This window comes from Lysinibacillus sphaericus (genome assembly GCF_001629735.1).
Lineage (GTDB): Bacteria > Bacillota > Bacilli > Bacillales_A > Planococcaceae > Lysinibacillus > Lysinibacillus pinottii.
In genome coordinates this window covers 2015227-2072897 of record NZ_CP015224.1, presented here as the reverse complement: position 1 = coordinate 2072897, position 57671 = coordinate 2015227, and the positions used below count along the sequence as shown (strand labels likewise).

Here is a 57671-nt window from a genome sequence, read left to right as displayed (position 1 = left end):
AAGCATTTTTTGCACAGCTTGATGACAGTTTAGCTAGGGGTAATGAAATTATTACAATTGACAGTCGTGTTAATTTTGATTGGACAGAAGACGTATTGGTCAAATTAGCATCATATTTCTCAGAATATTCATTTAAAATTACTATTAAAGATACAAAAGACCCATTATTAACAGTGTTTGACAAAATTGCTTTGGATCAACGAGAAGCTGTGAAAGGATTCATCGTTTCGACCCAACCCATCTCTTTACATGCATTTCCGAGCGTGCGCTCAGTCGGCGCTAACACAGTTATTTATCATAATGAAGGTGCCAACGCCATTCAAGAATTAGCCTATGCACTTGCATTAGCAGCAAAATGGGTAGAACAGGAAGAAAGCTTCGAGGCATTCTCCAAGAAATTTTTTGTATCCTTTGCAGTTGATACACAATTCTTTACAGAGATTGCAAAACTCCGTGCTTTTAAAGTACTTTGGAAAGCGTTCTCATCTGCCTATGGAGTTACACAAAATGTAAAAATACCAACAGTTGCTGAAACATCATTAAGAAGCTTCTCTAAATTGGATGTCTACGTGAATTTATTACGATCCTCCAATGAAGCGCTTTCTGGCTTAATAGGCGGTGCTGATCTCTTTACAGTTCATCCACATGATGTATTAACAAAGCCTACAGAACAGTCAGTACGTATTGCTCGTAACGTGTCATTGATTTTAAAAGAAGAAACAAATGTCTTAAAAGTTATAGATCCTGCAGGTGGCTCTTACTTTATCGAGTCGTTAACGGCAGATTTTGTCAAAGAAGCATGGGCATTATTCTTAGAAATCGAGGCAGCTGGAGGCATTGATGAATACACAGCATCTGGCAAGCTCGCTGAAGAAGTAGAGAAATCGTATCAATCTCGTATTCACGCTGCACAAACACGTAAGCAATCATTAATTGGAACAAATATTTATGCTAATCCAGCAGACGCATTTGAATGTGAAACAAATCCGTTATTTGCTAGCATTAAACGAAGTGCTATTCCATTCGAAAAGCTGCGTGCTGAAATGACGGCAGCCGATGTGAAAACAGGCATTTTAACATTAGGTACTTTAAAAAGCTCCAAGCCAAGAGCAGATTTTATTGCTGGATTCTTAAATACGGTTGGTCTTGTTCCTGAAAAAAGTGAACCAGCGACGACTGTTGAAGAGGCAATTGCTTGGTTAAAGGCAACAGAGGCTAAATATGTTGTCATTGCAGGTAATGACGAAGATACAAAAGAATTTGTCCATGCCATTTTAGCAGACAAGCCAGCGGATGTACTTGTGGATGTAGCTGGGAAATTTAAAGACGAAGAAGAAGCTTGGTTAGCAAATGGCTTAAACGGTTTTATTTTCGCAGGACAGAACATCATTGAAAAATTACAGTCAGTGTTTGCGAGCATGAAGGAGGTCCAACGATGAGTAAGCCAAATTTTAATGCAATTGAAATAGAAAAAGTTTTATCAGCTAATGCGCCTCAAGCGTCTGATGATAAGTTTATGACAAATGAAGGAATTGAAATTAAAGATATTTATACAAAAGAAGATATCAAGGATGCTAAACATTTAAATGATGTAGCAGGTATCGCACCAAATACACGTGGACCATACCCTACCATGTATGTGGCTCGCCCATGGACAGTTCGTCAATATGCTGGCTTCTCAACAGCTGAAGAGTCCAATGCCTTTTACAAGCGAAATCTGGCAATGGGACAAAAGGGTTTATCTGTAGCGTTTGACCTAGCAACTCATAGAGGCTATGACTCTGATCATCCACGTGTTACAGGAGATGTGGGGAAAGCGGGTGTTGCTATTGACTCTGTCGAGGATATGAAAATTCTATTCGATCAAATCCCTTTAGATCAAATGTCTGTTTCTATGACGATGAATGGCGCAGTGCTACCAGTTCTTGCATTTTATATAGTGGCAGCAGAGGAACAAGGAGTAACGCCAGAAAAATTAGCAGGGACGATTCAAAACGATATTTTAAAAGAATATATGGTGCGTAATACATACATTTACCCACCAGCTATGTCGATGAAAATCATTGCAGATATTTTTGAATATACAGCGAAGTATATGCCGAAATTTAACTCTATTTCGATTTCTGGTTATCATATTCAAGAAGCGGGGGCAACGAATGACATAGAACTTGCCTACACGTTAGCAGATGGTTTGGAATATGTTCGTACAGGACTGAAAGCAGGCATTGATATCGATGCATTTGCACCACGTCTATCGTTCTTCTGGGCTATTGGCATGAACTATTATATGGAAGTTGCTAAAATGCGCGCGGCACGCCGTATTTGGGCACAGATGATGTCAACGTTTAATCCAAAAAATCCGAAAACTTTAGCTTTACGTACCCATTCGCAAACATCTGGGTGGTCATTAACAGAGCAAGATCCGTTTAATAATGTAGCACGTACGTTAATTGAAGCAAATGCATCATCAATGGGACATACACAATCACTGCATACGAATGCATTGGATGAAGCCATTGCACTTCCAACGGATTTCTCCGCACGTATTGCACGTAATACGCAGTTATTTTTACAAGAGGAAACAGCAATGACAAAAGTAATTGATCCATGGGGTGGATCATACTACGTGGAGAAATTGACAGAAGAAATTACCAAATCTGCATGGGCATTAATCGAAGAGATTGAGGCACTTGGAGGGATGGCGAAAGCAATTGAAACAGGTCTTCCTAAAATGAAAGTCGAAGAAGCTGCTGCTAAACGTCAAGCGAAAATTGACTCCAAGACAGAGACGATTGTCGGTGTAAATAAATATCGCCTGACGAAGGAAGAGCCAATTGACATTCTAGATATTGATAATACCATTGTTCGACAAAAGCAAATTGAACGTTTAGAAGCGATGAAAGCAGCACGTGATGAAGCTGAGGTTCAAAAACATTTAGCTCGTTTGACAAAAGCCGCACAAGATGGCGAGGAAAACTTACTAGCTGTAGCGGTTGATGCGGCTCGTGCACGTGCCTCTTTAGGTGAAATCTCAGATGCAATTGAAGCGGTTTCTGGACGACACAAAGCCGTAATTCGTTCTATTTCGGGTGTATACTCTGCCAACTTCTCTGATGAGGAGCAAATTTCAGAAGTGAAACAAATGACAGAAGAATTCCTTGAAAACGAAGGCCGCCGTCCGCGTATTTTAGTCGCTAAAATGGGACAAGATGGACATGACCGTGGAGCCAAGGTCGTCGCAACAGGCTATGCCGATTTAGGCTTTGATGTAGATATTTCTCCGTTATTTATGACGCCTGCTGAGGCAGCGCAAATGGCCGTTGAAAATGATGTACATGTCATCGGTGTCTCTTCGTTAGCAGCAGGTCATAAAACATTAGTGCCCGAATTGATTACGGAGTTAGAAAAGTTAGGGCGTGAAGATATTATCATCATTGTGGGTGGTGTTATACCTGCACAAGACTATGATTTCCTTTACAATGCTGGAGCAGTAGCTATCTTTGGACCGGGTACCGTGATTCCTGTATCCGCACAGAAAATCATTGAGGAAATTTACAAACGTTTAGGCTATGAGGAAGTGTCTGAATAATGGACAACAACAAAGGAATGGAAGAAAGTGCGCTGTTTGTGATGGACGGAGTCGAGGCGACTCACGACGGTATGCAATATGGTACACCTAAAAAATTCCGAAAGAAAAAAGCCGACACTGTTAATATTCGAGAGCTTGCACAACAAGTACGTGCAGGCTCTCGCACACATTTGTCAAAAGCGATTACCCTCATTGAAAGCTCGAATGCCACTCATAAAGTTCAAGCTCAAGAGCTTTTGCAGGAACTTCTACCACATACAGGAAAGAGTATTCGAATCGGCATTACGGGTGTTCCAGGAGCAGGGAAGAGCTCGTTCATTGAGGCTTTCGGAACAATGCTTTGTGACATGGGAAAACGAGTAGCAGTTCTTGCGATTGATCCAAGCTCTTCTTTATCCGGAGGCAGTATTTTAGGAGATAAAACGCGTATGGAAGAGCTCGTCAAGAAGCCCACTGCTTTTGTACGCCCTTCACCATCGGCTGGTACCCTTGGGGGTGTTCACAAAAAAACACGTGAAACGATGTTAGTTTGTGAAGCGGCTGGCTATGATGTCATTCTCATTGAAACAGTTGGTGTGGGACAAAGCGAAACCTATGTCCGAGGCATGGTAGATTTCTTCTTGCTTTTAGTTTTAACTGGGGCCGGGGATGAATTGCAGGGCATGAAAAAGGGCATTATGGAATTAGCAGATGCCATTGTTGTGCATAAGGCAGATGGTGATAATGTGCGACTTGCCAAAAAAACTGTCGCAGAATATAAACAGATTCTACATTTTTTACAGCCGGCAACACCAGGCTGGATGTCTACTGCAATGCCCGTTAGTTCACTGGAAAAACGGGGTCTCGATAAGGTTTGGGGAACCATAAAGGAATTCAAACAAATTGTTGAAACAAATCATTATTGGGCTACTCGACGTCAAAAACAAACAAAAGAGTGGTTCCAATCCATGATTACTGATCATTTAATAGATATGTTTTATGGGAATCCACAACGTAAAGCACAGGTACAGCTACTGGAACGTCAAATCTTAAGTGGCCAACTAACGGTTACACAAGGTGTAGATCGTTTATTTAGCGAGGAATAGGTAGGGAAGTAAACTAGTTTCTTTAAAAGCTTAGAAAATTCAACTGACTTGTATGAGCAAGTGGGTGCACAAATTCGTTGCAAACTGCTATGATAAGAGATGTATGTGCGTCAAATACCTACTATAAAAGCTGAATTGACGCGATTTGAAAGGAGCTATCGCTATATGAATATGGATTACGATTTATTTATGCAGGAAATTTTAAAAACAGCTCGTGCTGAAATTGAAACGGCTGGTTACGAACAGCTAAAAACACCAGAGGCTGTTGAAGAGGCATTTGCTCGCCCAGGTACAACATTAGTTATGGTGAACTCAGTGTGCGGTTGTGCGGGTGGTATTGCTCGTCCAGCGGCAGCGCAATGTGTACATTACGATAAACGCCCGGATCACTTAGTAACAGTATTTGCAGGGCAAGATAAAGAAGCGACTGCAGCGGCACGTTATCATTTTGGGGAAGATCACCTACCTTCTTCACCATCATTTGTTTTATTAAAAGATGGACAAGTAGTGGCTGAAGTCGGGCGCTATGAAATTGAAGGACATGACCCGATGTCAGTTGTAACAAACTTACAAGCAAACTTTGAAGAGTATTGTGACGAGCTTTAAGACAATTCTTGCATAAGAACAATCCTTTATAACTAAGTAGAAGAGCCTCATAGAATGTTAGTTAATCTATGTAGGCTTCCTACTTATTATCATGTACAGATAGTTCAGCACTACCATTAAAATTTTTGTAATATTGGCTAAATAATTAGTGGTATTTACTGAAGAGTACTAAAAGATAGGAGGCAGTCGACCTGAAGAAGTTTTCAATCGGCTATCGAACTTTAAAAACAGCAATTGGTGCAGCACTTGCTATTGCCATTGCTCAATATTTTCATTTAGCCTCGTATGCCTCTGCTGGTATTCTAACGATATTATGTGTACAGCCAACAAAGAAAAAATCCATTCACGCAGCCTACACTCGATTGGTTGCTAGTATAGTGGCCATGGTGTTTGCCTTTATGAGCTTTGAGCTTTTTTCCTATCAGCCACTTACACTTGCGGGTATGTTACTACTTTTTATTCCAACGATTGTGTCCTTGAGAGTTGCAGACGGATTTATTTCTAGTGTCGTTATTATTATGCACATTTACGCCGCTAAAAGTTTTTCGATGGCGCTTGTTTATAATGAATTGGCATTAATGGCTATTGGCTATGGAACCGGTATAGCCATTAATATGTATATGCCAGATATTCAAAAGGAATTAAATTACTATAGAGTTAAAATTGAGGAACTATACAGCAAGATATTTTTAGAAATTGCTAGCTATTTACGGCAAGGGGATACGTTATGGGATGGGCATGAGATCATTGAAGCTATTCGAACTTTAAATGATGCAAAGTCCTTAGCATTTAAAGATGTTGAAAACCATTTTACGAGACGTAAAAATGATTACTATATGTATTTCGATATGCGAGAAAGGCAACTAGAAATAATCGAAAGAGTGTTGCCAAAAATTACAACATTACCTGTTATAGTACAAGAGGCTGAAATTGTGGCAGATTTTTTACAAGACCTCGGAGGACATATTCATTCTGGAAATACAGCAAGTCACTATCGTGAAAAGCTAGAGCAGGTGAAACATGATTTCTCGCAGCTACCATTACCGCAAAATCATGAGCAATTCATCGCACAAGCCGCACTCTATCAGTTTATCGAGGAAATGGACAGGTATTTAGAAATAAAGCAATCATTTAAGGGTTTAAAGGTAAAAAAAGAGCGCCCACAGTAGTGTGGACGCTATGGTCTTGCCTTAAACTAGCATCGATAAGCCAAATGCTAGAGATGAAATTAGCATGATTGCGACCATAGTATAAACAACGATTTTTTGAAACTTTTTATTACTCATATGCTCGTTCGCTCCTTCTTTTCTTATAAATAGTTTATCAAATCTGAAAAATTTCTCAAGTAGTAGAGTTTTGACAAAAAAGTCTGTAAAATAGAGTATGTACCATAACAGAAGGAGATGTCACCATGGAGAAAGTAGACCATATTGGGATTGCGGTGCGCGATCTTGATGAACGCATTACATATTATACAGAAACTTTAGGTTTAAAGTTGTTAAAAGTGGAAGAAGTAGACTCACAACAAGTTCGAGTTGCCTTTATCGACGCAGGCAACGTGAAATTGGAGCTATTAGAACCAATGAGTGAAAAAAGTGCCATTCATGGATTTATTGAAAAACGTGGAGAAGGTATTCACCATATTGCTTTTGGTGTGACAGGAATTCGTGAGCGTATGGTTGAGCTTCGTGAAAAAGGTGTACGTCTTTTATCGGAAGAGCCAGGACCTGGTGCTGGAGGTGCAGAGGTTGCGTTCATGCATCCTAAATCTTCTTTCGGGGTGTTATATGAATTATGTGATAAAAGTGGAAAAGGGGATAAGTGATTAATATGGATATGTTCGACAAAATCAATGACTTGTATGATCGTAAGACGGTAATTGAACTTGGTGGTGGCTATGAGCGCATCGAAAAACAGCATGAAAAAGGGAAATTAACAGCTCGTGAACGTATTGATTTATTACTAGACGAAGGTACATTTTTTGAAATTAACCCATTTATTACTCACCGTACAGTAGACTTCGGAATGGAGAAAATGGAAGGCCCCGGGGATGGTGTTGTAACTGGGTTCGGTAAAATTAACGGGCGTCCAGTATACTTATTCTCTCAAGACTTTACAGTGTTTGGTGGAGCACTAGGTGAAATGCATGCAAAAAAAATGGCAACAGTTATGGATCTCGCTGCAAAAAATGGCACACCATTTATCGGTATTAACGATTCAGGTGGCGCCCGTATCCAAGAGGGTGTTCTTTCACTAGATGGCTATGGTCATATTTTCTACCGTAATGCGATTTACTCAGGCGTTATTCCGCAAATCTCAGTGATTATGGGGCCATGTGCTGGAGGAGCAGTATACTCTCCTGCAATTACAGACTTTATCTTAATGGTAGACAAAACATCTCAAATGTTTATAACAGGACCTAAAGTAATAGAAACAGTGACAGGCGAAAAAATCTCTGCTGAAGATTTAGGTGGTTCGAAAGTAAATAATGCAGTAAGTGGAAATGCCCATTTCCGTGCACCATCTGAAGAAGAGGCAATTCAAGAAATAAAAAAACTATTAAGCTATTTACCACAAAACAATAAAGAAAAAGCACCTCGTCAAGCTCGACCAGAGGGAGATGACTACCGTCCAGAAATCGTGGATACAGTGCCAATTGAAACAACACGTCCTTACGATGTACGTAAAGTCGTTGAGCAAGTAGTGGATGAAGGTTCATTCATGGAAGTTCATGCAGAATTTGCGAAAAACGTTGTTGTTGGCTTTGCACGTATTGCTGGTGAGTCAGTTGGCCTTGTTTGTAACCAACCAAAAGTACTTGCTGGAGGATTAGATATTGATTCTTCCGATAAAGCGGCTCGTTTTATCCGTACTTGCGATGCTTACAATATTCCAATCATTACATTTGAAGACGTATCTGGTTTCTTCCCAGGTGTTAAACAAGAACATGGCGGAATCATTCGTCATGGTGCGAAAATTCTTTATGCTTATTCAGAAGCAACTGTACCAAAGATTACAGTGATTTTACGTAAAGCTTATGGAGGCGCTTACGTGGCCCTGAATTCTAAATCAATCGGTGCGGACCTTGTATTTGCTTGGCCAAATGCTGAAATTGCAGTTATGGGAGCTGCCGGAGCTGCAAACATCATTTTTGCCCGTGAAATTGCGAAATCAGATGATCCAGAAGCAACACGTGCCGCAAAAATTGAAGAATATAAAGAAAAATTTGCCAATCCATATGTTGCAGCATCTCGCGGTATGGTAGACGATGTTATTGATCCAAGAGATACACGTATCAAACTGATTCAAGGACTTGATATGTTATCTACTAAACAGGAAACGCGTCCTGAGAAAAAACATGGTAATATTCCATTATAAAATGTCCAAGCCTAGTAGCTATATAGTTACTAGGCTTTTACTTTTCAAAAATTGGTATGCCAGATAATCAATGAAAGTTGAAACATTTTTCTTTTTCAACCGTACTGATATATAAGGAGTTGATATGAATGGAATGGAAGCAATTACAAAAAGAGCAGGAAAAGATTCATACACAACTAAGAAAATCGGCAAGGCTAAACGAGCAAGGACTGTTAATTGACAAGCAGATTGACTATACACAACAGGAAATCAATAAACATTCTAGGGCACTCGATCAAATTCGGTCAAAGCTCCATAAATTAGAGGGTTTCTCATTTATGAATATGATTCGGACTTGGACGGGGCAACAGGATGAATTACGGGCTGAGAAAATTGATAAAGCGGCAGTGCTTGAATTAAAAATTAAAGAAGCGAAGAAAATGCAGATGGATTTAAGCGAAGATAAGTTTCATGTAACCCAGAAATTAGCTCAGATTGATGAAATAGCATTACAGGATGAGCTTCAGAAGATACACGCTAAAAAGAAGGGCTATTTACAAAGGCATGATTCTATACAAGCACAGAGATTGGAGCATTTAGCTGAGGAAAAATTACTCACAAAGCAATTGATTGCTGAAATTCAAGAAGCAGAGGAGGCGGGGGAGGTGGCTCTGACAAAGTTGGGGCAAGCAGCTGCTTCCCTCCATTCGGCTAACGGATATTCGACGTGGGATACATTTTTTGGCGGTGGAATTATTGCAACACACTTAAAACATGATGCGCTTAATCACTCAGAAAATTATATACATAGTGCCCAAATAGCGTTACAGCGTTTTCATAATGAGTTATTAGATGTTCATGTGATGTCTACCAAGACACTACAGATCGAAACAGATGGTTTTGTTAAATTTGCTGATTACTTCTTCGATGATCTTTTTTCAGCTTGGTCGGTCCATTCCAAAATTTCAACCGCAAGAGAACAGGTGTCACGTATCCAAGATGATGTACATAATACAATTTGGCGTTTACAGGATAAACATCATAAAGCATCGAACTATCTACAAACAATTGAACAAGAGCAAGGAGCGATTTTGAATGCTTAAGCTGAGTCTGAGATGAATGTCTCAGACTTTTTTATGTGGGTAGTGTTGTGGAATGATTTCAACTCTTCTGACGTTGTGCTAAAATAATACCTATACTATAACGTGGAAAAACACGTAAACTAAGGGAGTTTTACAACATGACAAGTCGTTTAGTGGAAGAGTTTTTTGAGCTCGTTCAGATTGATTCAGAAACAAAATATGAACAAGAAATTGCACCAATATTAGTCGATAAGTTATCAGCACTTGGATTTACAGTAGTCCAAGATGACGCACATACACGTAACGGACATGGTGCAGGCAATATTATTGCCACTTTAAAAGGCACATTAGATGTTGAGCCAATCTATTTTACCTCTCATATGGATACGGTTGTTCCTGGTAAAGGCATAAAGCCATCATTACGTGAAGATGGTTATATTGTATCTGATGGTACAACGATTTTAGGTGCGGACGATAAGGCTGGACTAGCAGCATTACTAGAAATGGTCAAACGCTTAAAAGAGCAAAATATTGAGCACGGGGATATTGAGTTTATTATTACAGCTGGTGAAGAAAGCGGTCTTGTTGGTGCCAAAGAATTAGACCCATCTATGATTAAAGCAAAATATGGCTTTGCTGTGGATAGTGATGGTAAAGTTGGAGGTATCGTCACAGCAGCTCCGTTCCAAGCTAAAATTTTCGCAAAGATTATCGGTAAAACTGCGCATGCTGGTGTTGCGCCAGAAAAAGGAATTTCAGCTATTACAGTCGCGTCAAAATGTATTGCACAAATGAAGCTAGGTCGATTAGATGAAGAAACAACCGCCAATATTGGACGATTTGAGGGTGGACAGGCGACAAACATTGTTTGCGATGAAGTTACGATTCTAGCTGAAGCGCGTTCGATTGATAAAACTAAATTAGATGCTCAAACAAAGCATATGCAAGAAACATTTGAACAAGTATCTGCATCATTAGGGGCACGAGCTGAAGTTGAAGTGAAGCTTATGTATCCAGGTTTCCGTGTAACCGAGTCAGACAAAGTCGTTCAAGTGGCAATGGCTGCTGCACGTCAAATAGATCGTACACCTACATTAGGAATTTCAGGTGGAGGGTCCGACGCAAATGTAATTGCAGGCTTTGGTATCCCAACCGTTAATCTATCTGTAGGGTATGAGGATATTCATACGACAAATGAAAAAATTCCCGTTGAAGAATTAGAGAAATTAGCAGATTTACTAGTTGAGATTGTTAAAGAATCTGCCAAAAAATAATGAGTTGAATTTGAAGGGTGTGACCATATGGAAAGTGTAAAAGCAGTAGTTTTTGCTTGTGGTACAGAAGAATATGCAGTGCCAGTAGAGCAAGCGATTTCAATTGAAAAATTAGAGCAGGTAACACCTATTCCTCACTTACCTAACTATCTTTTAGGTTTTACAAGAATTCGTGGGGAACTTGTGCCTGTTCTAGACTTTGAACGAATATTATATAATCGCTCTTCCAATACAGCAACTGCTCGGGTAATTGTATTGAATACTGATGTTGTTAACTATGGGTTACTTGTTACGGAAGCTCGTGAAATTCTTGATTTAGATGAGTCAATACTTCAACAGTTAGGACTTGTGAATTATAGTAAAACTCGCTACTTTACAGCTGTGGCTAATCTTGAAAACCGAATGATTACGTATGTTGACCCAAAAATACTCGTCAATTCATTAGAAGGAATACGTGAAATTATTAATTATTTACACAAAATGCTCGAGAATGAAAAGGAAAACGTAGAGGCTTAGGCTTCTACGTTTTCCTTTAGAATGTAATTGTGAACACACCCCAATATGGCTATCACAACGTTGAAAGTTAGAAGACTATACAGCTAAAAAAGCCCTTCCTGCAAAAAAACGGAAGGGCTTTTTCATGTTCTTAAGAAAGACGACCACTGTAGTCTTCAAATTTGAATTCGCGAATAATTTTAATACCTTCTTCATCATTGTATGAAACGATAGAAGGTAGGTTAACACCGTTAAACATATGGTTTTTGACCATGGAATAATGCGCCATATCCGTAAATACCAGACGATCTCCTGGTTTTAATGGCTGTTCAAATGAATAGTCGCCTATAACATCACCAGCAAGACATGTTAGTCCACCCAAGCGGTACGTGTGGGCAAATTCATTAGCTTGACCAGAACCAATAATCATTGGACGGTATGGCATTTCAAGTACATCAGGCATATGACATGTTGCCGACGTATCTAAAATAGCAAGATCCATCCCATTTTTTTGAATATCTAACACTGTAGCTACTAAATAGCCAGTATTAAGGGCCACTGCTTCACCTGGCTCTAAATACACAAGCAGGTTATATTTTTCTTGGATATAATTAATGATGTTCACAAGCTTCTCTACATCATAATCTTCACGTGTAATATGGTGACCACCACCGAAATTCAACCATTTCATTTGATGTAAGACATCACCAAATTTTTCTTCAACTACTTCAATAATACGCTCTAACGTATCCGAGTTTTGTTCACACATTGCATGGAAGTGTAAGCCATCAATGCCGTCAAGTTGAGATTTATCGAAGTTAGCCAAAGTCGTTCCAAGACGGGAATTCGTATAGCAAGGATCGTAAAGAGCTGTTTCAATTTCAGAGTACTCAGGATTCACACGAATACCACATTCAATTGTTTTACCAGCAGATTTCACTTTATCCTTGAACTGAGCCCATTGGTTAAATGAGTTAAATACAATGTGATCCACATAGCCTAGAAGCTCGTCCATTTCATGCTCAATATAAGCAGGTGCATAAACGTGAACTTCTTTGCCCATTTTTTCGTAGCCTAGACGGGCCTCATGCAGGGAGCTAGCTGTAATGCCTGCTAAATATTCCCCTACTAGTGGGAATGTTGAATGCATAGAGAATCCTTTCAGGGCTAGTAATATACGGCAGCCTGTACGATCTTGAATTGATTTTAAAAGCTCAAGATTTTTTGTTAATAATCGCTCATCCACTACATAAGAAGGGGATGGAACTTTTGAAAAATCAATTGGTTTCATCGGCTTAATTCCTTTGCATCTAAATCAAGGTCAAGTAACTCTGGGTTATGGCTTTCTTGCCATGGTAGACCCCATTTATTTAATGCATCCATGAATGGATCTGGATTGAAATCTTCTACATTCCAAACACCTGGTTTACGCCATTCCCCGTTCATTACAAGCATTGCACCAATCATAGCAGGTACGCCAGTTGTGTAAGAAATCGCTTGTGACCCCACTTCGTTATAGCATTCTTCGTGGTCACATACGTTGTACACATAATACGTTTTTTCTTGACCGTCTTTTAGACCGCGAATGATACAACCGATATTTGTTTTACCTTTTGTGCGAGGTCCTAGAGAAGCTGGGTCTGGTAACACCGCTTTTAGGAAGTGGATTGGTTGAATCATTTGACCTTCAAATTCGATTGGCTCGATAGATGTCATACCAACGTTTTCTAATACTTTTAAGTGTGTTAAGTATTTTTCAGAGAACGTCATCCAGAAGCGGATTTGTTTTAAACCTTTAATATTTTTTGCAAGTGATTCAAGCTCTTCATGGTATAGAAGGTAAATATCTTTTGGTCCGATTTCTGGTAAGTTATAAACTTCTTTTTTCTCAAGTGGTGCTGTTTCAACCCACTCGCCTTCTTTCCAGTAACGACCATTCGCAGTAATTTCACGAATGTTAATTTCTGGGTTGAAGTTTGTTGCGAAATGATAACCATGATCTCCTGCATTTGCATCCACAATATCAATATAGTGGATTTCATCAAATTCATGTTTTTGCGCATGAGCTGTGAAAACCCCTGTTACACCTGGGTCAAAACCGCTACCAAGTAATGCAGTTAAGCCAGCTTTTTCAAACTTTTCTTTATAAGCCCATTGCCATTTATATTCAAATTTTGCCGTCTCAGGTGGCTCGTAGTTTGCAGTATCCACATAGTGCACACCTGTCGCTAAGCAAGCATCCATAATCGTTAAGTCCTGATAAGGTAGGGCAACGTTAATCACTACATCTGGTCCAAAAGCTTTAATAAGCTCAATAACCTCTTCTGTATTATCTGCGTCTACCTGTGCAGTATGAATTTTTGTTTTTCCGCCGTCTAGTTTTTCTTTTAGAGCGTCACATTTTGAAACAGTTCTACTTGCGATACAAATTTCCTCAAATACGTCCGAATTTTGAACACACTTGTGTACCACAACACTGGCAACTCCGCCAGCTCCGATAATCAATGCTTTACCCAATTGTCTACCCCCAAGTTCATAAAAGTATTGTCAAACAAGCTGATTATACAGAAATTTGATATAGTACTCAATCATTGTTTTAAAATTTTCTACAAAAAATTTAATTTTTCTACATCAATTAGACGTAATCATAATGAAATAGCCTGGAAAACATGGAAAAATCCCTGTTCTACAAAGGTAGCAAGGGACATCATTGCTTGAAACATCAGAACTGAGCATCACTCTTTTTATTTTAAAAATCGACTTGATATTTGTTGCTTTTCATCTCCCCATACATAAAAGAAAATCACAAGTAATGTACTTAGAAATCCCATTACTAGTCCATACGTACTGAGGGCTACATGTACTTGGCTTTGCATAGCATAAATGAAGATAGCTCCTATTGTTAGCAAATTTCCAGTAATAAGCGATACAAAATGAAAACGTTTATTCATTGTAAGCCCCCCTAGTAGATGATTTATTGAATGCCTCATAATTAAGTTAGTGAACCCCAATTATTGCATAATTCAGAACTTTTATCCAATGTTTTTGTTTCTTTAGAAAAAATAAAGATGCTTTTTAAATACATCTTTTTATAGTATGATGAAAAAATAAGGGGAAAATTTTTAGATTATTACAAGAAAGGGGGAGAAGATGAATCGTGAAATTACGAAATTCATTAACTTTTCAACTTGGAACGATTATTGCTGGTATTTTAGTGGTCATGCTAGGGATTACATCGTTCGCTACATACATAACTGCTTACAATAAACTGTATGATGCTGCTGGTGTGGAGGCATATGGATGTGCCAATATTACAACCGGTTTATTATCTCCTGAGCAGATGGACAAGGCCATGCGTGGGGACCAGGCTGCTCGGGAACGTATTGGGAATGATTTAAACTGGACAACTGGACACAAAGATATTTTTCAAACTCAATATATTCTGTCCCTTGATGGAACATTGTTAGCGCTGGATGACCATTTAGCCGAGAAAGGTTTTGCACCTGGGGATTCTTTCTATCTTGATAAAGAGGCGATTGATAGGCTGTTACAAGATAAGCATCCAACTTATTCTCAGCCCTATACATTTGCTGGCATGGATCGCTTATCAGGCTATGCCCCCGTTTTCAAAGACCACGATTCGAGTAAAGAGATTATTGCCATCAGTGTCATCGATTTTGATGCCAATATTGTTAAGGAACGTACATGGGATGTTGTTCGGAGCGGCATATTAATTAGTATTTTCCCTGTGCTAATTGCTTCAATTATTACAGGGTTTTTAATCCGGCGAAAAGTGAAGCCAATTAGTGTCCTTATTCAACAAGCCAAAGAAATTGCAAATGGCAATTTAGCGGTAGCGGAAACAAAAATAAACAGCAAGGATGAGGTTGAGGATTTAGCGAAGACATTAAATCGTATGACAGCTAGCCTGCAAAGTATGATCATGACCATGCGTTCTACCTCTAATACACTTGCTAATAATGCAGATGAAACCGCTTGCACCTTAAACGATATGACGAACACAATTCAAGAGGTCGCTCATAATATCGAAGAAGTAACAAGCACTGTGACGGCAGGTATGCATCACGCTGAAAATGCTACCGAAGTGTTAACCTCCTTAGCTAAGGACTTGCAGGTAATCCAGAACAATGCTACTGATAGTGCTCATAATGCACGAGAAACTATGAAACTAGCAACAGATGGAGAAAGGCTAGCCAAAGATATAAACAATGATATGGCATCGATTCAAAGTGGTTCAGATGAAGTAAAGCATACTGTTGAAAACTTAGTTACGTCTGCTGCTAAAATACAGGCAATTACAACATCGATTGCTAGTATTGCATCACAAACGAATTTACTAGCCCTGAATGCTTCTATCGAGGCGGCTAGGGCAGGAGAGCATGGAAAAGGCTTTGCGATTGTTGCTGAGGAGGTGCGAAAGCTAGCAGAGCAGTCCAATGCAGAAGTATTACAGGTTGAACAGCTTATTCAGGATATGCTGAAACATGTTCAGCAAGTGATGTCATCAACGAATGATAATACGCAATATATTGAAAAAGGAACAGAGACAGTTGGTTTGACAGCACAATCCTTAGGAAATATTTCAAGCGCTGTAGCGAAGACAGTTGAGGAAATAATAAGTATTTCTCATGCAGTGACTGCTGAAAATGAAAAGTCAGCTCAAATTGTCCAGATGATACAACAACTAACAGAATCCATTAGAGACATTGAGGAAGCCATGAATAGAATTACCTTAGCAGCCCAGCAAACAACAGCAAGTATTGATGAGGTTGCACAAAGTTCGAATGAAACGACCCATATGGCACATACACTAGAGCAACACGTAAAAGCATTTAAATTAAAAGAATTGTAGAAAAATTAGGATAAGTTATCTTTTGCTTGCCTGTCTAAGATGGTACACTATCCATAAGATTTTTCTTTTAGTGAAGGTGAGGATTTAATGGTGGTAAAACAAATGGATGAGCAAGTACAGCAAATAAATGACTTATTTTTAAGTGGTCAAGTAAAAGAGAGCTACCAGCTAGCAAAGGAGATACTTGCCAGCCAAATAAATTTAACTGACGAGACCCATCAACTTATTCAGCAACATGTTGCATTACTGGAGGCAAATGGATATGCCGATATGCCTGAAACGACTGATGAAAAAATAATGCAAAGTAAAGAACGTACAGATGGTTCGTACCCAGAGCGAGATGTTCTTACAGCCTATATCGGTACTCAAGATGATGAACAGTTTGGGAAAGTAATAGAAGAATTATTAGCAGGACCCATTGAAGCACAGGCAAACGCTTATTATACGATGGCTGAATATTACGTCCTTACTAAAGAACAAGACAAAGCGATGGTTCAATTTGCAGAGGCTATTAAATTACAGCCTAACAAAGGTCTGTATTGGGGTGCTTTTGCTCAATTTTTAAATCGTCATGAGGGAAGCCCTTATTTAGCACTTAGACTAATTGAGGAGGCTATAAAGCTAGATGGTATGAATCCTCGCTGGCACTATATTCAAGGTAATATTTTTTTACAGCTTGTAGCTACTACAAAAAATTTAAGCTATTTACCTGCTTTAGAGGAGGCTTGGGAGAGAGCTGAAAAACGCTGTTCTACAAAGCAAATCACCTTGAAAATGGATCTTGTGAAATCGAATGATGTGTTAAGACAATGGAAAAAACAAATGCTATAAATCTAGAAAAGAGACGTTAAACTATTAATAATTATTTCTTTTTAAGTATATTTATGCTAATGTAGAAGTATAAACGGACGTATGAAGCTTATCGATGACATGAAAGAAGTGTTTTTTTGAGTTTATATGTAGCGTATGTATTGGTGGGACTTGCCATTGCCATGCCTGTAGGTGCAATTACAGTCGAAATGACAAAGCAAGGACTTAAAAATGGTTTTCTGCACGGCTGGGCTGTAGGGCTTGGTGGCATGACCATTGACATCGTATTAGTTTTTGCCTTGTATATGGGATTAGCCTCCATTTTGGCTATGCCTATGGTACAGCTTCCGATGTGGATCATTGGAGCGGGCTTTTTATTCTTGTTAGGGTATGACTCTATTAAGAATGCCGATCATGATATTACATTGGCAGGAGAAAAAGTAACCAAGTCCTTTTTTGCTTCTTACTTGAATGGATTATTGGTAGCTATATCCCCTGGTAACCTTGTTTTTTGGGTCAATGTATTCGGCGTTGTTCTAGCTAAATCTTACGGACAAGGGGAGCAAACAAGCTTTTTAATTATTGCTGCTGGTGTCCTGAGTGGAATTTTACTCCACGATATCGGTTTACTAACTATTGTCTCAGTTACGCGTAAAGCGATGAATCGGAAGATGATTAAAACATTTACGATTGTCGCAGGATTCTTGTTATTTGGCTTTGCTGGTTATTTTATATATGAATTTATACAAGCAATTAAAATTTATATATGAAAAGTGCGATCTCTCAGATCGCACTTTTTTTATGATGGAGTAACTACAATTGTCTGCTCTTGGAGACAAGCCAAAATTTCTTCTGCTACTTGATGTGCTAAGGAGAGCTCTGAAGTAAAGCCCACACATGAACAATTCATTTCACCTAAAATATAGCAATCCTTGCCAGCTTCATCTGTGTCTAACATAAAATCAGCTGTCCAGATAAGAGGTAAGTCATATCCTCCTAACAGGTTCGTTACTTGAGGTAGCTGTGATAAAAAGCTTTCGACAAGCTCAGGCCAATCCTCTGGTTGATCATAGCGATATTGTGCACCTGAGAATAATGTTGCACTAAAGGCATCCTCAGTATTAGCAGGTTTTTTATGTACCACGTGAACGGGGTGATTGCGCAACATCAATAAGCGAACTTCACCTTCTGTAATACGTGGAAGAAATCGCATATCGATTAACATACCATTCAATCCAGTAATATATGGCTCACAAAATGTCATGAAGTCTCCGAGAGACCAATATTCAACATGATTATCTTTTGCTTCGGTACATTTAATTTGTGCATCTAATGGAACTTCGGTAATTCCTTCGGCTAGAGGCTCTACTAATTTTACACGCCAAATACCTTCACCCGTAGAACCACGATTTTGCTTCAGAACACGTTCTGTTAACGCTAGAGAAGTAGGAAATTGTGCTTTAAATGCTTCGATTGTATAGTAGGCAAATGTATCATCAGGTACTAAATTGGTAGCAGTAAGCTTTGATAATACATCTTTAGAGCCATAGCTAATCATCGCATCGGGATGTGGCATGCCGATGACGCCTACTTGGCAAAGTTCTCGAAGCATCGCGAAATATTCTTCCTCATGCTGCAAGTTGCCGGGGTTTATACGGGATACATAGGCAGCACCATGTTCCTTTACGTAGTCAAAAATTTGCTGTTTTTTTGCAATATCAAAAAATAACACCTCTGCATCTTGCCCACGTTGCTTTAAAGCTTCCACCATTGGCATTGTATCTGGACGATAGCCATCTGATCCTTTGTCTGTGCCACCTTCAACCTCAAAAAAAATAACTTTTTTATTCATAACTAATACCTCCCTTTTTATTTGTCATTTATTTTCAGTATAGTAGACAAACAAGGAGAAAAGATATATGAAATATGTAAATTTTATGTATTAATTCATATAAACCAATATTTAATATAGGAGGTATTGACTACTGACAGTCAGAAAAATCAGATATTAAGGTGTTTAAGCCTGTTTCTTTTGAAACACTGTGAGATATAGAATCATTAGAAGAATTAGTAAAGTACCAATAAATTGGTAACCTCCAAAGCTTATTTTTAACCACCATACACTTGTGATGACAGCCATTAGTGGTTCTAAGCTTCCTAATAAGCTTGACTCCTTTGGGGATAAATAATGCAAGCTAGCAATATAAAACCAAAACGCTAGCATTGTGCCGAATATAATAATAAAAAGAAAATAGGCAATCGTAGAAAATGTCCAGTTCGATACATCAATAGACCATGGTTGATGGAAGAAACTCATAACAATCCCACCGATGACCATGGACCAACCTACAACAAGTAAGGAATGGAATTGCTGTAAAAGGGGAACAGCATATAGTGTATAAAAGGCAACTGAAAGTCCTGATACTACACCCCAGAATACGGCCATAAAAGGTACTGACAAAGTTGAAAAGGACCCATTTGTTAATAATAAAAAAGTTCCAACAAGTGTAAGTGTAACGGCAATACTATCCTGTTTTGTCAAAGGGCTTTGCTTAGATAAAAAGTAATATGCCATGATGAACAAAGGTGCTAAATACTGTAGAAGCGTGGCTACCGCTGAATTTCCAATGGAAATAGACATCATATACGTATATTGGACAGCAAGCATGCCTAATAAACTAAATAATAATTGTCTCATGGCATTTTGTTTTGTCCGCCACATGATAAAGATTGACTCATGTCGATGGGTAATTTTATATATTCCTATGAGTAATAGACCAGACAAAAGTAGACGACTAGAAACTAGCCATTCTACAGCTATTTGCTCCTCCTGAAATAGTTTTTGGGCTACGGTTCCACCGATTCCCCAAAAACTTGCCCCAAGGATTACTAGTAAAAAACCGAGGGTACGATTTTTTTTGATGATTTGATTCATTGACGAACATCTCCTAAACTATCAATATAAGGTGATTATAAGATGTCCGGAACAGAATAAATATCGTATTAACACATTAAAAATATCAAAATATTGAGGTGATGAGGTTGCCTTTAACCCATATAAAAATTGCGAAAGATTTGCAAGAGCTAACATTGCACGGATCAAAAGAATTTCCAGTTGCCTTGTATGAAACGACCATGAACATGGATAGTATGGATTTTCTACCGCTCCATTGGCATAAAGAAATTCAATTTGTTTATCTCAAAAGCGGATGTGCTAAGTATCGGGTAGGAGCGAATGTTTTAGTCTTAGAGGAGGGGGAGGGGCTATTCATCAATACCTCAGAATTACATGAGGCGAAGCCCTTTCAAATGGAGCATGCGATTGTTTACTGTATAAACGTGGACCCAATAATCATTGGAGGGCATGATGGCAGTATTTTTATGACTAATTATGTTCAACCTTATTTAACTACTCATCGACAGCCCTACCTTAAACTTACGAAGGAGTTAACTCAAAAAGTGGCATGTATGGCTGATATATTACAAAAGCAAGAGGCCTTTTATCAACTTAAAGTATGGAGAGAGCTACTATACATTTGGGAAGTGATGTTAACCCAATCCTTGCTGACGGAGGAAATTGTGGACCCCTCAATTATTGTGCAACAAGAACGGGCTAAAGCGATGCTGAATTTTTTACATACACACTATCAGCAAAAAATAACGCTAGAGGATTTAGCGAAGCACGTGTATTTAAGTAGGGCTGAATGCAGTCGGTATTTTAAGAAAGTAATTGGACTGACCCCATTTACTTATTTATTACAATATCGACTTCGCAAAAGTATTGAATTATTGAGGGATGACGAGCAAAATGTCACTATTATTGCTGCCAATACAGGCTTTAGTACTGTCAGTTACTATATTGAGAAGTTTAAAGAATATACAGGCTATTCACCACATGTTTATCGCAAGAAATTTCTGTAAAGTTTTAAAATGTGAAAAATTATTGAACATCAATGGAAAAAATATAATCATTTATGCCTGTAATATATACATAATTCACCATTTACAATAAAGTGTAATTAATAGTGTGTAGGGGGCGTTAGAATGATGGTTTTAAGGAAAAAGCAAAATATATGGCTAGCTCTGTTATTCATCGTGCTAGTCAGCAATTATACGCTTTATAATTCGGGTCTTGGTTCGGTCATCTTGCCTATCGAAACAAATGGAGTTGTTTTAGGTTCCCTCATTGATTTAGTAGTTGTCATACCTATATTATGGATGCTTTATAAAGGGAAGTTCTCATTAAAGCAGTCCATATTGTTAGTCGCAATTGGCTGTATTGCCGCACGTTTTATCATTCCAATTGAGCATCTTCAGCCATTTGTGGCAGTCACGTGGGCAGGCTTTGCTCTTGAAGGTATTATGATCGTGTTAGAAATTTTACTCATTGCTACACTTGTCCGCTATCTGCCAAGAGTTCTAGCTGATGTACGTGCCAGTTCATTACCAGATATATTTTCATTTTCAAAAGCTGTAGAAAAACAATTTCCGCAGCATCCTGTCATTCAAATGATTTGTTCGGATTTACTTGTCCTTTATTATGGGGTTGCTAGCTGGAAGCGACAAGAACGCCTCGGTTTTACTTTGCATAAAAATTCAAGCTATATCGCCTTTCAACTTATGATTATCCACGGTATTGCGATTGAAACGATTGGCATTCACTGGTGGCTACATGAGAAGTCCATGATTCTTTCCATTGTTTTGCTCATTCTTAATATATATTCAGTGATCTTTTTGATCGCAGATATGCAGGCGATTCGATTTAATCCTGTATACGTAACAGACGAAACAATATATATTTCGCTAGGTTTAATGAAGCGTACAGAAATCGATTTTAATAAAATAGAAGAGGTTATAGAGGATAAGGGTCAGTTAGAAGGAAAATTATCGAAGGATACGATAGATTTCGTGGCACGTGATTTTGGTGAGGCTTATCCGCACGTCATTTTAAAAATGAAAGAGCCAGTGGAAGTGACTTTTATGTTAGGCATTAAAAAACATTATAATCAAGTAGCGATTAAAGTTGACCAGTCACAAGAGTTTAAACAAATGCTTCAACTAAGAATGTCAAAGTATTTTGCCTAAATAGATAGCCAACGTTTTGAATAAAAACGTTGGCTTTTTTTATTTAATCAAGGTCTGCGATTGCATGTAAAATGTCATCGCGGATGGCTTCCCAAAATTGCAGCTGAACCGAGTCACAATACGTATAAAGCTCTTTATGCTGAATGTGATCGTATAGAGCGGCAATGTCTTCTTGATGGAAGGACAGTCGATGATTTAGGTTCGCTCGTTCTTCCTCCAGACAAAATAATTTATAAATATCAGCTAGGCGCTCAAGTTTAGCTAGTTTTTTTGTCATCGCTTCATATTGTTTTTGATGAAAGCGTCCTACTGCAGAGGTCATCGAAATTTTTGCACGATGTTCCGCTTGAAGACTACGACACTCCTCCTGACGAATAGCTACACGATACCAAAATTCATAGCGAGTTGGTAATTCTTTTAGTTCATAGGTAAGCAATGATTTTAAAATTGAATGCACTTGTTCATATGTATCAATGCTTTTTTCTGCGTCTTTAAAAATCCCAAACATACAACCACCCCCATATAGTGTAATACTACACAACTAGATAAAACTCCTTTCATTTAAGAAGTATCTCCTGCTTTATTTTATGAGAAAGCAAATTCAGTTAGCGCATTCCTTGAAAGGGTTAAATTTTCAAGAAGCTATGACAAGATTTTGCTATTTTTGTACAAGTTTCTGAGAAATTAAAGAATAGGCATTTACAAAAAGAAAATAAATGTGTTAACTTTTAAAGTGTCTCAGGTTAACTTAAAAAGAGGGGGAGGTTAACGATGCAACATTTTTGGGTAGTCGGTACTGATACAGATGTTGGTAAAACGATTGTCACGACACTGTTGATGTGTCAATTGCAAAGGTTGGGGTTGGAAATTATACCTTTCAAGCCAGTGCAAACAGGCGAGATATACGACAATTTGCATAGCTATTATGCAGATACAGCTATGTATGAAAAGTATTCCTTGCAAGTGTTAAATAAAGAGCATATGAATGGCTATTCGTTTAAGGAGGCCGCATCGCCACATTTTGCTGCTCAACTGGAGGGACAGCAAATTGATGTAGAAAATCTTTTACAGCGTATTCAATTCTTACAAGAATCCTATGATGTTGTTATAGCTGAGGGAGCAGGGGGATTGTTTGTGCCTTTAGATGTTCAACAAAGCATCACACTGCTTGATGTCATTGTGAGCAGCAAATTGCCAGTAGTGCTTGTTACAAGGACAACCTTAGGGACAATCAATCATACCTTGTTAACAATGGAGGCATTGCAATCACGCCAGATTGACGTTCTTGGTATTGTTTTTAACGGTGACACGGGCAGTATGATGGAACAGGATAATATTCATACGATTTTACAGTACCATCCATTGCCCTATGCGATTATCCCACGTCTTCAGGATATTTCAGAACTAGCGAATATCAACATTACACACACAACCTTATTTGAAAGGCTTTATGGAAATGATCCGAGAAATAACTGACTTACAGGCTAGAGATTTACGGCATATTTGGCATCCGTGCTCACAAATGAAAGATTATGAAGCATTTCCACCTATCGTTATAAAAAAGGGACAAGGTGTGTGGCTTTATGATGAGCATGACAAACGCTATTTGGACGCTGTTTCCTCCTGGTGGGTAAATTTATTTGGACATGCCAATCCGCGTATTAGTCAGGCCTTAAGTCATCAAGCCTTTACATTGGAGCATACGATTTTTGCTAATTTTACACATGAACCGGCTATCCAATTAGCTGAAAAATTAGTCGCTTTATCACCACCTGGTTTACATAAAGTATTTTTTGCGGATAACGGCTCTTCTGCCGTCGAAGTGGCATTGAAGATGAGCTTTCAATACCATATGCAGACTGGAAAACAAACAAAAACTCGGTTTCTAGCGTTTACAGATGCGTATCATGGTGAAACCGTTGGTGCTTTATCTGTAGGAGGGGTAGGGCTTTACAATGAAGTATTTGAGCCACTTTTATTGGATACTGTACGTGCCCAGGGGCCGGATTGTTTTCGTTGCCCGTTCCAAAAACTACCAGAAAGCTGTGATGCACCATGTAGTCATTTTGTAGAAGAACAGCTTAAGATGCATCATGAGGAAATCACGGCTGTTATTATAGAACCACTTATTCAAGCAGCAGCGGGGATGAAAATGTATCCACCCATTTATTTACAACGGCTACGAGCATTATGCTCACAATATGATGTTCATTTAATTGCAGATGAAATTGCTGTTGGGTTCGGCCGTACAGGGACAATGTTTGCCTGTGAGCAGGCCAGTATCACACCAGATTTTATGTGCTTATCAAAAGGCATAACAGGAGGTTATTTACCATTATCCGCTGTTCTAACAAGTGATCAAGTTTACAACGCATTTTATGATGAATATGGAACGATGAAAGCATTTTTACATTCTCATAGCTACTCTGGCAATACGTTGGCATGTCGTGTGGCGCTTGAAGTATTAACAATATTTGAAGAAGAACAAATAATGGACATGATTCAACGCAAGGGGCAACAAATGCGTCAGCTAGCAATGGAAGCATTTGGTCATATGCCTTATGTGGGTGAATACCGACAAGTTGGTTTAGTGGGGGCTATTGAACTTGTTGCAGACCGTCAGACGAAAACGCCATTTGCAAGTGAAGAGAGAATTGGTTACCAAATTTATCAGCAAGCATTAGAAAAAGGTCTACTCATACGACCTCTTGGCAATATTTTATATTTTATGCCACCTTACATCATTACAAATGAAGAAATGACTTTCATGATTAATACAACGAAAGAAACGATTGAACAATTTTTCAAAGACAGGGGGGAATAAAGTTGGTTAGACGGCACTCCACATTAGCATTAGTCATGATTGCCATGTTTGCTGCTTTAACGGCTATAGGAGCTTTTATTAAAATCCCTTTACCCATTGTACCGTTTACCTTACAAATTGTTTTCGTCTTTTTAGCAGGTTGTTTACTAGGTAGCCGCAATGGGTTTTATAGTCAGCTTGTTTATATCGGCGTTGGCTTAGTAGGGCTACCTGTTTTTACGCAGGGCGGGGGCATCACGTATGTTTTACAGCCGACATTTGGCTATCTTATTGGCTTTGCTCTTGCCGCTTATGTAATTGGAATAATCGTTGAAAGAATAGAGAAGCCAACGAAGAAACATTTTATTGGAGCGACAATCTTAGGGCTTTTCATTGTATATGCCGTAGCTGTTCCATATTTATATATAGCTTTAAACTTCTGGTTAGATATGAAAACAAGCTGGTCACATGTTTTAGTTGTTGGCTTCTTAAGCAGTATCGTTGCTGATTTTGGCTTAGCTATTTCAGCCGGCTTATTAGCTGAGAAATTGTATAAAGTATTTCAGTCAGCTAGAAGAGTAAGTATTTCTCAAGGGGAAGGGGAAACTATGATATGAATTTTTTACAGGTAGCACAGGAAGTAATTGATGGCAAAATCATTAGCAATGAGGAGGCACTTGCTATTTTAAATAGTAAGGATGATGAGCTATTACAACTCATGGACGGTGCCTTTGCTATTCGTCGGCATTATTATGGTAAAAAAGTAAAGCTCAATATGATTATGAATGCTAAAAGCGGCTATTGCCCAGAGGATTGTGGCTATTGTTCTCAATCCTCTAAATCAACTGCACCTATTGAAAAATATCCTTTTATTACGAAAGAGGAAATCTTGGCTGGTGCAAAAAGAGCATTTGACAACAAGATTGGAACGTATTGTATTGTGGCAAGTGGTCGAGGGCCCACACGGAAGGATGTCAATGTCGTAAGCGAGGCAGTTGTAGAAATTAAAGAAAAGTATGGCTTGAAAGTTTGTGCCTGCCTTGGCTTGCTAAAAGAAGAACAGGCACAGCAATTAAAGGAGGCAGGGGTGGATCGTTACAACCATAATTTGAATACCTCTGAGCGTCACCATTCCTTCATTACAACTTCACATACGTATGAGGATCGTGTTAATACAGTAGAGATTGTTAAAAAACATGGTATCTCTCCTTGTTCGGGTGCCATTATTGGGATGAAGGAAACAAAGGAGGATGTCGTCAATATTGCGCGTGCTCTCCATCAATTAGATGCCGATTCTATTCCTGTTAATTTTTTAAATGCGATTGATGGGACAAAGCTAGAAGGGACTAAGGACTTAAATCCACGCTATTGTTTAAAGGTCTTAGCGTTATTCCGTTACATCAATCCAACAAAGGAAATCCGAATTTCGGGTGGACGTGAAATCAATCTCGGCTGTCTACAGCCGCTGGGCCTCTATGCAGCGAATAGTATATTTGTTGGGGATTATTTAACAACTGCTGGTCAGGAAGCAAATAGTGATTATCGTATGTTGGAGGATTTAGGCTTTGAGATTGAATTAACACAAAAGCAAGAAGCAGCATTTTGCTAGGGGCTATAGAAATAAAATCTACTACTACAGTTAAAACCGTACGCTTGTACGGTTTTTTTTTAGGAGATGGATAGAGCTATAATGGCGATGGATAAAGAGCGAAATATAGAGGATAGAAAGCAAAAAGTGACGGATAAACCTAACATCCCATATCCTTTATATACCTAAAAAATAAAGAAATTCACAAATTGTTCAATGTAAGCGGTTTGAAATTGAACAGTTTGTGAAGACCTTCACATAAAGCTTTCTTTTTCTAAAATTCAGCGTAAAATAAGTATTAAGTAAGGGATTGTTGTAAAACAGTTGACGAGAAGTCGCATAAATTTTGGTGATTGTTATAGTACAAAAAATAAGAGAAGGGAGCTTTTTACATGTGGGTTATTACAGTATTTGATAAAAAGGATGTTCGTATTTTTGAGTATGCAAATAAAAATGAGGCAACGGAAGCTTTGGCGAAATTCAAAAAAAATGCAGTTTTAACATATACAAAATAAAAGTTCAGTTCTTTTTTACTTACAGCCCTCGACAGTTGAGGGCTGTTTTTTTAATGAACAACAATTGAAATGGCACTATACACAAGTAATAAAGCCATGATGATATTAAATATTTGTCGATGCTGTTGCAATAGTTTTTGGAAAACGGACCCACATAATGCCCAACTGAACGTACTAATAATTCCTACGAAACCTAAAAGGAGTGAGAAAAGCAGATAGCTTATGTAGGAAGAATAGTAAGGAAGGATGTAAGTGGCAACAACGGTAATCCCAAATAGTATTCCTTTTGGATTGATAAATTGTAAGAAGGTTCCTACAAAAAATAAGTTCCGCTTTTCTTCGACCTCGTTGTTTGCGTCCTGCTCTTTGCTTGTCACAATTTTAAAGGCTAAGTATAGCATATAGCCGACACCAAAAATGGTTAAGGGTAATTTAATAATCGGTATAATATTTTGCATGATTATGTTGAAAAAGCTACTCAAAGTAATAATCATAAAAAAACCAATCCCTACACCTAAACAGAAGGGCAAAGTTTTTGATAAGCCGTGCTGTTTGGCAAATACCATAGCCATAAAGTTATTAGGACCAGGGGTGAAGCTTGTAATCGTAATAAATACTAAAAAGGAAAATACAGGCAAATACCATCACCTCATTTATGTTGTATGTTATAATGTCCGAAATGGACATTATAATGTTGTTTGTTTTATTATACATAACGTACGTTATATTGTATATAAACGGAGGTTAGATGATGGAGGATATTCAACTGATTTTTGCTCGAAATTTAAAGACTATTCGAGAGAGAGAGAAATTAAGTTTAGAGAAAGTATCACAACTTAGCGGTGTAAGTAAAGCTATGATCGGGCAAATTGAAAGAGGGGAATCGAGCCCGACATTAACGACCATTTGGAAAATAGCTAATGGGTTAAAGGTTTCATTTACAGAGCTCATTCATCAACCGCAGGCAGAGACAGAGCTCATCTTAGGCAAGGACATTCATGCAATACAGGGAGATAATGGGAAATATGTCGTCTACCCTCATTTTCCTTTTCAAAAGGATAGTCGCTTTGAAATTTATAGTATCGAGATAAAGGAGAAGGGAACATTACACGCTGAGGCGCATAGAGAAGGAACAGTGGAATATTTAACCGTTTTTGATGGTGAGTTAACGATTCGAATACAGGAAAAGGACTATCGATTAGCAAGCGGTGATGCAATCCGTTTTAAAGCTGATTGTCCCCACACATATATCAACCCAGGGAAGACTTTAACACGTCTCAGCATGACCATATACTATCCACATTAATAGAACCGTATAAACGCCTTTCAGAGCGTTTATACGGTTTCATTTTTTACAGTATACTTGCTAAACGTTTGATACCCTCGCGGATTACTTCAGGTGTTGCATTTGTATAGTTTAATCGCATAGTATTCACGTTCGTTTTAGATGTATAGAATGGATCCCCAGGCACGAAGGCCACCTTTTGTTCCATCGCTTTATGGAATACATCAAGAGCTGGTGTACCATCCTTCATTGTCGCCCAAATGAACATGCCTCCCTCTGGTCGTGTATATTCAACATGAGGAGGGAAAAATTCTTGCATCGCAGCAAGCATCGCTTCTGATTGATTTTTATACAAACTAATTATTTTATTAACATGTTCCGTGTAATCATTACTTGCTAAATAATCATAGATAACATATTGCGAGAAAATATTAGTATGAAGATCAGAGGCTTGCTTAGCAGTTTCTATATGCTGTAAAAGCTCTTTGTTTTTTGTAATGATAAACCCAAGGCGCATGCCAGGTGTGACTGTTTTAGAGAAAGAACCTAGTAAAATACTATTTTCTAATTTACCAGCACCGATATATGGAAGTGGCTCGCCTTGGAAACGAAGCTCCCCATACGGATCATCCTCAATTAAAGCAACATCGTATTTGGCAACCAATTCGTAAATTTGCTCACGCTTTTCTTTCGAGTATGTGAGACCAGTTGGATTTTGGAAGTTTGGAACGGTGTAAATAAATTTTACATTTGGTTGTTGTAGGGCTTGCTCTAATTCTTCTAGATTAAGACCATCGTTTTCTAGTGTTACCCCATGGAAGGTTGGTTCAGCTAATGTAAAGGCTTGAATAGCTCCTAAGTAACCAGGCTCTTCAATAATAATGCCATCGCCCTTATTAATAAGCACCTTTCCAATTAATTCAAGTGCTTGCTGTGAACCTGTTGTAATAAAGACGTCGTCAGCATGTATATCAAGTCCGTGAACACGTTGATATTTAGCAGCAATGTACTCTCGTAATGGTGCATAACCTTGTGTTGAAGAATACTGAAATAGGCGGCTACCGTTTTTTGTAATAGCGTGATCTACTGATGCTCTTAACGCATCAATTGGGAAAGAGATAGGATTTGGAAGCCCGCCTGCAAAGGAAATGACATCCTCTGCATCTGTCACTTTTAAAATATTTCGAATAAATGAGGATGGAGTATTTAAGATTCTTTCAGAATATTGCATAATGATCGGTCCTTTTTTTCTGATTTTTTAAAAATTATATCATTGTCATCGATTGCATACAATATTATCATTGTATGCAAGACAATTAAACTATTGTATGCAAATTAATAGAAAGAAGGCGCTTTGCGAATGCCTATTAATTCATTTGATGCGTATCCTATGAGTTGGAAGCCAGATATTAGTAATAGCACGGCTCCATTATATATAGCCATTGCACAACAGCTAGAGGAAGACATTAAAGAAGGAAAGCTAACGCCAGGAACAAAATTACCACCACAACGCGAATTAGCCGATTTTTTAGATGTGAATTTAAGCACGATTACACGTGCATTTAAGCTCTGTGGACAAAAGGGATTAATATATGCCTCGATTGGTAGTGGTACATTTGTTTCAACGGATGCAGCTAGCAATAAAATTTTATTACCAACAAACCGTACGACCCCCATGATTGAAATGGGCTCCGTATTACCAGACAACTTTGTCAATGAGGATATTACTCGCTATATGAAAAAAATGGTAGGTGAACCTAGCTTCAATAAACTATTTCAATATGGACGACCTGAGGGCAATGCATGGCAAAATGAGGCCGTGCTAAAGCTCTTCGAATGGGTGAACTTTCAAACAGATCAGCCCATTTTGCTTGGCGCGGGCGGACAAAATGCCATTGTCGGAACACTTGCGGCATTATTCCAGCCAGGGGATCGAATTGGGACAGATCCCATTACTTACGCTGGGATGAAAACGGCCGCGAATATGCTAGGCATACAGCTTGTTGCTATTCAACAATGCCGGGGCGAAATGACAAAAGAAGGACTGTTGTATGCTTGTAAAAATGAACATATTAAAGGTATCTATGTCATCCCTGATTTTCATAATCCAACAACACATACGATGTCGGTGGAAACAAGAAAAATGATTGCGGAAGTAGCTAGACAGAAAAATTTGGTGGTCATTGAGGATGCAATTTATAGTTTTCTAAAGGAAAAACCATATGCACCGATTGCTTCCTATGCACCTGATAAAGTAATCTATATTGCTAGCCTATCGAAAACCATCTCACCAGGGTTACGACTCTCCTTTATTGTCACACCTCCTGCTCTTCGTAAAAAAATAATGGAGACTCTCTATAATATCAATATATCAGTCTCTCCAATTATGCTAGAGCTTGCAGCAAGATTGATACATGAGGGGGTCGCACAAACGATATTGGAAAAACATCGAGCATATGCAAAACAGCAAAATGCACTAGTTAATCATTATTTAGCAGAGTATCACATTCTAGGTGATGAGGAATGTATTTTTAGATGGCTCCTCTTGCCAGACAAATTCACAGGTGTACAATTTGAATTGCTAGCTTCGAAAGCCGGTGTACAGGTATATGCAGCAGAACGATTTGCAGTCGGCAATGCAAAGCCAGTAAATGCTGTGCGTATGGCGATAGCAGCTCCCGAATATCAGCTGGAGCAAGCATTAATTATCTTAAAGGATATTCTCGAAAGTAATGGTGACTATGCATTTGTTGATTAACCGTCCTATTTATTTTATGAGCAAGCCTATAGCTATGGCAGGTATCAATGTAATCCCGCAGAATGTATATAATTTTTTGGCTATGATTCATATATGTTTTAATGTGAATGAGATGCCAATATAACAAAGAGGTATACAAAAAACATGCTTTGCTAAGTCAGTAGATTAAGTGTAAAAGGACTCGCATGTGATAAAATATAGCTAACATTAAAGTTAAAATGAGGTGAAAGAAATTGCATAAAGGAAGAATCATTTTACATATTGACCTTAATTGCTTTTATGCCTCAGTAGAACAAATTTATGATCCATCATTAAAAGGAAAACCTATAGCCATTGCAGGTAATCCAAAAGAACGTAGGGGTATCGTTATTACATGTAGCTATGAGGCTAGAAAAAGTGGTGTTTATACTACCATGAATGTCGGTGAAGCAAGAAGAAAATGCCCAGAGTTAATTGTATTACCTCCAAATTTTGATCGATATAGAGCTGCCTCAAAATCCTTTTTTGGATTACTGAAAGAGTATAGTGACATACTTCAACCAGTTTCTATAGATGAAGGTTATATACAATTGCCTATAATCGAAGGACAAAATGTGTTAGAGCATGTACATGGTATACAAAATCGAATTTGGAACGAGCTACAATTGCCTTGTTCAATAGGCATTGCGCCCAATAAGTTTTTAGCAAAAATGGCCAGTGATATGAGAAAGCCGATGGGCATCACAATATTACGTAAACGTGATGTCCCATCAGTTTTATGGCCATTGCATGTTAAAGAAATGCATGGAATTGGGAAGAGCACTGCAGAAAAATTAAAAGAATTAGGTATACAAACAATTGGAGAGTTAGCTGCGGCTGATGAATACACATTAAAACAGAAATTTGGCATCAACGGACTTCGTTTGAAACAGAAGGCCAATGGCGAGGATGATCGACCTGTTGATCCAGAAGCAATATATGATACGAAGAGTGTAGGAAATTCAACAACACTCTCACATGATACGACTGACCGAGATGAATTATATAAAATATTGACAACACTTTCTGAAAAGGTAGCAGAGAGGTTAAAAGCTAAAAAACTTGCTGGTGTGACTGTGAGTATTATAATTCGTACAGCTTCTTGGGAAACCTATACTCGGAGTAAATCAGTCAATAACGCGATATTTTTAAAAGAGGATATAGTTGAACAGGCATGGAATCTATTTAATAAAAATTGGAATGAGGAACCTGTCCGATTACTTGGTGTGACTATTTCAAATGTTAGTGACATTAAAGAGATGACACAGCAGTTAACTTTTTTTGATTTTGAAGAACATATTAAAGATGAACCGATTATTAAATTGGTAGATCAAATTGAACAGAAATTTGGAAAAGGTGTTATTTTGAGAGGGTCCGATATTGTAAAGCCAGGAGGGAAACATCAGGCAAACACAAGTTTTAGTAAGGACTTTTGGGATGATCACATTTAAAAGATGGTCAATTTTCACGGGATTAAAGGATTTAGAGGTATACTGCAACGGTTGATGAGAGCTATATGGAGATGATAGAGCTAATCAGGCATGCATGACAATTTCCCAGGAAATACAAGATAGCTTTTTAACCAGATGAAAATCAACGAAAGTAGGTGTGTACTTCCATTATGCAGTATAAAGAGTATGGTGATATCAGCGGTCCGGTAATGATGTTTCTTCATGGGGGTGGTGTCGGGGGATGGATGTGGGAACAACAAATTCAGTACTTCTTCAATTATCACTGTGTGGTACCTGAGCTTATGTCCAATCATCCATTTTCCATTGAGCAGTGTGCACAACATCTCGTACAGCTTTTAGAGGAAAAGGGGAATGGCAAGCAGATCATTGTGATTGGTTTTTCATTAGGTGCTCAAATTGCCATACAAATGTTAAGTATAAAGCCTAGTTTAATCCACTTTTCGATAATTAATAGTGCTCTTGTTATCCCTTCTCCTACTACAGCATGGATGATTCGGCCGCTTCTGCGATTCTCATTCCCGCTTATTAAAAATAAAACCTTCGCAAAGCTTCAAGCGAAAACCTTATACATCGATGATCGCTATTTTAACGACTATTATCATGATAGCTCTAAAATGACATACGATACATTAATTCAGGTTTTACAAGAGAACATGACGTTTTCAATCCCGCACAATTTCCACAATGCACAGGGGAATATTTTAATTACTGTTGGCAATCAAGAGAAAAAAATAATGAAAAAGTCCGCACAAGCGCTTGTACAAAGCCATCCAAATGCGAAAGGGGTCATTTTAAACAACATAGGACATGGAGTATCATTTGCTCAGCCTGCATTTTTCAATTGTTTTGTAGCTAATTGGATAAAAGAAGGACAATTGCCAGTGGGCACAGTCATTCAATAGTAAAACTCCATTATGAATAACGATACTCATAATAGAGTTGAAGTTTTTAAGAAATATAGTGAGGATATAAATCCTTGTGCTGCAATATCCATTCTTTCATGTCGATGATCATTTCTTCGTAGCTAGGGACTGTAAAGGAAAAATCATTTCTAGTATTTATTAATGTTTTATTAACATTAACAAGCGGATGAGGAGTAATTTTTATTGTATGGTCCATAAAGTGCTTATTCAATAACTGAAGAAGATCGTATTTAGATATAGGTAATGTATTTACAAGATGATAGAGTCCAGATATTCCTTCTTGGGCCGCTTGCTCGATGGCTTTTGCTAAGGTGAGCGTTGTAACCCCGGTCCAAATAGCACCAGTATAGCCGTTAATAGGGCCTTTTTGATGCATAAACCAATTGAAAAGCCCAATTCCATCCTTCTTCAAATCAGGACCAATAATTGAATTACGGAAAGTTAAATGCTTCTTATGATTAATTTCGCCTAAACCCTTTGTGCGGTCATAAAATGTAGTTCCGTCCTGTACACTTTTTTCATAATAGGGTGCGTTTTCTCCTGAAAATACACAATCTGTACTCATATGAATAAGCTTCGTCTGGCGGTTTTCAAGGAGAGATACGATCGCATGTGGTAAATAGCTATTTAAGAAAATACTCTTTTCAGGATTTTCCTCACAGGCTTTATTTAATATACCGATACAATTAACGACGATATCATAATGATGGTCTTGAAGAAGTGAACATAAAAAGTTTAGGTCCGTAATATCACCAGTAATATTCTGTCCAAATGGGAAAGCAGTTCTCGTATACGTGGTCACATCATGTCCTTGCTCTCGCAAATAGATGGAAATGGTATGACCAGCCATACCAGAAGCACCTAGCACTAAAAATTTCATGGTGTTCCTCCAGTCCAATGGAGCAGCTCTTCCTGAATTAGAGATAAGGTTAGTAACTTTTCTTTAATGGCCACCACGTTTAACATTTGTGTATTATTGGAATTATATTCATCCGATAACGTAATCTTAGGAGAGCCTTCATCCAGGTATTTTCCATAATTCAAATCCCGATTATCTGCTGGAATTCGATAAAAATGACCTAAATCTATGGCCTTTGCTGCTTCTTCCTTAGTACATAATACCTCATATCGTTTCTCCCCATGCCTTGTGCCGATAATGTGAATGGCATTGTTCACTTGGAAAATTTCAAGGAGAGCTTGTGCTAAATTCTCGATCGTAGCAGCGGGTGATTTTTGCACCATAATATCGCCATTTTGGGCATGTAAGAAGGCATATAATACTAATTCGACTGCTTCCTCAAGGCTCATCATAAAACGAGTCATGTGAGGATCGGTAATGGTTAAAGGTTTGCCGGCTTTTATTTGTTCGATGAAAAGTGGAATGACCGAACCTCTTGAAGCCATCACATTACCGTATCGAGTGCCGCAAATCAATGTTTGCTTAGGGTCGACCATCCGCGATTTAGCAATAAATGTTTTCTCCATCATCGCCTTGGATATCCCCATTGCATTGACAGGGTATGCTGCCTTATCTGTTGATAGACAAATAATTTTTTTAACGCCAGCTTGAATAGCCGCAGTTAAAACATTGTCTGTTCCTATAATATTTGTTTTCACTGCCTCTAAAGGGAAGAATTCACAAGAGGGCACTTGCTTAAGCGCAGCAGCATGAAACACATAATCTACGTTATACATAGCAGGGTGGAGGCTTTGTAAATCACGTACATCCCCGATATAGAATTTAATTTTAGAATTCTGATAAAGCTTTCGCATATCATCTTGCTTTTTCTCATCCCTTGAAAAAATGCGTATTTCCTTAATATCCGTATTTAAAAATCGATTTAATACCGCATTACCAAAAGACCCTGTTCCTCCAGTAATCAGTAAAGTTTTATCTTTAAACATTGTATGGTTTGTGACACCTCCCACATGCTTACGTCCGTTCATGATATTATTTCAATCCTCTTTCATGCAAATCACATTCTGAGTTTTCTCGTGGATAGTTGTACCAATAAGCGTATTCATGGGTATACTTGCTGGTTGGATTTTTGTCCATAAGCGCACAATTAAAATCCCAATCTCCTGCAATATCCTTACGTATCGTAAACTTCGCATCCCCGATGAAGCTTCTTCGAATAATTTTAAATTGTCCTGGCAATGAGTAACGATTTGATTCATCTTTAATAAACGCATAGCCATTCTTAATAATCATGTTGTAGTAGTAAATATCAAATTCACCATCCACCTGTGCTAATACATTGCGGATGGCAGGCAAATAATGGTCATCACTATCGATGATGGCAATATAATCACCTGTTGCTTCAGCAATGCATCGGTTATAGGCAACACTTGCACCTAGATTCGTTGGATGAACGATAATTTTTAAAGCTGGGCAGACTTTTTGATAGTCCTGTAAAATGGCTAACGTATTGTCTGTGGAGCCGTCATCTACAACGATAATTTCATAGGCATATTCTTTAGGAATACTGTCAAGCATTGTTAAGATCCATTCTTCACTATTAAACGCAGGTGATAAAAAGCTTATTTTCATTTTATCCCTCCATCCTGATTAGGTAGTTTAGTTTGTCAGGTTCACTGAACAGATTCTTTATTACAATATGCGGGGATAGAGGTCTATTGTAGGCAATTGCTTGTTAACATAAGTTTTTTAAGAGAGTAATTTTATGGATTACATTTATTTTTGCTAGAGAACTATGGAGAAGGGGGTGACATTTTACTAAGTTATACACGTTTGACAGGTATGGGCATAAACTAGGAAAGAGCGCTTTTTAAGAAAGAGGGATTCAATGACAAAAAGAATCGCATTTATTTGTAGCGTGGAATCAGCTAAACTTTCCGATGCACACATCTTCAAAGATCTATGTTTAGTGCCTATTTTACTAGGGGAGTATTTAGGCTATGAAGTTAGTATAGTGACGGCAGAGATGAATGAAGCGCTGCTGCAACAATCTTTTCCGACTGTTAAATTCGAGCGAATTCCAATAGGGATTGATTATGTTGCCAATATGAATGCTTATTTAGTCAAGCATGCCAAGGACATTGATCTAGTTTTTGCTATAGGACCTTACCCATCCTATCTTTCCATTCTTCAAACGTATAAGCAGTTTAATCCTAATGGCAAAGTTTATATGAAGTTAGATGTTAATCGATTTTGGTTAAGTCGATTAAAAACCTATCCATACTTTCTAGAATTGCTACAGCTTTGTGATCTTCTGACCTCCGAATGTGTATCGATTCAAACTGACATTCGAGAGTTTTCACAATTAGATGTTCAACATATCCCAAATGGCTTTTATGAGTATTTTCACACAGAGCCCGTGCAATTTCATGAGAAAGAAAATAGAATTCTATCAGTGGGCCGATTAGATGCACCAGAGAAGCAGACCACTTTTACAATAAAAGCCTTTCTAGCAGCACAGCTGACAGACTGGGAGCTTCGTTTGGTAGGACCTATGTCTGAATCGTTTCAGCAGGAAATAAAACAATTACTGGACAGTCATCCTTATCCTGCGCAAGTCACAATGGTAGGGCCAATCTCAGACAAGATGCAGCTAGAGGAGGAGTATCGCAAGGCAAAAATCTTTTGCTTAACATCCACAGTTGAATGCTTTGCACATGTTTTTGCAGAGGCGGCTAAAAACGGTTGTTATATTGTGACAACTGATGTGGATGGGGCTGCAGATATTACCCAGCAACAACGTTTTGGCTGTATTCATCCAACACATGATTGGGAAAGTATAGCTCGGACGTTACAGCAAGTCACTCAGCAGGAAGAAATGTTGGCAAATACTTGTCTACAGCTACAAGCCGATGCGCGGAGGGATTTGAACTGGCAGCATATCGTGAAAGATGTCGCAGCATATTTAAATGAAATTAAGTAGAACTTCTCTCGATGAAGAGGAGTATTCTTTTCTTTGTGCCATTTTTTCCTATATAATAAAACTAGATTTATAATGTTAGAAACAATCAGGGGAAGACACAAGGGGAGACAAGAATGGAAATACTACAAGCATCGATGAACGAACTAGAAGAGTTAACGAAGCTATTTGATGAATATCGTCAGTTTTATGGTATAGAATCGGACGAAAGTAGCGCAAAAGCATTTTTACAATTACGATTGGCCCTCAAAGAGTCAGTCATTTTTATGGCGTTAGTAGACGGCAAGATGGTTGGATTTACACAATTATATCCAACGTTTTCTTCTATAGCTTTACAGCGAGCCTATATTTTGAATGATATTTATGTCACGGAAGATGCTAGAGGCCTAGGGGTGGGCAAGGCATTGATGGAAAAGGTTTTTCACTATTGTGAGCAACAGAATGCGCGCTATGTGACACTGCAAACAGCAGCTGATAATGTGAATGCGCGTAAGCTGTATGAAAGGCTTCATATGAAGCAAGATGAATACTGTAATTATGTCAAATATTTTATGTAATCAGCATTTTATTTTAGGATGAATATGCTTTTTGTACAAAACTCCCCTAGATATTTCGTTATCTAGGGGAGTTTATTGATATTATTTAATTTCTAACGTATATGGCTGTGTACTTGCTTGGCCATAATATTCACTAACTTCAATATAGTATTTGCCTGCGTCCAGCTCCACAGTACCTACCTCAGCATCTCCAGCTCCGTAAAGATCCAAAGTTTTAACTGTTTTTCCGTTGGCATCTATCACTCGAATCACACCATCCAGTGCTTTTTCTGTTTGAAGTGAGAAGAAGATATTACGTTTTTGGACGTTGTTAAATTCAAAGTAATCCTTATCTCCAAATGGAATACCCGCATTTAAATATTGTGTGGCAACCCATTTGTCGTCTTCTTTCGTTAGGGCAGACGTTTTACTTGGTACACCATTCACTAATTTGGAATCTGCATCTTCGTCTGCTCGTTTATGGTCGAACAAAGTTAATGTATAGGGCTGAATGGACATTTGGCCAAGACCCGTGCTATTGACTTGAATAAAGTAACCTCGATCCTTTTTAGCCTTAAAGGATGTATTTACGTCTGTCGTTCCTACCATGCCAAGGAGTATCTCAAGAATATTATCGCTCAGTCCAAATGGAATGGCTGTTTCCATTTCCTTCGGATCAATTTTCATATTGCCGTTTGTATCCTCAATAATCGAACCTGCAAATTTTAAGTCCTTTTGTAGCTCTTTTGGCAGTTGATTTAATTGTTCATTGGTAAATGGAACAGAGGAAAGCAATAAACTCATAATTTCATCATTGCCCTCTTGCTTATAATAATAGTAATCCTCATCGTCTTGATAAATTAGATGATCCTTATAAGTTGTGCCAGGTTGAATTTTTAACGCCTTTGCTTCTTCATAATTCTCTGGATTATAATCTTTCGGAATATCACCTATTTTACTTGTTTTCAACGTATAAGGCTCAGTTGAACGTTCACCAGCATTTACAACAGCTACTACATAGGTTTTATCCTTCTTCAATGCCATTACTTTTGCATCGTTTTCATTACCGGCAGAGCCAAGAAGTAACGAAAGTAAGCCTAGGTCATTGGTTAAGGACGACACAGGAATTAGTTCCTTGGCTTTTTCATCATATTCAAACACAGTACCGGCAGGCATTTGGCTTGCATCTTTGTTAAAGCTAAAGCTATAAAGAGCGTCTTCTTTTGTTTTAAATAAGAAGTAGTCCTCATCATATTCTGTTTGGAAATAAGCTTTTTGATCCTCACCAATGTTGAAGCGAATAGCTTGCTTAATAATCGGATCAACATTTTCTAAATTGTCCGTCGTAAAGGAATTCATGAGCATATTCATCATGCCTTCAATTTCATTCCGTTTTTTTGTTGTACTTGGTGTTATTGGTAACTGGTCGACCGAGACATTTTCGTCATACATGGCATCCTCTAATGGTAGTCCATCCTCATCTGGTGGGAGCGTAACAACCTCACCTTTTAATGTGTATGGGATCATTGACTCACTGACTGTTTCCTCTTTTTCAATGCCACCACTGAAAAACATCTCCATTGAAAACTCGCTATTACTCTCATTAGATACACTTAAAATGTACTCTTGATCGGGTACAGCATCGATGATCATGCTCACTGCTTCACCTTTAGCTGCACCGTAGGAGCTTTGAATTGGGAAGGCTTCTTCTTCTTCGCTTTCCTCTTTTTTAGCTTGCTTTACCTCTTCTGGTGGAATCAGATTGAAATCCTCTTTTAAGTATAAATCCATAGAGGCAGTAACACCTGGTATACCAGATAGATCAAACTTCAATGTTGTCGGTTTTTTTACAGAAAACGTAAAATAATCTTGATCCTTTTGTTGATCTTTAGACAGTAGGGTATAGTTTTTTCCTGCCGTATTGTATGGGAACTTTTTAATAGACTCCATTGAAGACTTATTTAATGCATCGATTGGTAAATCTGAGTTTTTCGTAGTTTGTGCTGTAAAGATATAAGTAGATTTGCCTTTTAAGCTATAACTACCATTATGATCTTTCACACCAATTAACAATGTTCCTTTTTGGTCTGCTTTAAAGAGGTGACCTTCTTTTTTTCCTACACGAACATCATTAACTTTAATTGGCTCTACTTCACCCTGCTTGTTAGTAGGGTAGAAGTATAAATCAAAGGCATAGTCGTATTGTTCAGCACCTTTTAAAGTTAGCTGTGCATATTCATTTGCCTCTAAATCAACCTTATACCATTTTTTTTCATCTTGCTGCTCGAAAACACCTTGTTCGATATTTAATGTATTTTTGGCAAGAACTTTGGCATTTTTGATACGCTCTTCTTTGGATTCAGAATAATGTTTAGGTAATTTATTTAAATCGAACTGTAAGGCTTTCACAGGATCGACAAGCCCATGACCATAAGTAAGGTCATAACCTTTTTTACCTAAATCTTGTGCTGTCATTTCAAGAATTGCTTCAATCTCATGTGGCTTTAAATTCGGATGCTTTGATTTAAGTAGGGAGACGATGCCTGCCACTACAGGAGATGCCATGGAAGTACCACTAAACTTGACAAAAGATGATCCTTTTTTCTCATCGTGTACGGTACTGTAGATGTCTTCGCCAGGAGCCACGACATCAACAGAAGGACCGTAATTGGAATAGCTGGATAGTTTATTTCGATCATTCGTGGAACCAACACTTATAACGCCTTCATAGGAAGCAGGGAAGGAATAGTCATCCGTCGACTCATTTCCAGCGGCTGCAACAATCGTAATTCCACTATCAATAGCTTTTTGAACAGCATCCTGCATAAGTGGGGATTCACCATAGCCTCCAAGACTCATATTAATGACGTCCACACCTTGCTCAATGGCGTACAGAATACCTTGTGCAATGATAAAATCATTTGCTCCTTCTTTTCCGTTAAAGACATCAATAGGTAGTAGCTTCGCTTGTGGATTAATTCCATGTCCACCAATACCATTGTCTTTGGCTGCGGCAATAATCCCAGCAACATGTGTCCCATGGTCACCTGGATAAGATGTATTTGCCGGAGCAGCTGCATTATAAGGTGTGAGTACTTGAGATTTTAGGTCGGGATGTTTAAAATCAACACCCGAATCGATGACAGCTACTGTTACGTCATTTTCCCCAGCTAATGCTAATGCCTGATCCATTTGCAAAAGGCTTAGATGATACATATCTTTTATCTTTGGGTCAGCCTCTTTGTTGAAAGAATGATAGACATAACTAGGGGATACACTTGTAATCCCTTGCTGCTTTAAATAGTAAGAGACGGCTTTTTCAATGGATACACCTTTGTTAAGTTGAATCACATCATAGCCTAATGAAGGTATAGAGCGGATGACCTTGGAGCCAATTTTTTTATGTACGCTTTTATCAAGGCCGGAATGCTTGATAATAATCGTATCTTTACTCATCCATTTGTCTTCAGTTTTAAGATTCTTACCTGCATGTTGTGAATTGCTTGCTAATACGTTCTTCGCTGTTTGATGTGGTGCCTCCTCTGCAAAAGCTGAGGCCACAGGAACCATTAGCGCAGCGGATGCTGCGACAGCGACTGATTTTTTAAACCAACTTTTCAATTGTATCTCTCCTTGATGTTCTATAATAGGTCTCGACTATACTAATACGGATAAGCGATAGAAAAGTTTCGTAAATGAGGAAAATTTTTCTTCGCAATTTGAAAAATCGAACAGTAAAGGGATGAGCTGTCCGTTATTTTATTATTAATAATGCTTATTAAACCTGAACGGGTAGCTGTTCGATCAATTGTAATAAGTCATGCTTAGAGCGAGGAACTGAAATATTTTCTTGCCATAATTTCTTTTTTTGTAGAGCCATGGTCATTTCAAAGACCCATGGTCGTTCAAGATGTGCCCGTTTTAGCAATTCTTCTTCATAGAACAGGGCGATAGGATCACCATGATAAATAATGTTTCCTGCCTCCATGACGATGATGTGATCCGCCCATTCATAGGCAAGGGAAATGTCGTGAGTAGCAGCGATAATCGTTCGTTCACAGTCTTCTAATTTGGCTAAGTACTGAAAAACCTGAGAAGCATAATAGCTATCAAGACCAGCCGTTGGTTCATCTAATAAAAGGACAGCCGGTTCCATCGCTAATACACCTGCCATTGCCACACGTTTTTTCTGTCCTACACTTAAGAAGTGAATCGGTTTATCAAGTAGCTCTGTTACTTCAGTTTGTGCCACAGCCCAGGCTATTTTTTCTTCAATTTTTTCCGTAGACCAACCTAAATTCAATGGACCATAGGCTATATCTTGCTTAACGGTTCCTGAAAAAAGCTGATTATCAGCATCTTGAAAGACAATTCCCACCTGTTGGCGAAGTGCTTTTAATGCTTTTCTACTATATTGAAGTTCGTTCCCATTAAATGAAATGGTTCCGGCTGTCGGTTTCAAAATGCCATTAAGATGTTGAAATAAAGTGGATTTTCCTGCTCCATTATGACCGAGTATAGCGATTTTTTTCCCTTTTGGAATGTCTAGTGAAATATCTGTCAAAGCCTTTGTTCCATCTGCATAGGCATAAGACAAATTAGTCAGTTGAAAATAATATGCTGTCATGAGAAGTATCCTCCATATACGATAAGGAATAAAAAAATAGCCATCATGCCGAGCCAGTTTTTTTTATTATAGACGGCCGTTTCGTGCCAATAAACCGTTTCACCGCCACGTGCCTGCATGGCATTGTTAAGCTCTCGACTACGCTGAAACATTTCAATAAACAACGCTGTAATCAGCATAGACATCGAACGTAACCATTGCATGGGTGAATGATGGCCAAGGCGGGCTTGCTGGGCTAAATGAATTTTTTGCATGCTTTCGAAAAAAATAAAAATAAAACGATAGGTGAGTTCTACTAACTCAACTAATAAAGGAGGGAGCCTCCATTGGCGAAGCACATAACAAATCTCTTGTACAGATGTTGTTAAAATTAAAAAATATAAGCAGCTTATACTGCCGAGTACGATAAAGAATAGCTGCTGTGCGGTAGCGATACTGGCTCTCCCAATAAAAATTGTCCAGCTCATATACGTAAATGATCCCATATGGGCTGGTAATACATGCGTTGCTGGCGCTATCGAAATTAGGATGGAGATGAGACTTGTGAATAAGAAAAATCCTGGTAGTAATAATAGCTTCGCATAGTATTTTAGTGGGATTTTCGCACCCCAAATGATAAAAGCACTCATTACAAAAAATGTAATGAGTGAAAGTCGTTCCTCTCTCATAATAAGCGTGAATAAAAGTAGTCCTAATGAAAATATCATTTTTTCTAGAGGATGAACGTACGCTAGCTTATTGAGATACGCATACTTATCAATGAGTAACATCATTCTTAACCTTCTTTATGTTTGCCACGCATATAGCCGATAAAGTAGCCGATAAAACCAGCACCAATAGCTGCTTGTAGCACGAATAATAAGCTTTCAATTTCACCACTGGGCGGTTCCCATAAACTATCAAACCATGGCTCATACTCTGCATTAATCTCTCCAATGGCAGCTTCGGCTTCACCATCAGCTCCGCCAAATTCTGCTCCCTTTTGGACGAAGAGCGGGATAATGGCCAATAGCACTACAATCGCTAATAGTAATAAATTTCGTTTCATATTAGTGCGCCTCCTTTGTAGAGAAAACACGTAAAGACTTTAATTCGCTAATATTATATTTTTTCAAGAAGTTCATGACAATAACTGTTAATATCCCTTCACTCACAGCTAACGGGATTTGTGTTAAGGCAAAAATACTTGCGAACTTTGTAAATGAAGCCATAAAGCCACCGACTTCAGATGGGAAAGCAAGTGCTAATTGAATAGAAGTCACCACATATGTACCTAAATCCCCAAGCATAGCCGCAAAGAAAATAGCTAATGAAAACGATAACCCCATTTTTTGCGCCCCTTTAAATACAAAGTAGACGATAAACGGACCTACGATAGCCATCGAAAATGCATTAGCCCCTAAGGTTGTGATTCCACCATGTGCTAAAAGTAAAGATTGAAATAATAAAACAATTGTCCCGATGACACTCATCGCTAACGGTCCAAATAAGACTGTTCCGAGACCTACCCCTGTTGGATGTGAACAGCTCCCTGTAACTGAAGGGATTTTTAAGGCTGATAGAACAAAGGCAAATGCACCAGACAGTCCCAGAATCATTTTTGTTTCTGGGTTTTCTTCGATTGTTTTACGAATAGAGCGCAATCCTAAAATAATAAATGGGACGGAGATTACCCACCAAAAAATAGCCCATTCGATTGGTAAAAAACCTTCCATGATATGCATGGCGAAGGCACGTTTTGGCACCATTAAAAAAGCCAATACAAAATAACTAAGTTTCCACCAAGACAGCTTCAATTTTCTTCCTCCAAACTATAAATAGATTTTTAGAATGTAGCGTGCGTAATAAAAAAAGCACTTTTCCGTTGTTGGAAAAGTGCATAGCTAAAAAAGCAAATAACATTCTCATCTGCTAAGCCGCACACCTATCCTCGTAGGATGAAACGATCACATATTTTCGGCAGGTCTCCTGGCTCTAGTTCAACACTTTATAGGTCTTCCCATCCATTGGACAGTGACATTTTCTATAAAGCTCCCTATTACAGTGGCGGGACCGCGCCGGACTTGAACCGGCTTCCCTTTTAAGTAAAATGACGAGCATTTTACACCAAAAATAGTAAGTTGTGAGATTTCACGACAAAGTGTACCACGAATTTCCATAAATATGCTATACTTTTTTATAAAAATTTTGAAATAGACTATCAATGTCGAAAATTCTGATTACTAAGGATTTTGAGAATAAAAGGGAACAATCCCAATTTTAAATAACCAAAAACTCTCTGATAAAATTGATAAATTTGTCATGAATTTTTAAAGAAATATTGAAATTTTAAAATAATAAGATATGATTAAGACAGTTTTCTATTAAATATACAATTAAAAATTTCATATAAAACGTCGATAAGTGCTCGAAAAACTCGAGATAATAGGGAAATTGGTGAAAGTCCAATACAGCCCCCGCTACTGTAATAGCTGATGAAATCGCAATGCCACCTGTGCAAACTAGGGAAGGTGCGACAGTAAAATGAAGCTTAAGTCAGGAAACCTGCTTATCAGATTGTGCATGCAAACTTTTCGGAGGGAGAAGTTGAAGCAAAAGCGAGGATCTGTCTTTCAGTCTATTCGTTTTTATTTGGCTTCTACAAACCTTTACTCTTCGGGAGAGTAAAGGTTTTTCTTTTTCCAAAAGCAAAAGAGGGGAGACATAAAATGACAACGTGGAATTTAGAGGGGATGAAAACACATCTCTTTATTTGCAATGGCAGTAGCTGTATGAACAAGGATGGAGAAGAAATTACCCAAGCTATACGGGACGAAATACAGCGAAACGCACTAGATAAAGAAATACATACGACAAGAACACGCTGTAATGGACGATGTAAGGATGCTTGTGTGGTTATTGCTTACCCCCAGGGGAATTGGTACCGTGTACCATCAACGGAGCATGCTAGAACACTTGTACAGGATTTGCATCATGAATCCTTACATAACGATCATGTTTATACACTTCGGGAAGGGACATTGCAGCGAACAGCGCAAACGACAGCCATTAAAGGGATTGAAAAGGTGAAAGAGGGGTAAAAACATGGCGCAAAAAGGGAAAATTTTCGTAGTAGGCTTTGGACCTGGAGACTTTAAGCATATTACGACACGTGCAGTAGAGGCTTTACAACAAAGTGATATGATCATAGGCTATAAAACCTATGTTGAGCTGATTCAAGATTTAGTGAGTGCAAAATCTATTGTCAGTACAGGCATGACAGAAGAAGTGTCCCGTGCTCAGGAGGCAGTTCGTCAAGCAGAGGCAGGAAGTATAGTTTCGGTCATTTCGAGTGGAGATGCGGGCGTTTATGGTATGGCGGGATTAGTGTATGAAGTTTTAATTGAGCTAGGCTGGACAGAGGCAACTGGTATTGAAGTCGAGATTGTCCCGGGTATTTCAGCTATCAATTCATGTGCTAGTTTACTTGGTGCACCGATTATGCATGATGCTTGTACCATTAGTTTAAGTGACCACCTCACTCCGTGGAATTTAATTGCGAAGCGTGTGGAAGCTGCAGCAATGGCCGATTTTGTCATTGCTCTATACAATCCTAAAAGCGGTCGCCGTACAAGACAAATTGTCGAAGCACAGCGAATTCTTTTAGAATATCGTTCACCTGACACTCCAGTAGGGCTTGTGAAAAGTGCCTATCGAGAGCGTCAAGAAGTGACGATGACCACATTGGCAGACATGTTGGAACATGATATCGGTATGCTGACAACCGTCATTATCGGAAACTCATCTACGTTTTTCTATGATAATAAAATGATTACGCCACGTGGCTACCAACGTAAATATACACTTGGCGAGGAAAAGCAGCCATTACGTCCACATCAACGTTTACGGGAAGAAAATGAGCCATGGGCGATGAATCAAGAGACAGGAACAGCACGCAATGACTTTGCGGCAGACCCCAATGCAGGGCGAATGAATAAACCCAGTGTAGCCGTTATGCCAAAGCCGAAAAAAACGGCACTTGAAATGGCTACAGCGGCACTTGCAATGGTAAAGGGAACAAATGCTATCAAGGTTACTCCAAAGCTTGTACAACAAAAAATAGAATCCATTTTTGAATTAGCAGTGAGCCCTGGAGTGGCCAATAAATTTTTTACACCACAGCAAATGATGACGTTAGCAGAGGTCGTAGGCGAAGATGGATCGATGGAATACACACCAGATCATCAAATCCATTTAAAAATACCTACAACTACGCCTGAACGCATCACTGAAAAATTACAGCAAGTAGGCTTTTTATTAGCACCAATTGGTGATGTATTGTCGTTGAAGGCTTGCGATTTTTGCTACGGTGAAAAAGCAGATTCCATACCATATGCGGAGGAAATTCAAGAAAAGCTTGGTGGTCTGTCTTTACCGAAAACATTAAATATTGGCTTTAATGGCTGTGGGATGGCTTGTTATCGAGCAGTATTTGACGATATTGGGATTGTCTATCGTAAAAGTAAATTTGATGTCTTTATTGGAGCGAAACCAGTCGGACGTACGGCTCATGCAGCACAGCCTGTTGTAGAAGGCTTGGAGCCTGAACAATTGATTCCTTTAATTACAGCTATTATTGAAGAATATAAAGCCAATGCGCATCCAAACGAACGCTTATTTAAATACTTCAAGCGTGTGAAAAAGATATTGCATTTTACGTATCAAGATATGTCTTCCAAAATAAAAATAGAGCCAGCTCCGTGCGGCGACTAGTGAGGAGAAAAGAGATGAAAGCTATATTATTTGTTGGCCATGGTAGCCGTTTAGCAGCAGGAAATGATGAGGTACGTACATTTATCGAGCAAATGACATCTCGCATTGATGAACAATATCTAGTAGAAACATGTTTCCTAGAATTTGCTTCTCCTAACATTGAAGAAGGTATTACAAATTGTGTGAAAAAGGGTGCTACAGAGGTACATGTAATCCCGATTATATTACTTCATGCAGGTCATTCCAAGCTACATATCCCGGCAGAAATCGAGCATGCCCGTGAGCATTATCCGAATATCACATTCACATATGGTCAAACAATTGGCATTCATGAAGAAATATTTGCGATATTACAAGATCGTTTAGTTGAAATTGGATTTAATACAGAACAAGAACAGGAAGATACAGCCGTTTTATTAATTGCTCGAGGTGGCAGTGATCCTTATGCAAATGGGGACTTTTATAAAATCACACGATTGCTATGGGAAAAACTACCTGTTAAATACGTAGAAAGTGCCTTTATGGGTGTAACGGACCCACGTGTTGAAGAAGGCATTGAACGCTGCGTCAAACTAGGTGCTAAGAAAATAATCATGCTTCCTTACTTTTTATTCACTGGTATTTTAATGGAGCGTATGCATGTTATGTGTGAGAAATTCAATGAGCAATTTCCTGCATGTGAAATTCAAATTGCCAACTACTTTGGCTACCACGAACGTTTACAAAATGTTTTATTAGAGCGTATTGAGCAAGCGATGAATGGTACATCTACAGGTATGCAAGATCTTGAAGATTATCGTGCTTACGCTGCTATTCATGGACATGCACATCATCATCACCATCATGATCACGATCATGGACATGACCATCATCATCACCATCATGATCACGATCATGGGCATGACCACCACCATGACCATGACCATCATCATCATGAAAAGGAGCCCGTTAAATGATTTTCATGTTAGCAGGGACGAGTGATGCAAGAAATCTGGGCCTTGAATTGCAAAGTACAGGTCATGCTGTAACTGCCACTGTTGTGACGGAATCGGCAGCCTCTAGTCTTGCTGACGTTGGCTTGCCTTCCTTAATAGGGAGACTAACAGCGGAAGAAATGGCGACTATTATAATGGAACAAGGCTTTCAATTGGTCGTAGATGCCTCTCATCCATTTGCTGAAGAGGCATCGAAAAATGCTATGGCAGCAGCTGAAAAAGCGCAAGTACCATATATCCGCTATGAACGTGCCCATGAGCATTATGCTCACCCACTTATTACAGTTGTAAAGGATTATGAAGAGGCGGCTCAGTTAGCAGCTGAAAAGCGTGGTGTCATTATGCTGACAACAGGCAGTAAAACGCTTGCTACATTTACGAAAGTTTTACAAGGCTTAGAAAACACAAGAGTCATTGCTCGTATGCTCCCACGACTTGACAATATGGAAAAATGTGAGGCGCTCGGTGTCGCACAGCGAGATATTGTAGCCATTCAAGGCCCATTTTCAAAGGAATTAAATGAAGCATTATTCCGTCAATATGGAGTGACCTTAATGATCACTAAAGAAAGCGGCAAAGTGGGCTCGGTAGACGAGAAGCTAGAGGCAGCCCTTGCCTGTTCTATAGAAACAATTCTTATTGCAAGACCCAATATTAAATATGGCCAACAATATTCCACTTTTGAAGAAGTGTTACAGGCTGTAAAACATACACTTTAGGAGGCAATAACAATGGATTTTAAAACTGATTTCAAACCATTAACAGTAGACCCAGATAAAATTTACGATTACAGTTTCTCAATTATCGCAGAAGAAATGGGGGAGCATAACTTTTCAGAGGATGAATGGAAGGTTGTGCGCCGTATTATCCATGCATCTGCTGACTTTGAGCTAGGTCGTAGCGTTATTATTACACCAGGAGCACTTGAAGCAGGTGTTAAGTCTATTCTGGCAGGGCGTCATGTAATTGCGGATGTGCAAATGATTGAAAGTGGTTCTGGTAAAAAACGTTTCCAAAAACATGGTGGCGATTTACATTGCTATATTGCGGATGAGGATGTATCTGTAGAAGCGAAAAAGCAAAATACAACGCGTGCCATTATATCGATGCAAAAAGCCTCAAAATTACATGAAGGCGGTATTTATGCTATTGGTAATGCCCCAACTGCATTACTAGAATTGATTCGTTTAATTAAGGAAGGCTTAGCAAAACCAGATTTAATTATTGGTATGCCTGTAGGTTTCGTGTCTGCGGCTGAATCGAAAGAGGAGCTGCTAAAACTTGAAGGTATCCCGTACATTACAAATGTTGGTCGTAAAGGCGGTAGTACAGTGACGGTTGCCGCATTAAATGCCATTTCACTTTTAGCGGATGAACAGGCGAAAAAATAATGGAGCGGAAGCCAAAAAAGGATCCTAAGGACATGCGTCACGGTTATACAACAGGAGCCTGTGCAACTGCAGTAACAAAGGCAGCTTTACTTGCCCTTATTACAAATGAAGAGCAAGAAACAAGCACGATTCATTTGCCAATAGGTAGGGATGCGACCTTTACTATTGAAAAATGCCTATTTGAAAACAATGCCGTCAGCTGTGAAACGATTAAAGATGCTGGTGATGACCCAGATGCCACACATCAGGCACTCATCGTCGGTACTGTGAGCTGGGCAGAGATACCTGGTATTCATTTAGATGGAGGGATTGGAGTCGGGCGTGTCACAAAGCCCGGCTTACCAGTGCCTGTTGGAGAGGCGGCCATTAATCCTGTCCCACGGAAAATGATTCACAGCACTGTTCAAGGTGTATTGGATGAATTTCAAATTACGCGAGGGGTTAACGTAGTGATTTCCGTACCTAGGGGCGAGGAGATTGCAAAAAAAACGTTAAATGGTCGTCTTGGTATACTTGGAGGCATCTCTATTTTAGGCACAAGGGGAACCGTCGTGCCTTTTTCAAGTTCTGCGTATATGGCTAGTATTGTACAGGCCATTAGCGTCGCTAAAGAGGCTGGCTGTGAGCATTTAGTAGTGACAACAGGTGGTCGCAGTGAAAAATTTGCGATGAAACAATACCCCCATTTACCTGAAGAAGCTTTTGTGGAAATGGGTGATTTTGTTGGCTTTACTTTAAAGCATTGTAAGCGACTCGGTATTAAACAAGTGTCCCTTGTTGGGATGATGGGGAAATTTTCAAAGGTGGCACAAGGGGTAATGATGGTGCATTCCAAAAGTGCTCCGATTGATTTTAACTTTTTAGCACAACTTGCCGAAGATGTAGGGGCAGATGCAGACATAATAGCCGAAATACGAGAGGCCAACACAGCGTCGCAAGTAGGTGAAATTATGATGGAAAAAGGATATGAATCATTTTTCCATCGTTTGTGTGAGGCCTGCTGCTATTCCTCCATTCATCATATAAAGGGCGGTTTAACGCTTTCCACATCGATTTATTCGATGCAGGGACAATTATTAGGAAGGGCTGATGACATTGCATCGATCGATGAAATTAATTGGAATCGGGGATAACGGATTAGCAAGCTTATTACCACAATACCACCAGTGGATTGAAGACTGTGAGGTACTTGTCGGTGGTGAGCGCGTGCTTGATTTTTTTCCACATTTTACAGGGGAAAAAATCAAGATCAAAGGAGGTCTTTCAGCACTTGTTGAGAGATTGTCAGAGGAAACAAGAGATACGATTATTCTCGCATCAGGAGATCCATTATTTTACGGCGTTGGCGGCTATTTAGCGAAAAAGCTAGATTTGGAGGTTTATCCATACATGAGCTCCATACAACTAGCCTTCGCGAAAATGGGAGAAAGCTGGCAGGATGCTTATGTCACAAGTATTCATGGACGACCTATGAAAGGCTTGGCACAGCGCATCGATGGGAACAAGAAAATAGCTCTATTAACAGATGCTGAAAATAGCCCAAATGCGCTCGCACGTTATTTAAAGCATTTTGGAATGACCGAATATCGAGCATTTGTAGCCGAAAATCTACAGGGTGAAGGTGAAAAATATGGTTGGTATTCGTTAGATGAAATGGAGACCACACATTTTTCCCCTCTCAACGTAGTTATTTTACAACAAACCTTTGAACCAAAACGCTACAAGCTCGGTATTGATGATGAAGAATTTTCTCAACGAAAGCCAGATAAAGGACTCATTACCAAAAAGGAAATTCGTGTTTTAAGCTTACAGGCGATGCAACTTCAAAAGGATAGTGTTATTTGGGATATTGGCACATGTACAGGATCTATGGCCATTGAAGCAGGTAAGCTTGCACCTGAGGGACAAGTATACGCCGTTGAAAAAAATGCACCTGATTTAGAAAACTGTCTACACAATCAGCAAAAATTCCGTGTGGATCTAACAGCCATTCATAGTAAAGCTCCAGAGGGACTCGAACATTTCCCAGACCCTGATGCCATTTTTATCGGTGGGACTGGTGGTGAAATGGTCGAATTACTACAATTGTGCTGTAACCGCTTAAAACCAAATGGTCGCATTGTTTTAAATGCAGCGACAATTGAAAATTTATATAAAGCAGTGGAAGCGTTTAAGGCTTGTGATTTTGCGGTTGATATTTTACAGGCACAGCTTGCGCGTAGCAAACCGATTTTAGATATGACACGCTTTGTGCCATTAAATCCAATATATATTATTTCGGCTTATCGAAAGGAAGAAAATCATGACTAATTTAGGTGTTTTATATGGCTTGGGCGTTGGTCCTGGCGATCCAGAATTAATTACAGTGAAGGCGTTTCGTGTGATTCAAGAGTCACCTGTTATTGCTTATCCCAAAAAGCTGAGAGGCAGTAAGAGCTATGCCCATCGTATTGTAGACGTTTATATTAATCCAGAGGAAAAAGATATGCTTGGTCTTGTATTTCCTATGACGAAGGATGAAGCTGTCCTTGAGCGTGAATGGACAAAGTCAGTCGAGCTTGTATATGAAAAATTACAGGAGGGCAAGGATGTGGCCTTCGTTACAGAAGGTGATCCGTTATTATATAGTACGTTTATCCATATGATGAAGTTAATGCAGGACATGCATCCAGATGTAGAAATTCGTACGGTTCCGGGGATATCTTCATTTAATGGCTCCGCTTCTCGCCTGGGCATTGCATTAGCTGATGGTGATGATCGTGTGGCGATCATTCCTGCCTATGATGATTATGCGGCAATGCGAGAAGCGATTGAAAGTCATGATGCTGTAGTCTTTATTAAAGTAGCAAAAGTAATTGATTTAATGCTACAGGTACTACGTGATTTAGATTTACTGGATCAAGCATCTGTTGTGACAAAGGTAACATCTGACGAAGAAGTCATTTGGGATGTACGCGAGTTGGATGGTGTCGATTTAGAATATTTAACATTAATGGTGGTGCGTAAATAATGAAAAAAATCTATATAGTCGGCGCTGGTCCTGGTGATCCAGATTTAATTACAGTAAAAGGCTTACATATGTTACAGACAGCAGATGTAGTGATGTATACAGATTCATTAGTGAGTGAAGATCTCATTGCGAAAGCTAGACCAGATGCGGAAATTATTCGAACAGCTGGGATGCATTTAGAGGAAATGGTCGCTGTGATGGCTGATCGGGTCCATGCGGGGAAAATAGTAGCTCGCATGCATACAGGTGATCCGGCTATGTATGGAGCGATTATGGAACAAGTAGCACTCTTAAAAAAGCAAGGCATTGGCTACGAAGTTATTCCAGGGGTTAGCTCTGTTTTTGCATCAGCAGCGGCAATTGGGGCTGAGCTAACGATTCCTGATTTAACACAAACTTTAATTTTAACTCGTGCTGAAGGGCGTACCCCTGTACCCGAATTTGAAAAATTACGTGATTTAGCAAGCCATCATTGTACAATTGCTCTATTCTTAAGTGCGACGCTCACAAAGAAAATTGTCAAAGAACTTCAAAGTGCTGGTTGGGCTGATGACACACCCGTAGCAGTTATTCAACGTGCTTCTTGGCCAGATCAAAAAATTGTTCGTACAACATTAATCGAATTAGATGAAGCGATGCGTGTGAATGGAATTCGTAAGCATGCGATGATTCTAGCAGGCTGGGCGCTAGATCCTAATATTCATGATAAGGATCAATATCGCTCGAAATTATATGATGCAACCTTTACACACGGCTTTAGAAAAGGTGTGAAGACAAGTGATTGAGTTACAAGAGGGGATATTACCAGAAGTTGATCAGCGCAATCCATATGCTGTTGTAGCGATTACAAAGCACGGTGTTCAAATAGGACGACGACTCCAACAAACGTTTGCAGCAAGTGATTTGTATTATATGAGTAAATTTGAACAGGGTGATGAGGAGGAAAAGCATATTCAACTGTTTACCGGAACAGTGCGTTTGCTTTTGCCGACTCTATTTAAACAATACAAAGGTTTGATTTTAATTATTTCTTTAGGAGCAGTTGTACGAATGATTGCCCCCATTTTAAAGGATAAAAAGACTGATCCAGGTGTTGTAGTTATTGATGATCGAGGCGAAAACGTAATAAGTGTCTTGTCAGGACATCTTGGAGGTGCCAATGAACTAACGCATGAGGTAGCGGCAGCTCTTGGTGCCAACCCTATTATTACAACAGCTTCCGATGTGCAAAAGACTATTCCTGTCGATTTATTTGGTGCACGCTTTGGCTGGGTTTGGGATAGTGCCGATAAATTAACGCCTGTCAGTGCTTCTGTCGTCAATGAGGAACATGTGGCTATTGTACAGGAAACTGGTGAACGGGATTGGTGGATGCGTGATACACCAATGCCAGAGCAAATTAAAATTTATCCATCTACACAGACGGCCATAGAGGCTAAGCCTCATGCAACATTGTTAATAACGGACCGTATAATCGAACGAGAAGAAGAAGTTTTGCTTGAAAATGGTGTCATTTATCGACCAAAATCAATTGTCTTAGGCATGGGCTGTAATCGTGGTACATCTATTGAGGAGATTGAACAAGTCATTGATGAAACCCTGGCAGAGCTTAATCTTTCGAAAAAAAGTGTGAAGGCACTTTGTACAATTGATTTGAAGAAAGATGAGCAATGCTTCCTCGATATTACAAAAAAATATGATTGGGAGTTCGTTACCTATTCACCATCAGAATTAAATGAAATTGAGTTTCCATCACCTTCGGAAACAGTCTTTAAATATACAGGGGCATACGGTGTCAGTGAACCTGCGGCAATGCGTTATGCTCAGGCCAAATCACTTATCTTAGAAAAGAAAAAATCAGGTAATGCTACGATTTCAGTTGCTAGATACCAATTTTAAGGAGGAAGTCCATGCAAACCAATCGCTTTGTATTAGCCGGGACAGGCAGTGGGGTAGGCAAAACTACTTTTACCATTGGACTGATGAAGGCTTTACAAAATAAAGGGAAAGTCGTGCAGGGCTTTAAATGCGGACCTGATTATATCGATCCAACCTATCATACGGCCGTAACAGGTAGAATATCACGCAATATTGATAGTTGGATGTTCTCGCATGAAGCAGTATGTGATATTGTAGCACGCGCTAGTGAGGATGCGGATGTATCTATTATTGAGGGGGTGATGGGCTTTTATGATGGCAAAAGTCCATTATCAGATGCTGGCTCTGCCGCAGATATCAGTGTAGTGACAGAGAGTCCTGTTATTTTAATCGTTAATTGTGCAAGTATGGCTAGAAGTGTTGCGGCAGTTGTCAAAGGATTTCAATTATTATCAGATAAACCAAATATCGTTGGTGTGATAGCCAATCAGGTGGGTAGTGTGGGTCATTATGAAATTGCTAAGGCTGCTATTGAACAAGAATGTGGTATTCCTGTAATCGGCTACTTAAAGCGCGAGGAAGGGATTGATATTCCAAGTCGTCATTTAGGACTAGTCCCTGCTATTGAAAGAGGAGAGCTGCATTCATTTTTTGACAAGCTAGGAGAACTAATGGCCAAGACCATTGACTTAGAGCAATTACTCCGTATCACTAAGGCCCCTGTACTTCAGGAATCAGGCAAATTATTTACAGAGGAGCCTACACAAAATATTTGTCTCGCTGTAGCAAAAGATGCGGCATTTAATTTTTATTATGAAGAAAATTTGGCGTTATTACGGGCGAAAGGTGCGACATTACAATTTTTCTCACCACTTGCCAATGAGCCAGTACCAAGTGAGGCTAATGGCTTATATATAGGGGGTGGCTTTCCTGAAGAGTTTGCACAGACACTTGCTGCAAATACGATTGCCAAACAATCTATACGTGCAGCCATAAACAAAGGTCTACCGACATTGGCTGAATGTGGGGGCTTCATGTATTTAACAGAAGCTATTACAGATAGCCATGGAGAGCGTTATGACATGATAGGTGTAATCCCAGGGGAGGTAGCTATGCAAACAAAGCTAGCAGCACTTGGCTATCGTGAAATTTTTGGTACAGCAGGTAATTTCTTAATCGGTTCAGAGGAACAGGCAAAGGGACATGAATTCCACTATTCCAAATATAATGGCTCCCATCACACACCGGCCTACGAAACGATTGGTCGCTTTGGCAAAAAACAAGAAGGCTATCAAGTAGGGAATTTGGTGGCTGGTTATACGCATTTTCATTTTGTATCAAACCCAAAGCTAGTTGACAATTGGTTAACAGCTTGCAAGAAGGTGAAGAATGATGACTAATTATTTTCCTATTCATATTAATCTAGAATATAAAACAGTTGTAATCGTAGGCGGTGGTCACGTAGCCACACAAAAGGTGGCATCCCTTTTACCAGCGAAGGCGAATATCGTCATCGTTAGTCCGACCTTACATGAAGATTTACAGCCACTAGTCGAGTGGGGGCAAATTACTTGGAAACGAAAAGAGTTTGAACCACGTGATTTGGATGATGCAATCCTTATTATTGCTGCCACAAATGTGACGACTGTTAACGAAGCCGTGCAAGAGGCGGCACAGCATTGGCAATTAATGAATCGAACAGATAGACAAAGTGAAAGTGATTTTATTACTCCCGCGACAGTTCGTCGTGGTCCTTTAGTGTTAACTGTCTCGACATCGGGAGCAAGTCCTGGGCTAGCACGAAAAATTAAAGCAGATTTAGAGGATCAATTTGATGATGCCTATGAAGATTACGTATGCTTTTTGCAGCAAGCTCGTTTAATGATTGTTGCCAAGTTTGATAAAGGCCCACAAAGACGTGAGGCATTACAGGCCTTGCTAGAGCCAAACATCCTAGAATGGACACGTCAAGGTGAGATGGATAGACGTGAAGCTTATTTACAACAACTATTGATGGGAGCAAAGCAATGAAGGATGGAATAGTTTATATCGTTGGCGCAGGACCTGGAGATCCAAAGCTCATTACGGTTTATGGTCTGGAATGTATTCAAAAGGCTGATATTATTGCATATGACCGTCTTGTGAATCCAGCATTGCTAGACTTCGCGAAAAAGGATGCGGAACTCGTTTATTGTGGGAAATTACCAGGAAAGCACCACCTAATTCAAGATGAAATTAATGCATTACTTGTGGAGAAGGCGCAGCAGGGCAAAATTGTTACACGTCTTAAAGGTGGCGATCCATTCGTCTTTGGTCGTGGTGCAGAAGAGGCTGAAATCTTAAAAAATCATGGCATTTCCTATGAAATTGTGCCGGGTATAACTGCAGGTATTGCGGCTCCAGCTTATGCTGGGATTCCTGTGACACATAGAGACTTTGCCACAAGCTTTGCCCTCGTGACTGGACATGGCCGAGAAGAAAAAGGACAGGATTTTTTGAATTGGCCAGCATTAGCAACCGGCATTGATACTGTCGCTTTTTATATGAGCGTTGGCAATATTGCCTATATAGCTCGAAAATTAATCGAGAATGGGCGTAAAGCCACAACGCCAGTAGCGGTTATTGAATGGGGAACAACTGCTCAACAACGAACGATAACAGGGCAACTAGATGAAATTGCGAACATTATTGAACGTGAAGGGTATCATAATCCTTCCATGATTGTAGTTGGCGATGTCGTCAATGTACGTGAAAAAATACAATGGTTTGAAGAGCAGGGACTTGCTTTTTCATAATCATCTCATAAGAGAGCAGAAGGAGGAAGCAACATGACAGTCATCGAAGCACTAAAAAAGCGTCGAGCTATTCGAAATTACACAGCACAACCAGTAGAAAAAGAGAAAATTGAGCAAATCTTAGAGGCTGCTACATTTGCCCCTAATGACAGAATGAGAGAGCCTTGGCA

General features: G+C 39.0%; 57 protein-coding genes and 2 riboswitches (2 of these 59 only partly in view). Of the genes, 40 read left to right on the top strand and 17 right to left on the bottom strand.

Annotation, left to right across the window (positions count from 1 at the left end):
- From A2J09_RS10070 to A2J09_RS10050, 5 genes are all read left to right on the top strand, one after another.
- Nucleotides 1-1439: the 3' portion of a methylmalonyl-CoA mutase family protein gene (locus A2J09_RS10070; protein ID WP_012295040.1), read on the top strand. The gene continues 265 nt to the left of window position 1, outside the view; only the last 1439 of its 1704 coding nucleotides appear in the window; its start codon lies beyond the left edge, outside the window; it ends in the stop codon at nucleotides 1437-1439.
- Nucleotides 1436-3589, top strand: coding sequence for a methylmalonyl-CoA mutase (gene scpA, locus A2J09_RS10065; RefSeq protein WP_012295039.1), 2154 nt, complete (start codon nucleotides 1436-1438; stop codon nucleotides 3587-3589). The genes A2J09_RS10070 and scpA overlap by 4 nt, the downstream gene beginning before the upstream one ends.
- Nucleotides 3589-4674, top strand: coding sequence for a methylmalonyl Co-A mutase-associated GTPase MeaB (meaB, locus tag A2J09_RS10060; RefSeq protein ID WP_012295038.1), 1086 nt, complete (start codon nucleotides 3589-3591; stop codon nucleotides 4672-4674). The genes scpA and meaB overlap by 1 nt, the downstream gene beginning before the upstream one ends.
- 165 nt (nucleotides 4675-4839) lie before the next feature.
- Complete coding sequence (locus A2J09_RS10055; protein ID WP_031417430.1) at nucleotides 4840-5280, top strand: BrxA/BrxB family bacilliredoxin; 441 nt, start codon at nucleotides 4840-4842, stop codon at nucleotides 5278-5280.
- Between the two features lie 191 nt (nucleotides 5281-5471).
- Nucleotides 5472-6449, top strand: coding sequence for an aromatic acid exporter family protein (locus tag A2J09_RS10050; RefSeq protein WP_036162052.1), 978 nt, complete (start codon nucleotides 5472-5474; stop codon nucleotides 6447-6449).
- Between the two features lie 21 nt (nucleotides 6450-6470).
- Here A2J09_RS10050 and prli42 read toward each other — a convergent pair whose 3' ends face one another.
- Nucleotides 6471-6566, bottom strand: coding sequence for a stressosome-associated protein Prli42 (gene prli42, locus A2J09_RS23715; protein ID WP_150907189.1), 96 nt, complete (start codon nucleotides 6564-6566; stop codon nucleotides 6471-6473).
- A gap of 125 nt (nucleotides 6567-6691) precedes the next feature.
- On the opposite strand from prli42, the gene mce reads away from it, so the two are divergent.
- The 5 genes from mce (at nucleotide 6692) to A2J09_RS10025 (ending at nucleotide 11509) form a co-directional block, all read left to right on the top strand.
- Nucleotides 6692-7105 (top strand): methylmalonyl-CoA epimerase, encoded by a 414-nt coding sequence (gene mce, locus A2J09_RS10045; protein WP_012295035.1) that lies wholly within the window; start codon nucleotides 6692-6694, stop codon nucleotides 7103-7105.
- Between the two features lie 5 nt (nucleotides 7106-7110).
- A complete protein-coding gene (locus A2J09_RS10040) occupies nucleotides 7111-8658 on the top strand; it encodes an acyl-CoA carboxylase subunit beta (RefSeq protein WP_012295034.1) in 1548 nt (515 codons plus the stop codon).
- A 128-nt stretch (nucleotides 8659-8786) separates the two neighbouring features.
- Nucleotides 8787-9740: a hypothetical protein gene (locus A2J09_RS10035; protein WP_012295033.1), complete on the top strand. Its 954-nt coding sequence runs from the start codon at nucleotides 8787-8789 to the stop codon at nucleotides 9738-9740.
- Nucleotides 9741-9877: 137 nt separating this feature from the next.
- Nucleotides 9878-10993, top strand: coding sequence for a M20/M25/M40 family metallo-hydrolase (locus A2J09_RS10030; protein WP_012295032.1), 1116 nt, complete (start codon nucleotides 9878-9880; stop codon nucleotides 10991-10993).
- A gap of 27 nt (nucleotides 10994-11020) precedes the next feature.
- A complete protein-coding gene (locus tag A2J09_RS10025) occupies nucleotides 11021-11509 on the top strand; it encodes a chemotaxis protein CheW (RefSeq protein WP_008181662.1) in 489 nt (162 codons plus the stop codon).
- A gap of 130 nt (nucleotides 11510-11639) precedes the next feature.
- Here the strand turns inward: A2J09_RS10025 and nspC are convergent, their stop codons facing one another.
- The 3 genes from nspC to A2J09_RS10010 all read right to left on the bottom strand — a co-directional run bounded on the left by nspC (nucleotide 11640) and on the right by A2J09_RS10010 (nucleotide 14439).
- On the bottom strand, nucleotides 11640-12779 hold the full coding sequence (gene nspC, locus A2J09_RS10020; RefSeq protein WP_012295030.1) for a carboxynorspermidine decarboxylase: 1140 nt from the start codon (nucleotides 12777-12779) through the stop codon (nucleotides 11640-11642).
- Nucleotides 12776-14005 (bottom strand): saccharopine dehydrogenase family protein, encoded by a 1230-nt coding sequence (locus tag A2J09_RS10015; protein ID WP_012295029.1) that lies wholly within the window; start codon nucleotides 14003-14005, stop codon nucleotides 12776-12778. Before A2J09_RS10015 ends, nspC begins: the two co-directional genes overlap by 4 nt.
- A gap of 227 nt (nucleotides 14006-14232) precedes the next feature.
- Entirely contained in the window at nucleotides 14233-14439 is a 207-nt protein-coding gene (locus A2J09_RS10010) for a hypothetical protein (RefSeq protein WP_012295028.1), read from the bottom strand.
- 206 nt (nucleotides 14440-14645) lie between these two features.
- Between A2J09_RS10010 and A2J09_RS10005 the strand changes: the two genes are divergently transcribed.
- The 3 genes from A2J09_RS10005 (at nucleotide 14646) to A2J09_RS09995 (ending at nucleotide 17941) form a co-directional block, all read left to right on the top strand.
- Complete coding sequence (locus A2J09_RS10005) at nucleotides 14646-16361, top strand: methyl-accepting chemotaxis protein (protein ID WP_012295027.1); 1716 nt, start codon at nucleotides 14646-14648, stop codon at nucleotides 16359-16361.
- Between the two features lie 87 nt (nucleotides 16362-16448).
- Nucleotides 16449-17192 (top strand): tetratricopeptide repeat protein, encoded by a 744-nt coding sequence (locus tag A2J09_RS10000; RefSeq protein ID WP_012295026.1) that lies wholly within the window; start codon nucleotides 16449-16451, stop codon nucleotides 17190-17192.
- A 116-nt stretch (nucleotides 17193-17308) separates the two neighbouring features.
- Entirely contained in the window at nucleotides 17309-17941 is a 633-nt protein-coding gene (locus tag A2J09_RS09995; protein WP_031417445.1) for a LysE family transporter, read from the top strand.
- A gap of 29 nt (nucleotides 17942-17970) precedes the next feature.
- Here the strand turns inward: A2J09_RS09995 and A2J09_RS09990 are convergent, their stop codons facing one another.
- Together A2J09_RS09990 and A2J09_RS09985 are read right to left on the bottom strand one after the other, a co-directional pair.
- A complete protein-coding gene (locus tag A2J09_RS09990) occupies nucleotides 17971-19023 on the bottom strand; it encodes a Cj0069 family protein (RefSeq protein WP_012295024.1) in 1053 nt (350 codons plus the stop codon).
- Nucleotides 19024-19188: 165 nt separating this feature from the next.
- A complete protein-coding gene (locus tag A2J09_RS09985; protein WP_012295023.1) occupies nucleotides 19189-20106 on the bottom strand; it encodes a DMT family transporter in 918 nt (305 codons plus the stop codon).
- A gap of 101 nt (nucleotides 20107-20207) precedes the next feature.
- On the opposite strand from A2J09_RS09985, the gene A2J09_RS09980 reads away from it, so the two are divergent.
- Together A2J09_RS09980 and A2J09_RS09975 are read left to right on the top strand one after the other, a co-directional pair.
- A complete protein-coding gene (locus A2J09_RS09980; RefSeq protein WP_012295022.1) occupies nucleotides 20208-21092 on the top strand; it encodes an AraC family transcriptional regulator in 885 nt (294 codons plus the stop codon).
- Nucleotides 21093-21215: 123 nt separating this feature from the next.
- The gene (locus A2J09_RS09975; RefSeq protein WP_012295021.1) at nucleotides 21216-22256 is read left to right on the top strand and encodes a hypothetical protein; all 1041 of its coding nucleotides are present in this window, start codon (nucleotides 21216-21218) and stop codon (nucleotides 22254-22256) included.
- Nucleotides 22257-22299: 43 nt separating this feature from the next.
- On the opposite strand, the gene A2J09_RS09970 is transcribed toward A2J09_RS09975, so the two are convergent.
- Nucleotides 22300-22764 carry a hypothetical protein gene (locus A2J09_RS09970; protein WP_012295020.1) on the bottom strand — a complete coding sequence of 155 codons (465 nt, stop codon included), beginning with the start codon at nucleotides 22762-22764 and terminating at the stop codon, nucleotides 22300-22302.
- A gap of 263 nt (nucleotides 22765-23027) precedes the next feature.
- Here A2J09_RS09970 and bioD point away from each other — a divergent pair, with 263 nt between their 5' ends.
- The 5 genes from bioD (at nucleotide 23028) to A2J09_RS24430 (ending at nucleotide 27162) form a co-directional block, all read left to right on the top strand.
- Nucleotides 23028-23732, top strand: a complete 705-nt coding sequence (gene bioD, locus A2J09_RS09965) for a dethiobiotin synthase (RefSeq protein ID WP_012295019.1) — start codon at nucleotides 23028-23030, stop codon at nucleotides 23730-23732.
- On the top strand, nucleotides 23713-25080 hold the full coding sequence (gene bioA, locus A2J09_RS09960) for an adenosylmethionine--8-amino-7-oxononanoate transaminase (RefSeq protein ID WP_031417454.1): 1368 nt from the start codon (nucleotides 23713-23715) through the stop codon (nucleotides 25078-25080). The genes bioD and bioA overlap by 20 nt, the downstream gene beginning before the upstream one ends.
- A 2-nt stretch (nucleotides 25081-25082) precedes the next feature.
- Nucleotides 25083-25676, top strand: coding sequence for a biotin transporter BioY (locus A2J09_RS09955; RefSeq protein WP_031417456.1), 594 nt, complete (start codon nucleotides 25083-25085; stop codon nucleotides 25674-25676).
- Nucleotides 25673-26668, top strand: coding sequence for a biotin synthase BioB (bioB, locus tag A2J09_RS09950; RefSeq protein WP_012295017.1), 996 nt, complete (start codon nucleotides 25673-25675; stop codon nucleotides 26666-26668). Before A2J09_RS09955 ends, bioB begins: the two co-directional genes overlap by 4 nt.
- 371 nt (nucleotides 26669-27039) lie before the next feature.
- Nucleotides 27040-27162, top strand: a complete 123-nt coding sequence (locus A2J09_RS24430) for a hypothetical protein (RefSeq protein ID WP_008178200.1) — start codon at nucleotides 27040-27042, stop codon at nucleotides 27160-27162.
- Nucleotides 27163-27212: 50 nt separating this feature from the next.
- Here A2J09_RS24430 and A2J09_RS09945 read toward each other — a convergent pair whose 3' ends face one another.
- Nucleotides 27213-27800, bottom strand: a complete 588-nt coding sequence (locus A2J09_RS09945) for a LysE family transporter (protein WP_012295016.1) — start codon at nucleotides 27798-27800, stop codon at nucleotides 27213-27215.
- A 113-nt stretch (nucleotides 27801-27913) separates the two neighbouring features.
- On the opposite strand from A2J09_RS09945, the gene A2J09_RS09940 reads away from it, so the two are divergent.
- On the top strand, nucleotides 27914-28468 hold the full coding sequence (locus tag A2J09_RS09940; protein ID WP_031417460.1) for a helix-turn-helix domain-containing protein: 555 nt from the start codon (nucleotides 27914-27916) through the stop codon (nucleotides 28466-28468).
- 46 nt (nucleotides 28469-28514) lie between these two features.
- Here A2J09_RS09940 and A2J09_RS09935 read toward each other — a convergent pair whose 3' ends face one another.
- Nucleotides 28515-29678, bottom strand: a complete 1164-nt coding sequence (locus A2J09_RS09935) for an aminotransferase-like domain-containing protein (protein WP_012295014.1) — start codon at nucleotides 29676-29678, stop codon at nucleotides 28515-28517.
- A 129-nt stretch (nucleotides 29679-29807) separates the two neighbouring features.
- Here A2J09_RS09935 and A2J09_RS09930 point away from each other — a divergent pair, with 129 nt between their 5' ends.
- From A2J09_RS09930 to A2J09_RS09920, 3 genes are all read left to right on the top strand, one after another.
- Nucleotides 29808-31205, top strand: coding sequence for an aminotransferase-like domain-containing protein (locus tag A2J09_RS09930; protein ID WP_012295013.1), 1398 nt, complete (start codon nucleotides 29808-29810; stop codon nucleotides 31203-31205).
- 233 nt (nucleotides 31206-31438) lie between these two features.
- Nucleotides 31439-32674 (top strand): DNA polymerase IV, encoded by a 1236-nt coding sequence (locus tag A2J09_RS09925; RefSeq protein ID WP_012295012.1) that lies wholly within the window; start codon nucleotides 31439-31441, stop codon nucleotides 32672-32674.
- Nucleotides 32675-32844: 170 nt separating this feature from the next.
- Nucleotides 32845-33597 (top strand): alpha/beta fold hydrolase, encoded by a 753-nt coding sequence (locus A2J09_RS09920; RefSeq protein ID WP_036162048.1) that lies wholly within the window; start codon nucleotides 32845-32847, stop codon nucleotides 33595-33597.
- A gap of 46 nt (nucleotides 33598-33643) precedes the next feature.
- On the opposite strand, the gene A2J09_RS09915 is transcribed toward A2J09_RS09920, so the two are convergent.
- From A2J09_RS09915 to A2J09_RS09905, 3 genes are read right to left on the bottom strand one after another with little or no spacing between them, the layout of a single operon-like run.
- Nucleotides 33644-34498, bottom strand: coding sequence for an SDR family oxidoreductase (locus tag A2J09_RS09915; RefSeq protein ID WP_012295010.1), 855 nt, complete (start codon nucleotides 34496-34498; stop codon nucleotides 33644-33646).
- Entirely contained in the window at nucleotides 34495-35523 is a 1029-nt protein-coding gene (locus A2J09_RS09910) for a polysaccharide biosynthesis protein (protein WP_036162823.1), read from the bottom strand. The genes A2J09_RS09915 and A2J09_RS09910 overlap by 4 nt, the downstream gene beginning before the upstream one ends.
- Nucleotides 35524-35569: 46 nt before the next feature.
- The gene (locus A2J09_RS09905) at nucleotides 35570-36169 is read right to left on the bottom strand and encodes a glycosyltransferase family 2 protein (RefSeq protein WP_012295008.1); all 600 of its coding nucleotides are present in this window, start codon (nucleotides 36167-36169) and stop codon (nucleotides 35570-35572) included.
- 256 nt (nucleotides 36170-36425) lie between these two features.
- On the opposite strand from A2J09_RS09905, the gene A2J09_RS09900 reads away from it, so the two are divergent.
- Nucleotides 36426-37520, top strand: a complete 1095-nt coding sequence (locus A2J09_RS09900; RefSeq protein ID WP_036162046.1) for a glycosyltransferase — start codon at nucleotides 36426-36428, stop codon at nucleotides 37518-37520.
- A gap of 113 nt (nucleotides 37521-37633) precedes the next feature.
- Complete coding sequence (locus A2J09_RS09895) at nucleotides 37634-38074, top strand: GNAT family N-acetyltransferase (RefSeq protein WP_012295006.1); 441 nt, start codon at nucleotides 37634-37636, stop codon at nucleotides 38072-38074.
- 81 nt (nucleotides 38075-38155) lie between these two features.
- On the opposite strand, the gene A2J09_RS09890 is transcribed toward A2J09_RS09895, so the two are convergent.
- The 5 genes from A2J09_RS09890 to A2J09_RS09870 all read right to left on the bottom strand — a co-directional run bounded on the left by A2J09_RS09890 (nucleotide 38156) and on the right by A2J09_RS09870 (nucleotide 44476).
- A complete protein-coding gene (locus A2J09_RS09890; RefSeq protein ID WP_036162045.1) occupies nucleotides 38156-41674 on the bottom strand; it encodes a S8 family serine peptidase in 3519 nt (1172 codons plus the stop codon).
- Between the two features lie 157 nt (nucleotides 41675-41831).
- Entirely contained in the window at nucleotides 41832-42680 is an 849-nt protein-coding gene (locus A2J09_RS09885; RefSeq protein WP_012295004.1) for an energy-coupling factor ABC transporter ATP-binding protein, read from the bottom strand.
- Nucleotides 42677-43453 carry a cobalt ECF transporter T component CbiQ gene (gene cbiQ, locus A2J09_RS09880; protein ID WP_227256879.1) on the bottom strand — a complete coding sequence of 259 codons (777 nt, stop codon included), beginning with the start codon at nucleotides 43451-43453 and terminating at the stop codon, nucleotides 42677-42679. The genes A2J09_RS09885 and cbiQ overlap by 4 nt, the downstream gene beginning before the upstream one ends.
- 2 nt (nucleotides 43454-43455) lie before the next feature.
- Nucleotides 43456-43728, bottom strand: a complete 273-nt coding sequence (locus A2J09_RS09875) for an energy-coupling factor ABC transporter substrate-binding protein (RefSeq protein ID WP_008178258.1) — start codon at nucleotides 43726-43728, stop codon at nucleotides 43456-43458.
- Between the two features lies 1 nt (nucleotide 43729).
- Nucleotides 43730-44476, bottom strand: coding sequence for an energy-coupling factor ABC transporter permease (locus A2J09_RS09870; RefSeq protein ID WP_031417479.1), 747 nt, complete (start codon nucleotides 44474-44476; stop codon nucleotides 43730-43732).
- 144 nt (nucleotides 44477-44620) lie between these two features.
- A riboswitch (cobalamin riboswitch) is annotated at nucleotides 44621-44806 on the bottom strand.
- A gap of 258 nt (nucleotides 44807-45064) precedes the next feature.
- Nucleotides 45065-45247, top strand: a riboswitch (cobalamin riboswitch).
- A gap of 141 nt (nucleotides 45248-45388) precedes the next feature.
- Between A2J09_RS09870 and A2J09_RS09865 the strand changes: the two genes are divergently transcribed.
- The 14 genes in view from A2J09_RS09865 to A2J09_RS09800 are tightly spaced (at most 33 nt apart) and all read left to right on the top strand, a layout consistent with a single transcriptional unit that may run on beyond the window.
- Entirely contained in the window at nucleotides 45389-45760 is a 372-nt protein-coding gene (locus A2J09_RS09865) for a (2Fe-2S) ferredoxin domain-containing protein (protein ID WP_031417481.1), read from the top strand.
- Between the two features lie 4 nt (nucleotides 45761-45764).
- Nucleotides 45765-47432, top strand: coding sequence for a precorrin-3B C(17)-methyltransferase (cobJ, locus tag A2J09_RS09860; protein ID WP_012294999.1), 1668 nt, complete (start codon nucleotides 45765-45767; stop codon nucleotides 47430-47432).
- 14 nt (nucleotides 47433-47446) lie between these two features.
- Entirely contained in the window at nucleotides 47447-48388 is a 942-nt protein-coding gene (locus tag A2J09_RS09855) for a sirohydrochlorin chelatase (protein ID WP_036162043.1), read from the top strand.
- Nucleotides 48385-49146, top strand: a complete 762-nt coding sequence (cobK, locus tag A2J09_RS09850) for a precorrin-6A reductase (RefSeq protein ID WP_031417486.1) — start codon at nucleotides 48385-48387, stop codon at nucleotides 49144-49146. Before A2J09_RS09855 ends, cobK begins: the two co-directional genes overlap by 4 nt.
- A 12-nt stretch (nucleotides 49147-49158) precedes the next feature.
- Nucleotides 49159-49818, top strand: a complete 660-nt coding sequence (locus tag A2J09_RS09845; protein ID WP_012294996.1) for a precorrin-8X methylmutase — start codon at nucleotides 49159-49161, stop codon at nucleotides 49816-49818.
- Nucleotides 49818-50951 carry a cobalt-precorrin-5B (C(1))-methyltransferase gene (locus A2J09_RS09840; RefSeq protein ID WP_012294995.1) on the top strand — a complete coding sequence of 378 codons (1134 nt, stop codon included), beginning with the start codon at nucleotides 49818-49820 and terminating at the stop codon, nucleotides 50949-50951. Before A2J09_RS09845 ends, A2J09_RS09840 begins: the two co-directional genes overlap by 1 nt.
- Nucleotides 50908-52128, top strand: a complete 1221-nt coding sequence (locus tag A2J09_RS09835; protein ID WP_036164072.1) for a bifunctional cobalt-precorrin-7 (C(5))-methyltransferase/cobalt-precorrin-6B (C(15))-methyltransferase — start codon at nucleotides 50908-50910, stop codon at nucleotides 52126-52128. The genes A2J09_RS09840 and A2J09_RS09835 overlap by 44 nt, the downstream gene beginning before the upstream one ends.
- Nucleotides 52121-52828: a precorrin-2 C(20)-methyltransferase gene (cobI, locus tag A2J09_RS09830; protein ID WP_012294994.1), complete on the top strand. Its 708-nt coding sequence runs from the start codon at nucleotides 52121-52123 to the stop codon at nucleotides 52826-52828. The genes A2J09_RS09835 and cobI overlap by 8 nt, the downstream gene beginning before the upstream one ends.
- Nucleotides 52828-53613, top strand: coding sequence for a precorrin-4 C(11)-methyltransferase (gene cobM, locus A2J09_RS09825; RefSeq protein ID WP_012294993.1), 786 nt, complete (start codon nucleotides 52828-52830; stop codon nucleotides 53611-53613). Before cobI ends, cobM begins: the two co-directional genes overlap by 1 nt.
- Nucleotides 53606-54727 (top strand): cobalt-precorrin 5A hydrolase, encoded by a 1122-nt coding sequence (locus A2J09_RS09820; RefSeq protein ID WP_012294992.1) that lies wholly within the window; start codon nucleotides 53606-53608, stop codon nucleotides 54725-54727. Before cobM ends, A2J09_RS09820 begins: the two co-directional genes overlap by 8 nt.
- An 11-nt stretch (nucleotides 54728-54738) precedes the next feature.
- Nucleotides 54739-56106 (top strand): cobyrinic acid a,c-diamide synthase CobB, encoded by a 1368-nt coding sequence (locus tag A2J09_RS09815; protein WP_012294991.1) that lies wholly within the window; start codon nucleotides 54739-54741, stop codon nucleotides 56104-56106.
- Nucleotides 56099-56737 (top strand): precorrin-2 dehydrogenase/sirohydrochlorin ferrochelatase family protein, encoded by a 639-nt coding sequence (locus A2J09_RS09810; RefSeq protein WP_012294990.1) that lies wholly within the window; start codon nucleotides 56099-56101, stop codon nucleotides 56735-56737. Before A2J09_RS09815 ends, A2J09_RS09810 begins: the two co-directional genes overlap by 8 nt.
- Entirely contained in the window at nucleotides 56734-57501 is a 768-nt protein-coding gene (gene cobA, locus A2J09_RS09805) for a uroporphyrinogen-III C-methyltransferase (RefSeq protein WP_031417498.1), read from the top strand. Before A2J09_RS09810 ends, cobA begins: the two co-directional genes overlap by 4 nt.
- A gap of 33 nt (nucleotides 57502-57534) precedes the next feature.
- On the top strand, nucleotides 57535-57671 hold the 5' portion of the coding sequence (locus A2J09_RS09800; RefSeq protein ID WP_012294987.1) for a nitroreductase family protein. It continues 424 nt past the right edge of the window; only the first 137 of its 561 coding nucleotides appear in the window; its start codon is at nucleotides 57535-57537; its stop codon lies beyond the right edge, outside the window.

Excerpts from the sequence above, each read along its gene's own strand:
- A2J09_RS09885 (WP_012295004.1), bottom strand. The coding sequence starts at position 42,680 with ATGACAGCATATTATTTTCAACTGACTAATTTGTCTTATGCCTATGCA.
- A2J09_RS09910 (WP_036162823.1), bottom strand. The coding sequence starts at position 35,523 with ATGTTTAAAGATAAAACTTTACTGATTACTGGAGGAACAGGGTCTTTT.
- A2J09_RS09930 (WP_012295013.1), top strand. The coding sequence starts at position 29,808 with ATGCCTATTAATTCATTTGATGCGTATCCTATGAGTTGGAAGCCAGAT.
- A2J09_RS09970 (WP_012295020.1), bottom strand. The coding sequence starts at position 22,764 with ATGTTTGGGATTTTTAAAGACGCAGAAAAAAGCATTGATACATATGAA.
- A2J09_RS10055 (WP_031417430.1), top strand. The coding sequence starts at position 4,840 with ATGAATATGGATTACGATTTATTTATGCAGGAAATTTTAAAAACAGCT.
- bioA (WP_031417454.1), top strand. The coding sequence starts at position 23,713 with ATGATCCGAGAAATAACTGACTTACAGGCTAGAGATTTACGGCATATT.
- A2J09_RS09980 (WP_012295022.1), top strand. The coding sequence starts at position 20,208 with ATGAGGTTGCCTTTAACCCATATAAAAATTGCGAAAGATTTGCAAGAG.
- A2J09_RS09845 (WP_012294996.1), top strand. The coding sequence starts at position 49,159 with ATGGATTTTAAAACTGATTTCAAACCATTAACAGTAGACCCAGATAAA.
- A2J09_RS09935 (WP_012295014.1), bottom strand. The coding sequence starts at position 29,678 with ATGCAATATTCTGAAAGAATCTTAAATACTCCATCCTCATTTATTCGA.
- cobM (WP_012294993.1), top strand. The coding sequence starts at position 52,828 with ATGAAAAAAATCTATATAGTCGGCGCTGGTCCTGGTGATCCAGATTTA.
- A2J09_RS09975 (WP_012295021.1), top strand. The coding sequence starts at position 21,216 with ATGATGGTTTTAAGGAAAAAGCAAAATATATGGCTAGCTCTGTTATTC.
- mce (WP_012295035.1), top strand. The coding sequence starts at position 6,692 with ATGGAGAAAGTAGACCATATTGGGATTGCGGTGCGCGATCTTGATGAA.
- cbiQ (WP_227256879.1), bottom strand. The coding sequence starts at position 43,453 with ATGATGTTACTCATTGATAAGTATGCGTATCTCAATAAGCTAGCGTAC.
- A2J09_RS09865 (WP_031417481.1), top strand. The coding sequence starts at position 45,389 with ATGACAACGTGGAATTTAGAGGGGATGAAAACACATCTCTTTATTTGC.
- A2J09_RS09895 (WP_012295006.1), top strand. The coding sequence starts at position 37,634 with ATGGAAATACTACAAGCATCGATGAACGAACTAGAAGAGTTAACGAAG.
- A2J09_RS10035 (WP_012295033.1), top strand. The coding sequence starts at position 8,787 with ATGGAATGGAAGCAATTACAAAAAGAGCAGGAAAAGATTCATACACAA.
- A2J09_RS09915 (WP_012295010.1), bottom strand. The coding sequence starts at position 34,498 with ATGAAATTTTTAGTGCTAGGTGCTTCTGGTATGGCTGGTCATACCATT.
- A2J09_RS09810 (WP_012294990.1), top strand. The coding sequence starts at position 56,099 with ATGACTAATTATTTTCCTATTCATATTAATCTAGAATATAAAACAGTT.
- A2J09_RS10025 (WP_008181662.1), top strand. The coding sequence starts at position 11,021 with ATGGAAAGTGTAAAAGCAGTAGTTTTTGCTTGTGGTACAGAAGAATAT.
- A2J09_RS09905 (WP_012295008.1), bottom strand. The coding sequence starts at position 36,169 with ATGAAAATAAGCTTTTTATCACCTGCGTTTAATAGTGAAGAATGGATC.
- A2J09_RS09875 (WP_008178258.1), bottom strand. The coding sequence starts at position 43,728 with ATGAAACGAAATTTATTACTATTAGCGATTGTAGTGCTATTGGCCATT.
- cobI (WP_012294994.1), top strand. The coding sequence starts at position 52,121 with ATGACTAATTTAGGTGTTTTATATGGCTTGGGCGTTGGTCCTGGCGAT.
- scpA (WP_012295039.1), top strand. The coding sequence starts at position 1,436 with ATGAGTAAGCCAAATTTTAATGCAATTGAAATAGAAAAAGTTTTATCA.
- A2J09_RS09920 (WP_036162048.1), top strand. The coding sequence starts at position 32,845 with ATGCAGTATAAAGAGTATGGTGATATCAGCGGTCCGGTAATGATGTTT.
- cobA (WP_031417498.1), top strand. The coding sequence starts at position 56,734 with ATGAAGGATGGAATAGTTTATATCGTTGGCGCAGGACCTGGAGATCCA.
- A2J09_RS10010 (WP_012295028.1), bottom strand. The coding sequence starts at position 14,439 with ATGAATAAACGTTTTCATTTTGTATCGCTTATTACTGGAAATTTGCTA.
- A2J09_RS09835 (WP_036164072.1), top strand. The coding sequence starts at position 50,908 with ATGACATTGCATCGATCGATGAAATTAATTGGAATCGGGGATAACGGA.
- A2J09_RS10000 (WP_012295026.1), top strand. The coding sequence starts at position 16,449 with ATGGTGGTAAAACAAATGGATGAGCAAGTACAGCAAATAAATGACTTA.
- cobJ (WP_012294999.1), top strand. The coding sequence starts at position 45,765 with ATGGCGCAAAAAGGGAAAATTTTCGTAGTAGGCTTTGGACCTGGAGAC.
- nspC (WP_012295030.1), bottom strand. The coding sequence starts at position 12,779 with ATGAAACCAATTGATTTTTCAAAAGTTCCATCCCCTTCTTATGTAGTG.
- A2J09_RS10030 (WP_012295032.1), top strand. The coding sequence starts at position 9,878 with ATGACAAGTCGTTTAGTGGAAGAGTTTTTTGAGCTCGTTCAGATTGAT.
- A2J09_RS09985 (WP_012295023.1), bottom strand. The coding sequence starts at position 20,106 with ATGAATCAAATCATCAAAAAAAATCGTACCCTCGGTTTTTTACTAGTA.
- A2J09_RS09940 (WP_031417460.1), top strand. The coding sequence starts at position 27,914 with ATGGAGGATATTCAACTGATTTTTGCTCGAAATTTAAAGACTATTCGA.
- bioD (WP_012295019.1), top strand. The coding sequence starts at position 23,028 with ATGCAACATTTTTGGGTAGTCGGTACTGATACAGATGTTGGTAAAACG.
- A2J09_RS09900 (WP_036162046.1), top strand. The coding sequence starts at position 36,426 with ATGACAAAAAGAATCGCATTTATTTGTAGCGTGGAATCAGCTAAACTT.
- A2J09_RS09855 (WP_036162043.1), top strand. The coding sequence starts at position 47,447 with ATGAAAGCTATATTATTTGTTGGCCATGGTAGCCGTTTAGCAGCAGGA.
- A2J09_RS24430 (WP_008178200.1), top strand. The coding sequence starts at position 27,040 with ATGTGGGTTATTACAGTATTTGATAAAAAGGATGTTCGTATTTTTGAG.
- A2J09_RS09990 (WP_012295024.1), bottom strand. The coding sequence starts at position 19,023 with ATGAATAAAAAAGTTATTTTTTTTGAGGTTGAAGGTGGCACAGACAAA.
- bioB (WP_012295017.1), top strand. The coding sequence starts at position 25,673 with ATGAATTTTTTACAGGTAGCACAGGAAGTAATTGATGGCAAAATCATT.
- A2J09_RS09840 (WP_012294995.1), top strand. The coding sequence starts at position 49,818 with ATGGAGCGGAAGCCAAAAAAGGATCCTAAGGACATGCGTCACGGTTAT.
- meaB (WP_012295038.1), top strand. The coding sequence starts at position 3,589 with ATGGACAACAACAAAGGAATGGAAGAAAGTGCGCTGTTTGTGATGGAC.
- prli42 (WP_150907189.1), bottom strand. The coding sequence starts at position 6,566 with ATGAGTAATAAAAAGTTTCAAAAAATCGTTGTTTATACTATGGTCGCA.
- cobK (WP_031417486.1), top strand. The coding sequence starts at position 48,385 with ATGATTTTCATGTTAGCAGGGACGAGTGATGCAAGAAATCTGGGCCTT.
- A2J09_RS09815 (WP_012294991.1), top strand. The coding sequence starts at position 54,739 with ATGCAAACCAATCGCTTTGTATTAGCCGGGACAGGCAGTGGGGTAGGC.
- A2J09_RS10040 (WP_012295034.1), top strand. The coding sequence starts at position 7,111 with ATGGATATGTTCGACAAAATCAATGACTTGTATGATCGTAAGACGGTA.